Source organism: Streptomyces sp. NPDC028331, assembly GCF_055565775.1.
Genome location: NZ_JBVHTR010000008.1, coordinates 249,394 through 306,130, shown reverse-complemented (window position 1 = coordinate 306,130; position 56,737 = coordinate 249,394). Strand labels below are relative to the sequence as shown.

The 56,737-nt window shown below is 72.0% G+C and carries 48 protein-coding genes, 2 tRNA genes and 2 pseudogenes (1 of these 52 cut by a window edge); 33 read left to right on the top strand and 19 right to left on the bottom strand.

Going from position 1 to position 56,737, the window contains the following annotated elements:
- Positions 1-38, bottom strand: partial view of a trigger factor gene (gene tig / locus ACZ4SW_RS15180; protein ID WP_468242597.1) — the beginning only. The gene continues 1,354 nt to the left of window position 1, outside the view; the window shows 38 of its 1,392 coding nt (coding positions 1-38); the start codon lies at positions 36-38; its stop codon lies beyond the left edge, outside the window.
- Positions 39-246: 208 nt separating this feature from the next.
- A tRNA-Pro gene (locus tag ACZ4SW_RS15175) sits at positions 247-323 on the bottom strand.
- Between the two features lie 152 nt (positions 324-475).
- Between ACZ4SW_RS15175 and ACZ4SW_RS15170 the strand changes: the two genes are divergently transcribed.
- Positions 476-546: transfer RNA gene (locus ACZ4SW_RS15170), tRNA-Gly, on the top strand.
- Positions 547-1,022: 476 nt separating this feature from the next.
- Here ACZ4SW_RS15170 and ACZ4SW_RS15165 read toward each other — a convergent pair.
- The 3 genes from ACZ4SW_RS15165 to ACZ4SW_RS15155 all read right to left on the bottom strand — a co-directional run bounded on the left by ACZ4SW_RS15165 (position 1,023) and on the right by ACZ4SW_RS15155 (position 3,262).
- The gene (locus tag ACZ4SW_RS15165; RefSeq protein ID WP_388566933.1) at positions 1,023-1,217 is read right to left on the bottom strand and encodes a hypothetical protein; all 195 of its coding nucleotides are present in this window, start codon (positions 1,215-1,217) and stop codon (positions 1,023-1,025) included.
- Positions 1,218-1,606: 389 nt separating this feature from the next.
- Positions 1,607-2,059: an HD domain-containing protein gene (locus ACZ4SW_RS15160; RefSeq protein ID WP_468242594.1), complete on the bottom strand. Its 453-nt coding sequence runs from the start codon at positions 2,057-2,059 to the stop codon at positions 1,607-1,609.
- A gap of 24 nt (positions 2,060-2,083) precedes the next feature.
- Positions 2,084-3,262 (bottom strand): SpoIIE family protein phosphatase, encoded by a 1,179-nt coding sequence (locus ACZ4SW_RS15155; RefSeq protein ID WP_468242592.1) that lies wholly within the window; start codon positions 3,260-3,262, stop codon positions 2,084-2,086.
- A 149-nt stretch (positions 3,263-3,411) separates the two neighbouring features.
- Between ACZ4SW_RS15155 and ACZ4SW_RS15150 the strand changes: the two genes are divergently transcribed.
- Complete coding sequence (locus ACZ4SW_RS15150; protein ID WP_468242589.1) at positions 3,412-4,641, top strand: GNAT family N-acetyltransferase; 1,230 nt, start codon at positions 3,412-3,414, stop codon at positions 4,639-4,641.
- A gap of 174 nt (positions 4,642-4,815) precedes the next feature.
- Here the strand turns inward: ACZ4SW_RS15150 and ACZ4SW_RS15145 are convergent, their stop codons facing one another.
- Both ACZ4SW_RS15145 and ACZ4SW_RS15140 read right to left on the bottom strand, forming a co-directional pair.
- Positions 4,816-5,625, bottom strand: a complete 810-nt coding sequence (locus ACZ4SW_RS15145; RefSeq protein ID WP_468242587.1) for an Fpg/Nei family DNA glycosylase — start codon at positions 5,623-5,625, stop codon at positions 4,816-4,818.
- A 78-nt stretch (positions 5,626-5,703) separates the two neighbouring features.
- Positions 5,704-6,189: a ribose-5-phosphate isomerase gene (locus ACZ4SW_RS15140; RefSeq protein ID WP_468242584.1), complete on the bottom strand. Its 486-nt coding sequence runs from the start codon at positions 6,187-6,189 to the stop codon at positions 5,704-5,706.
- Between the two features lie 267 nt (positions 6,190-6,456).
- Between ACZ4SW_RS15140 and ACZ4SW_RS15135 the strand changes: the two genes are divergently transcribed.
- The gene (locus ACZ4SW_RS15135) at positions 6,457-7,929 is read left to right on the top strand and encodes an amino acid permease (protein WP_468242581.1); all 1,473 of its coding nucleotides are present in this window, start codon (positions 6,457-6,459) and stop codon (positions 7,927-7,929) included.
- Between the two features lie 68 nt (positions 7,930-7,997).
- Complete coding sequence (locus tag ACZ4SW_RS15130) at positions 7,998-9,329, top strand: FAD-binding oxidoreductase (protein ID WP_468242579.1); 1,332 nt, start codon at positions 7,998-8,000, stop codon at positions 9,327-9,329.
- Here ACZ4SW_RS15130 and ACZ4SW_RS15125 read toward each other — a convergent pair.
- A complete protein-coding gene (locus ACZ4SW_RS15125; RefSeq protein ID WP_468242576.1) occupies positions 9,313-9,933 on the bottom strand; it encodes a biotin transporter BioY in 621 nt (206 codons plus the stop codon). The two genes, ACZ4SW_RS15130 and ACZ4SW_RS15125, sit on opposite strands and share 17 nt — an antisense overlap.
- A gap of 470 nt (positions 9,934-10,403) precedes the next feature.
- On the opposite strand from ACZ4SW_RS15125, the gene ACZ4SW_RS15120 reads away from it, so the two are divergent.
- The 7 genes from ACZ4SW_RS15120 to ACZ4SW_RS15090 all read left to right on the top strand — a co-directional run bounded on the left by ACZ4SW_RS15120 (position 10,404) and on the right by ACZ4SW_RS15090 (position 18,295).
- The gene (locus ACZ4SW_RS15120) at positions 10,404-11,603 is read left to right on the top strand and encodes an ROK family protein (protein ID WP_468242574.1); all 1,200 of its coding nucleotides are present in this window, start codon (positions 10,404-10,406) and stop codon (positions 11,601-11,603) included.
- A gap of 250 nt (positions 11,604-11,853) precedes the next feature.
- Positions 11,854-12,921 (top strand): ABC transporter substrate-binding protein, encoded by a 1,068-nt coding sequence (locus ACZ4SW_RS15115; protein ID WP_468242571.1) that lies wholly within the window; start codon positions 11,854-11,856, stop codon positions 12,919-12,921.
- A complete protein-coding gene (locus tag ACZ4SW_RS15110) occupies positions 12,918-13,766 on the top strand; it encodes an ABC transporter permease (RefSeq protein WP_468242569.1) in 849 nt (282 codons plus the stop codon). Before ACZ4SW_RS15115 ends, ACZ4SW_RS15110 begins: the two co-directional genes overlap by 4 nt.
- Positions 13,742-14,515: an ABC transporter ATP-binding protein gene (locus tag ACZ4SW_RS15105; RefSeq protein WP_468242566.1), complete on the top strand. Its 774-nt coding sequence runs from the start codon at positions 13,742-13,744 to the stop codon at positions 14,513-14,515. The genes ACZ4SW_RS15110 and ACZ4SW_RS15105 overlap by 25 nt, the downstream gene beginning before the upstream one ends.
- Entirely contained in the window at positions 14,512-15,894 is a 1,383-nt protein-coding gene (locus ACZ4SW_RS15100) for an LLM class flavin-dependent oxidoreductase (RefSeq protein ID WP_468242563.1), read from the top strand. The genes ACZ4SW_RS15105 and ACZ4SW_RS15100 overlap by 4 nt, the downstream gene beginning before the upstream one ends.
- A gap of 11 nt (positions 15,895-15,905) precedes the next feature.
- On the top strand, positions 15,906-16,796 hold the full coding sequence (locus ACZ4SW_RS15095; RefSeq protein WP_468242560.1) for a TauD/TfdA dioxygenase family protein: 891 nt from the start codon (positions 15,906-15,908) through the stop codon (positions 16,794-16,796).
- A 119-nt stretch (positions 16,797-16,915) separates the two neighbouring features.
- Positions 16,916-18,295 carry an amino acid permease gene (locus tag ACZ4SW_RS15090; RefSeq protein ID WP_468242558.1) on the top strand — a complete coding sequence of 460 codons (1,380 nt, stop codon included), beginning with the start codon at positions 16,916-16,918 and terminating at the stop codon, positions 18,293-18,295.
- Between the two features lie 151 nt (positions 18,296-18,446).
- Here ACZ4SW_RS15090 and ACZ4SW_RS15085 read toward each other — a convergent pair.
- Positions 18,447-18,530: pseudogene (locus ACZ4SW_RS15085) on the bottom strand (histidine phosphatase family protein); the annotation flags it as partial.
- Positions 18,531-18,643: 113 nt separating this feature from the next.
- On the opposite strand from ACZ4SW_RS15085, the gene ACZ4SW_RS15080 reads away from it, so the two are divergent.
- Together ACZ4SW_RS15080 and ACZ4SW_RS15075 are read left to right on the top strand one after the other, a co-directional pair.
- On the top strand, positions 18,644-19,690 hold the full coding sequence (locus ACZ4SW_RS15080) for an NAD(P)-dependent oxidoreductase (RefSeq protein WP_468242555.1): 1,047 nt from the start codon (positions 18,644-18,646) through the stop codon (positions 19,688-19,690).
- Positions 19,691-19,714: 24 nt separating this feature from the next.
- Complete coding sequence (locus ACZ4SW_RS15075) at positions 19,715-19,945, top strand: hypothetical protein (RefSeq protein ID WP_468242553.1); 231 nt, start codon at positions 19,715-19,717, stop codon at positions 19,943-19,945.
- Between the two features lie 43 nt (positions 19,946-19,988).
- Here the strand turns inward: ACZ4SW_RS15075 and ACZ4SW_RS15070 are convergent, their stop codons facing one another.
- Positions 19,989-20,651: a mycothiol-dependent nitroreductase Rv2466c family protein gene (locus tag ACZ4SW_RS15070; protein ID WP_468242551.1), complete on the bottom strand. Its 663-nt coding sequence runs from the start codon at positions 20,649-20,651 to the stop codon at positions 19,989-19,991.
- A gap of 162 nt (positions 20,652-20,813) precedes the next feature.
- On the opposite strand from ACZ4SW_RS15070, the gene pepN (ACZ4SW_RS15065) reads away from it, so the two are divergent.
- Both pepN (ACZ4SW_RS15065) and ACZ4SW_RS15060 read left to right on the top strand, forming a co-directional pair.
- Positions 20,814-23,399 (top strand): aminopeptidase N, encoded by a 2,586-nt coding sequence (gene pepN, locus ACZ4SW_RS15065; RefSeq protein WP_468242548.1) that lies wholly within the window; start codon positions 20,814-20,816, stop codon positions 23,397-23,399.
- A gap of 289 nt (positions 23,400-23,688) precedes the next feature.
- Positions 23,689-24,741 carry a hypothetical protein gene (locus tag ACZ4SW_RS15060; protein ID WP_468242546.1) on the top strand — a complete coding sequence of 351 codons (1,053 nt, stop codon included), beginning with the start codon at positions 23,689-23,691 and terminating at the stop codon, positions 24,739-24,741.
- Positions 24,742-24,823: 82 nt separating this feature from the next.
- Here the strand turns inward: ACZ4SW_RS15060 and ACZ4SW_RS15055 are convergent, their stop codons facing one another.
- Positions 24,824-26,050, bottom strand: coding sequence for a glycosyltransferase (locus ACZ4SW_RS15055; protein ID WP_468242685.1), 1,227 nt, complete (start codon positions 26,048-26,050; stop codon positions 24,824-24,826).
- 245 nt (positions 26,051-26,295) lie between these two features.
- Here ACZ4SW_RS15055 and ACZ4SW_RS15050 point away from each other — a divergent pair, with 245 nt between their 5' ends.
- Complete coding sequence (locus tag ACZ4SW_RS15050) at positions 26,296-26,862, top strand: GNAT family N-acetyltransferase (protein WP_468242544.1); 567 nt, start codon at positions 26,296-26,298, stop codon at positions 26,860-26,862.
- A gap of 112 nt (positions 26,863-26,974) precedes the next feature.
- On the opposite strand, the pseudogene ACZ4SW_RS15045 reads toward ACZ4SW_RS15050, so the two are convergent.
- Positions 26,975-27,465, bottom strand: a pseudogene (locus ACZ4SW_RS15045) (NUDIX hydrolase).
- A gap of 370 nt (positions 27,466-27,835) precedes the next feature.
- On the opposite strand from ACZ4SW_RS15045, the gene ACZ4SW_RS15040 reads away from it, so the two are divergent.
- The 3 genes from ACZ4SW_RS15040 (at position 27,836) to pepN (ACZ4SW_RS15030) (ending at position 35,238) form a co-directional block, all read left to right on the top strand.
- Positions 27,836-31,135, top strand: coding sequence for a S8 family serine peptidase (locus ACZ4SW_RS15040; protein ID WP_468242542.1), 3,300 nt, complete (start codon positions 27,836-27,838; stop codon positions 31,133-31,135).
- Between the two features lie 375 nt (positions 31,136-31,510).
- Complete coding sequence (locus tag ACZ4SW_RS15035; RefSeq protein ID WP_468242540.1) at positions 31,511-32,527, top strand: aspartate-semialdehyde dehydrogenase; 1,017 nt, start codon at positions 31,511-31,513, stop codon at positions 32,525-32,527.
- 131 nt (positions 32,528-32,658) lie between these two features.
- Complete coding sequence (pepN, locus tag ACZ4SW_RS15030) at positions 32,659-35,238, top strand: aminopeptidase N (protein ID WP_468242538.1); 2,580 nt, start codon at positions 32,659-32,661, stop codon at positions 35,236-35,238.
- Between the two features lie 49 nt (positions 35,239-35,287).
- Here the strand turns inward: pepN (ACZ4SW_RS15030) and ACZ4SW_RS15025 are convergent, their stop codons facing one another.
- Both ACZ4SW_RS15025 and ACZ4SW_RS15020 read right to left on the bottom strand, forming a co-directional pair.
- A complete protein-coding gene (locus ACZ4SW_RS15025) occupies positions 35,288-36,289 on the bottom strand; it encodes an EamA family transporter (protein WP_468242536.1) in 1,002 nt (333 codons plus the stop codon).
- A 22-nt stretch (positions 36,290-36,311) separates the two neighbouring features.
- Complete coding sequence (locus ACZ4SW_RS15020; protein WP_468242534.1) at positions 36,312-37,694, bottom strand: MFS transporter; 1,383 nt, start codon at positions 37,692-37,694, stop codon at positions 36,312-36,314.
- 161 nt (positions 37,695-37,855) lie between these two features.
- On the opposite strand from ACZ4SW_RS15020, the gene ACZ4SW_RS15015 reads away from it, so the two are divergent.
- On the top strand, positions 37,856-38,392 hold the full coding sequence (locus tag ACZ4SW_RS15015) for a MarR family winged helix-turn-helix transcriptional regulator (RefSeq protein WP_468242683.1): 537 nt from the start codon (positions 37,856-37,858) through the stop codon (positions 38,390-38,392).
- Here ACZ4SW_RS15015 and ACZ4SW_RS15010 read toward each other — a convergent pair.
- On the bottom strand, positions 38,370-39,848 hold the full coding sequence (locus ACZ4SW_RS15010) for an FAD-dependent monooxygenase (protein WP_468242532.1): 1,479 nt from the start codon (positions 39,846-39,848) through the stop codon (positions 38,370-38,372). The genes ACZ4SW_RS15015 and ACZ4SW_RS15010 overlap by 23 nt on opposite strands.
- A 102-nt stretch (positions 39,849-39,950) precedes the next feature.
- Between ACZ4SW_RS15010 and ACZ4SW_RS15005 the strand changes: the two genes are divergently transcribed.
- Positions 39,951-40,523, top strand: a complete 573-nt coding sequence (locus ACZ4SW_RS15005) for a TetR/AcrR family transcriptional regulator (protein ID WP_468242529.1) — start codon at positions 39,951-39,953, stop codon at positions 40,521-40,523.
- A gap of 126 nt (positions 40,524-40,649) precedes the next feature.
- Here the strand turns inward: ACZ4SW_RS15005 and ACZ4SW_RS15000 are convergent, their stop codons facing one another.
- The 3 genes from ACZ4SW_RS15000 to ACZ4SW_RS14990 form a co-directional block, all read right to left on the bottom strand.
- Positions 40,650-40,889, bottom strand: coding sequence for a hypothetical protein (locus ACZ4SW_RS15000; protein WP_468242527.1), 240 nt, complete (start codon positions 40,887-40,889; stop codon positions 40,650-40,652).
- Positions 40,890-41,078: 189 nt separating this feature from the next.
- A complete protein-coding gene (gene malQ / locus ACZ4SW_RS14995; RefSeq protein ID WP_468242524.1) occupies positions 41,079-43,154 on the bottom strand; it encodes a 4-alpha-glucanotransferase in 2,076 nt (691 codons plus the stop codon).
- Positions 43,155-43,397 carry a hypothetical protein gene (locus tag ACZ4SW_RS14990; protein WP_468242522.1) on the bottom strand — a complete coding sequence of 81 codons (243 nt, stop codon included), beginning with the start codon at positions 43,395-43,397 and terminating at the stop codon, positions 43,155-43,157. It abuts the gene before it with no gap.
- A 295-nt stretch (positions 43,398-43,692) separates the two neighbouring features.
- On the opposite strand from ACZ4SW_RS14990, the gene ACZ4SW_RS14985 reads away from it, so the two are divergent.
- The 4 genes from ACZ4SW_RS14985 (at position 43,693) to ACZ4SW_RS14970 (ending at position 46,857) form a co-directional block, all read left to right on the top strand.
- Positions 43,693-44,127, top strand: coding sequence for a hypothetical protein (locus ACZ4SW_RS14985; protein WP_468242520.1), 435 nt, complete (start codon positions 43,693-43,695; stop codon positions 44,125-44,127).
- A gap of 98 nt (positions 44,128-44,225) precedes the next feature.
- Positions 44,226-45,539: a DUF7224 domain-containing protein gene (locus tag ACZ4SW_RS14980; RefSeq protein ID WP_468242517.1), complete on the top strand. Its 1,314-nt coding sequence runs from the start codon at positions 44,226-44,228 to the stop codon at positions 45,537-45,539.
- The gene (locus ACZ4SW_RS14975) at positions 45,536-46,123 is read left to right on the top strand and encodes a hypothetical protein (RefSeq protein ID WP_468242515.1); all 588 of its coding nucleotides are present in this window, start codon (positions 45,536-45,538) and stop codon (positions 46,121-46,123) included. Before ACZ4SW_RS14980 ends, ACZ4SW_RS14975 begins: the two co-directional genes overlap by 4 nt.
- Positions 46,120-46,857 carry an ATP-binding cassette domain-containing protein gene (locus ACZ4SW_RS14970; RefSeq protein ID WP_468242512.1) on the top strand — a complete coding sequence of 246 codons (738 nt, stop codon included), beginning with the start codon at positions 46,120-46,122 and terminating at the stop codon, positions 46,855-46,857. The genes ACZ4SW_RS14975 and ACZ4SW_RS14970 overlap by 4 nt, the downstream gene beginning before the upstream one ends.
- Before the next feature lie 91 nt (positions 46,858-46,948).
- Here the strand turns inward: ACZ4SW_RS14970 and ACZ4SW_RS14965 are convergent, their stop codons facing one another.
- Entirely contained in the window at positions 46,949-47,485 is a 537-nt protein-coding gene (locus ACZ4SW_RS14965; RefSeq protein ID WP_103845270.1) for an HNH endonuclease, read from the bottom strand.
- Positions 47,486-47,807: 322 nt separating this feature from the next.
- On the opposite strand from ACZ4SW_RS14965, the gene ACZ4SW_RS14960 reads away from it, so the two are divergent.
- From ACZ4SW_RS14960 to ACZ4SW_RS14925, 8 genes are all read left to right on the top strand, one after another.
- Positions 47,808-48,899 carry a mechanosensitive ion channel family protein gene (locus tag ACZ4SW_RS14960; protein ID WP_468242510.1) on the top strand — a complete coding sequence of 364 codons (1,092 nt, stop codon included), beginning with the start codon at positions 47,808-47,810 and terminating at the stop codon, positions 48,897-48,899.
- A gap of 210 nt (positions 48,900-49,109) precedes the next feature.
- Positions 49,110-49,733, top strand: coding sequence for a Uma2 family endonuclease (locus tag ACZ4SW_RS14955; RefSeq protein ID WP_468242508.1), 624 nt, complete (start codon positions 49,110-49,112; stop codon positions 49,731-49,733).
- 180 nt (positions 49,734-49,913) lie between these two features.
- A complete protein-coding gene (locus ACZ4SW_RS14950; RefSeq protein WP_468242506.1) occupies positions 49,914-51,125 on the top strand; it encodes an ROK family transcriptional regulator in 1,212 nt (403 codons plus the stop codon).
- 87 nt (positions 51,126-51,212) lie between these two features.
- Positions 51,213-52,541, top strand: a complete 1,329-nt coding sequence (locus tag ACZ4SW_RS14945) for an ABC transporter substrate-binding protein (protein ID WP_468242504.1) — start codon at positions 51,213-51,215, stop codon at positions 52,539-52,541.
- A gap of 2 nt (positions 52,542-52,543) precedes the next feature.
- Positions 52,544-53,485, top strand: a complete 942-nt coding sequence (locus tag ACZ4SW_RS14940; RefSeq protein WP_468242501.1) for a carbohydrate ABC transporter permease — start codon at positions 52,544-52,546, stop codon at positions 53,483-53,485.
- A 2-nt stretch (positions 53,486-53,487) separates the two neighbouring features.
- Positions 53,488-54,381, top strand: a complete 894-nt coding sequence (locus ACZ4SW_RS14935) for a carbohydrate ABC transporter permease (protein ID WP_468242499.1) — start codon at positions 53,488-53,490, stop codon at positions 54,379-54,381.
- Positions 54,382-54,390: 9 nt separating this feature from the next.
- On the top strand, positions 54,391-55,656 hold the full coding sequence (locus ACZ4SW_RS14930; protein ID WP_468242497.1) for a 6-phospho-beta-glucosidase: 1,266 nt from the start codon (positions 54,391-54,393) through the stop codon (positions 55,654-55,656).
- Positions 55,647-56,621 carry an N-acetylglucosamine kinase gene (locus ACZ4SW_RS14925; RefSeq protein WP_468242494.1) on the top strand — a complete coding sequence of 325 codons (975 nt, stop codon included), beginning with the start codon at positions 55,647-55,649 and terminating at the stop codon, positions 56,619-56,621. Before ACZ4SW_RS14930 ends, ACZ4SW_RS14925 begins: the two co-directional genes overlap by 10 nt.
- Positions 56,622-56,737 lie beyond the last annotated feature (116 nt).

Here is a 56,737-nt window from a genome sequence, read left to right as displayed (position 1 = left end):
ACCCGGGTCGGGTTCAGGGTCTCCACGGCGCTCTTCACGGTTCGGTCTCCTTGTGGCTGACTTCTTGGGGGTTCTGCCGAGACTGCGCCACCCGGAGGGGCGGGCACGCCTTCGGCGGATTCGCGGGCCCCTGCCTGAGAGACATGGCAGTGCAGACACACGGGCGCGCAGCTTGCATAGTAACCGCAGGCACTGAGCGCCCCCAAAGGCGATCACGCGAGTCGGCGCCGGGCCGTGCCGGGCCTGTGGTCGGGGTGGCGGGATTTGAACCCACGGCCTTCCGCTCCCAAAGCGGACGCGCTACCAAGCTGCGCCACACCCCGTCTGGTGCGACACGTAGGGTACATGCCCGGACCGGCCGAGTCGGCCGGTTTGTTCGCAGGCGTGCACGAGGACCGACGCGTTGGCCTACGGGGCGGGCGACCCGCTACGATGCCTTCTGTGCCGCGGTCGGTGACCTGCGGCGCATCGTGTTGCGGGCGTAGCTCAATGGTAGAGCCCTAGTCTTCCAAACTAGCTACGCGGGTTCGATTCCCGTCGCCCGCTCTGACGGCTCAGGGCCAGGTCGGAGGGTCATTCCTCCGACCTGGCCCTGATCGTTTCCCGGGGTCTGTTCAGTCCGGCGTCCGGCGTGCCCCCCGTGGACGGCCCACAGGGCGCGCTCGACGGTCTCCACCTGGTTCTCGCCGACCGGATTCACCTGGTCGATGACGTCGCGCACGGCGTCGCCCCCGGACGCCCGGGCATGTCCGTGCACGCACACAGGTCGGCAGCCCGAACCGGGCGAGCACCGGCGCTGCGCCGGAGCACTGCGCACCGCCGCCCGCCGCGGCGGACCCCGCCGGCGTCCAGCGGCCCCCGCCGGCCACTGCGCGAGCCGCGCGACGGCATCCCGGCACGCCCTGCTTCCCTCCCCGCGTAGAACACGGCGCAAGGCACGGCGCGACTCCGCGCACAGCACGACCCGGCTCCGCGCGGGGTCCGGATCCGGACGACGACGCCGGACGTGGTCCCGCTCCCGCTCAGAAGCGGATCGAGTTGATCGTGTCCGCTATCGAGTTCAGGAAGCGGTTGATGGACGGAGCCATGCCGGTCGAGGCGAGGAAGAAGCCGAAGAGGATCGCCACGATCGCCGGTCCGGCCTTGATCGAGCCCCCTCGGATCATCACCACCAGGATGATCGCCAACAGCAGCACCACTGACAGCGAAATGGCCACAACTGATCACACCCTCGGTCGGTCCGCTCTCCCGGCCCGGGGCGCCGTCCCCTGCGCACCCCCGCCAGAACCATCGTGCCACCAACCGGCCCGCCCTATGCGGCCGCTGAAGCATCGTCGACCACCTTGGCGGCAACTCGTCACAGCGGGGGCACGGTTTCATGGTCAACCCAGCGGCAGCGGCAGGAAATTGCACAACCACCGCACAGGAAATCCCCACTGATCGTTTCCCTGCTCACACATCCCGATCGCAGACAATTCGACACCGACATTCCGCCGAGTCGATTGCTCGCGTTTTTCCCCTTTTGGCCCAGGACGAACGAGCACATAACTTCCGCGCCCGTCACGCGAGTCGACCTGACCCGAGGAGCACGGGTTCGTGCGGTCCGTCAGTCGTCGGCGGTGAGGCCGAGATACCGGCGCATGGCGGCGTACTTGCGGGTGAGCCGCTCGGCCGTGGGGGCGTCGAGGACGGCGAGCCGCTGCGGGTCCGCGTTGTGGGCGAGGTCGGCCGCCTTCACCAGGCGGGCTCCCGGTGTGGCGAGAATGCGCCGCGCGTACGCCTCCGGGTCCTCGCCGGGCCGCTTGGTGACGGCCCGCACGACGGCCTTGGTCGTCGGGGACAAGGGGGCGGCGTCGAGCCACTCCTCGCTGAGGACACCGTCCTCCACGGAGTCGTGCAGCCAGGCGGCGGCGACCAGTTCGTCTCCCCCGCCGCGGGCGCGCACGCCCTCGGCGACGGCCGCGAGGTGCTCGGTGTAGGGCCGTCCGGCCTTGTCCTGCTGCGCGGAGTGCGCGGCGCGGGCGACGGCCTCGACCTCGGCCGGTGTCATGAGCGACATGACGGGTCTCCCCCTCACTTCCCTTCAGCGCACCGCCTGCGCCGTCGGCCCCTCGCGGGAGATCAGCAGCAGTGCCCGGTCGTCGTTCACGTCCTTCGCGACCGCCTCGATGAGGTGCCAGGCGGCGCCGCGGAAACCGCCCGCCACATAGCGGTCGGCCTCGCCGGTGAGGCGGTCGATGCCCTCCACGATGTCGCGGTCGGCGGTCTCCACCAGGCCGTCCGTGAACAGCATCAGCACGTCTCCGGGCCGCAACGTGCCCTTGACGGGGTCGAACTGGGCGCCGTCGTAGACGCCGAGCAGCGGACCCTCGGCCGCCTTCTCCTCCCAGCGGCCGCTGCCCGCGCTGAGCTGCAGGCCCGGCGGGTGTCCGGCGGAATAGAGTTCGTAGTCGCCGGACTCCAGGTCCAGGACCAGGTGGATGGAGGTCGCGAAGCCCTCGTCCCAGTCCTGGCGCAGGAGGTAGCCGTTCGCCGCGGGCAGGAACGCGTGCGGTGGGAGCGATCCCAGCAGCCCGCCGAACGCCCCGGACAGCAGCAGGGCGCGCGAACCGGCGTCCATGCCCTTGCCGGAGACGTCGGTGAGGACGACCTCCAGGGTGCGGCCGCCGTTGGTGCGGGCCGCGACCACGAAGTCGCCGGAGAAGGACTGCCCGCCGGCCGGTCTGAGCGCCATCTCGCGGTGCCAGCCGAGCGGCAGCTTCGGCAGCTTGCTCTGGACCCGGATGCGTTCACGCAGGTCGAAGAGCATGGTGCCGCCGCGCCGCCACGGCACCCCGACCCGGCTGCGGAACTGCGCGATCAGCAGACCGAAGAAACCGCAGGCCGCGACCACGAGCACGATGCCGGGGGTGACCCGGGACGGCCCCTCGGTGTAGGGGCCCAGCTTGACGGACTCGACGATCAGCGCGGTCGCGCCGGCGGCGTACAGGCCGAGCAGGCTGGAAGGGCGCAGCAGCAGGCCGCCGGCGACGATGGGGAGGACGAGGACGGCCGGTGAGCACCAGACGGGGTTGGCCAGGGTGACCGCCGCGATCAGCGGGATCGTCAGCAGCAGGCCGGCCAGCGCGACCCAGTCCGAGCCGTCCCCGCGGAAGTAGTCCACGGCGGATCGGCGCACGCCGGTGCGGGCCCGGTGCCACTGTTTCTTCAACCGGGCCGTGAACGTCTCGGCTTCCGCGCGCCGCTGTCGTCCTGCTGCCATTGCTCGGGACCCTATCCATCGGACCAGCCGCTTGGCACGGGAGGTCCCACTTGTCCCCCGTCCGAGCAATGAACTTCACAGGAAGCGTCGGCCGGCGCCGGGGGAGAAATTCCCTCGCTCGCCCCGCATTGCCCTGATAGGCATGGCGCATGACGAGGGACGTGCGGGTGCTGCGGCAGGACGAGTGGGACGCGTGGTACGACAACCTGGTGCGGGCCTTCGCCGGCGTTCAGCAATCGCCCGAAGAGCGGGCACTGGATCAGGAACTCACCGAGTTCCCTCGATCCTTGGGCGTATGGGACGGACCGGAGTGTGTCGGTACGGCGGGCGCCTTCAGCTTCCGCCTCACGGTCCCCGGCGGCGCCTCGGTTCCCGCGGCGGGCGTCACCATGGTGAGCGTGGCGGCCACGCACCGCCGGCGCGGGGTGCTGACCTCGATGATGCGCCGCCAGCTCGACGACGTCCGCTCCTGGGGCGAGCCGCTGGCCGTGCTGACCGCCTCCGAGCCCGCGATCTACGGCCGGTTCGGGTACGGCGCGGCGACCTTCCAGCTCGGCGCCGAGATCGACACGAGCCGCGTCGAGCTGTCCGTCCCGGCCGGTACGGATGCCGTACGGCTGCGGTACGCGGCCCCGGCCGACGTCCTCGACGCGTGTGAGGCGGTGTACGCACGGCTGGTGCCCGGCCGTCCCGGCATGCTGGCGCGGCGGCCCGGCTGGGAGCGGGTGGGGCTGCTGGATCCGGCGAGCGAGCGGGACGGGGCCTCCGCATTGCAGTGCGTGGTCGCCGAGCGGGAGGGCGAGGTCACCGGGTACGCCCGTTTCCGCACCAAGCTCGGCTGGGGAGTCTCCGGGCACGACGGGACGGTGATCCTGGAGGACCTGGCTGCGCTCGACCCGGCGACGGACGCGGCCCTGTGGCGGTTCCTGTGCGGCGTAGACCTGACGACGACACTGGTCGTGCGCGCACGGCCGGTCGACGACGCCTGGCAGTACCTGGTCTCCGACATCCGGCGGTGTCGGCCGCGGCTGAGGGACGCCCTCCATGCGCGTCTCGTCGATGTCGGCGCGGCGCTTCAGGCCCGGACGTACCAGGCGCCCGTGGATGTGGTGTTCGAGGTGGAGGACGCCTTCTGCCCTTGGAACGAGGGGCGTTGGCGGCTGACGGGCGACGCGAAGGGCGCCGCCTGTGCGCGTACGGCGGACGCGGCCGATCTCGCACTGTCCGTCCGGGAGTTGGGGGCGGCGTATCTGGGCGGAGTGCCGCTCACGTCGCTGGCCGCGGCCGGGCGGGTGCGGGAGGTGCGGCAGGGTGCGCTGGCGGAGGCGTCCCTGGCCTTCGGCTCGGCGGTGGCTCCGTGGCTGCCGCACGGTTTCTAGACCCGGCCGCACGGTTTCCAGCCCGGGTGGCTGCCGCACGCTTTCCAGCCTCGGCGGCTGCCGCACGGGTCCCAGCCTCGGTGACTGCCACACGGTCTACGGGCCCGGGGCCGGAGCGGGGGCTCGCGCGGCTCGATGGGGTCTGCGCAGAGTTCTGCGAGCCCTGCGCGGCCTCTATGACCTCTGGCAGCCGGGGCACCAGAACAGGTTGCGGGCGGCGAGAGGGGCGGTGCGGATCTCGTCGCCGCAGAGGTGGCAGGGCAGGGCGGCCCTGCGGTACACGTACACCTCGCCGCCGTGGTCGTCGACGCGCGGCGGGCGGCCCATGGCCTCCGGGGTGTGTTCGGGTCGCACGGTGTCGATGCGGTTGGTGCGGACGCCCTCGCGCATCAGGGCGACGAGGTCGGCCCAGATCGCGTCCCACTCGGCGGGGGTGATGTCCTTGCCGGGCCGGTAGGGGTCGATGCCGTGCCGGAAGAGGACCTCGGCGCGGTAGACGTTGCCGACTCCCGCGATGACCTTCTGGTCCATGAGCAGGGCGGCGACGCTCGTCCGGCTGCGGCGCACGCGCCGGTACGCCGCCCCGGGGTCGGCGTCGGCGCGCAGCGGGTCGGGGCCCAGGCGGCCGTGGACCGCGGCCTTCTCCTCGTCGGTGATCAGTGCGCAGGTGGTGGGGCCGCGCAGGTCGACGTACGCGGCGGGGTTCGCCAGCCGCAGGCGGACCGTGTCGGTGGGCGGGGGCGCGGGGGCGTCGCCGAAGGTGACCTTGCCGAACAGGCCCAGGTGGATGTGGACCCAGTCGGCGCCGCGGAAGCCGAGGAAGAGGTGCTTGCCGTGGGCGTCGGCGGTGTGCAGCTCGGCGCCGTCGAGGAGGGCGGCGGCGTCGGCGAACTTGCCCTGGGGGCTGGTGACGGTGACGGCGCCGCCGGCGAACCGCGCCGCGTAGTCCCGGGCCAGCCGGTGAATGGTGTGCCCCTCTGGCACGGCTTCCCTCGCCCTTTCACAACACCGGGCGACGCCGGGGGCTCCTCGCCCCTGGCTCCGCCTCGGACCTGCCGGTTCTCAGCCCTGCGGGTGGTGCGGGGGGATCGGCGGCAGCTCACCGGTGGTCTCGTACGAGGACAGCATGTCGATGCGCCGCACGTGCCGCTCGTCGCCCGAGAACGGCGTGTTCAGGAACGTCTCGACGAACTTCGTCGCCTCCTGTGCCGTGTGCATCCGGGCACCGACGGCGACGACGTTCGCGTTGTTGTGCTGCCGGCCGAGGGAGGCCGTCTCCTCGCTCCAGGCGAGGGCCGCCCGCACGCCCTTGACCTTGTTCGCGGCGATCTGCTCCCCGTTGCCGGAGCCGCCGATCACGATGCCGAGGGAGTCGGGGTCCGCGGCGGTCCGCTCCGCGGCGCGCAGGCAGAACGGCGGGTAGTCGTCCTGGGCGTCGTAGATGTGGGGCCCGCAGTCGACGGGCTCGTGGCCGGCGGCCTTGAGCCATTCGACGAGGTGGTTCTTCAGTTCGAAACCGGCATGGTCGGAGCCGAGGTACACGCGCATGGTCCGAGTGTGTCATGTCCGTCGCGGGTCGGCCTCGCGGGGTGACGGCCGGGAAAGATGTGAGCTACACCATAGAACCTCAAGAAAACCTCAAGTAACAATCCGGATTCAAAGGTTCCCGAATTTGTTCGCCTCGGATTCACTGGACCGGCTCGTACACCGCTCGTATGAGCCCCCGTACTTCCGCGGGTACGGGGCAGAAGGTGTCCGTCCGTACGTGTGTCCCCTCTCGTTTCTCGTACACCCGGCGCAAAGGAATCACCCCTTATGACTTCGCAGCCGACCCCTACCCCGGCCGGAAAAGCATCCGGCCACCCCGGAGAACCCGGCGGCGGCCTTCGGGCCGGACTCAAGAACCGTCATCTGACGATGATCGCCATCGGCGGTGTCATCGGCGCCGGCCTGTTCGTCGGCTCCAGCTCCGGTATCGCCACCGCCGGCCCCGGCATCCTGCTCTCGTACGCGCTCGTCGGCACGCTCGTGGTGCTGGTGATGCGGATGCTGGGCGAGATGTCCGCCGCGAACCCCACCTCGGGCTCGTTCTCCGCGCACGCGGACCGGGCGCTCGGCCGCTGGGCCGGTTTCTCCATCGGCTGGCTGTACTGGTTCTTCTGGGTGGTCGTGCTCGCCGTGGAGGCCACCGCGGGCGCCAAGATCCTCGCCGGTTGGGTCCCCGCCGTGCCGCAGTGGGGCTGGGCGCTCATCGTCATGATCGTGCTGACCGCGACCAACCTGGTCTCCGTCGGCTCCTACGGTGAGTTCGAGTTCTGGTTCGCCGGTATCAAGGTCGTGGCGATCGGCGCGTTCATCGTCGTCGGTCTGCTCGCCGTCTTCGGCGTGCTGCCGGGCGTGCACACCGACAAGGCGAGCTTCGGCAACCTGACCGCCCACGGCGGCTTCCTGCCGCACGGTCCGGGCGCCATCCTCACCGGTGTGCTGCTGGTCGTGTTCTCCTTCATGGGCAGCGAGATCGCCACGCTGGCGGCCGGCGAGTCGGAGGACCCGCAGCGGGCGGTCACGAAGTCGACGAACAGCATCATCTGGCGTATCGCCGTCTTCTACCTGGGCTCCATCTTCGTGGTCGTGTCGCTGCTGCCGTGGAACGACCCGTCCATCAAGGACAAGGGCTCCTACGTCGCCGCCCTGGACTCGCTCGGCATCCCGCACGCCGGCCAGATCATGAACTTCATCGTGCTGACGTCGGTGCTGTCCTGTCTGAACTCCGGGCTCTACACCGCCTCCCGGATGGCCTTCTCGCTGGGCGAGCGGGGCGATGCGCCGAAGGCGTTCGCGCGGACCACGTCCCGGGGCGTGCCGATGGCGGCGATCGTGGCGTCGGTCGTGTTCGGCTTCGTGGCCGTCTTCTTCAACTACAAGTTCCCGGACTCGGTCTTCCTGTTCCTGGTGAACTCCAGCGGTGCGGTCGCCCTGTTCGTCTGGCTGGTCATCTGCTTCTCGCAGCTGCGGATGCGCAGGATCATCCAGCGGGAGGCGCCGGAGAAGCTCGTCGTCAGGATGTGGCTGTACCCCTACCTGACCTGGGCGACGGCCGCGCTCATCGTGCTGGTCCTCGGCTACATGCTGACCGACACCGAGCACGACGGCCGCGAGACCGTGCTGCTGTCCCTGCTCGTCGCCGCGGTGGTGCTGGTGATCGCCGTGGTGAAGGAGCGGATCACGGGCGGCCGAGCGGCCGCCGCCCCCACCGAGGCACCGGCCGACAAGGTCTCCATCGGCTGACGGGCCCTGCGGGACACGGCCGCATAACCTGACGGAACCTGTCAGGTTATGCGGCCATTCTGCGTGGCATGACCTCCACGGACCAGCGCACAGACCTGACCCTCCTGCACCCCCACGACGCCGGCTACGACGACGAACTCGCCGGATTCCAGACCGGGTTCGCCCAGCGGCCCACCGTTGTCGCGGCCGCCCGGTCGGCCGCGGACGTGGTGGCCGCCGTGCGGTACGCGGCCGCCGAAGACCTGCCGGTGGGCGTGCAGGCCACCGGACACGGGCTGCCCGGGGGCTACGAGGGCGGGCTGCTCGTCACGACCCGGCGGCTGGACGGACTCACCATCGACCCCGAGGCGCGTACGGTCCGCGTACAGGCGGGAGTGCGCTGGGGGCAGGTGGTCGCGGCGGCAGCGCCGTACGGACTCGCGCCGCTCAACGGGTCGGCGCCGGGCGTCGGCGCGGTGTCGTACACCCTGGGCGGCGGACTCGGCATCCTCGCACGGGAGTTCGGGTACGCGGCCGACCATGTGCGGTGGCTGCGGATCGTCACCGCCGACGGCGTACTCCGCCATGTCACCCAGGAGTCCGACCCCGACCTGTACTGGGCGCTGCTCGGTGCCGGGCAGAACTTCGGCATCGTGACCGAGCTGGAGATCGGCCTGGTCCCGGTGCGGACGCTGTACGGCGGCTCGCTCGCCTTCGACGGGCGCGAGGTGGACCCCGCGGCCGTGCTGCGCGCGTACGAGGCGTGGACGCGGACCGTGCCGGACGGGCTGACCTCTTCCTTCGCCGCCGTGCCGTACCCGGACGTGCCCGCGCTGCCGCCGCACCTGCGCGGCCGGTACGTCGTCTCGGTCAGGGTCGCGTACACGGGCGCCGACGGCGCACGGCTCACGGCCCCGCTGCGGGAGATCGGGCCGGTGCTGTCGGACTCGCTGCGCGAGATGCCCTACGCCGACAGCCACACCATCCACAGCGACCCGGACTTCCCGCACGCCTATTACGGGGACAGCGCGGTGCTGCGGGAGCTGGACGTCGAGCGGGCCGGTGAACTGCTGGAGCGGACCGGACCTCAGGCCGACCTGATGTGTGTCGTGCAGGTCAACCATCTGGGCGGGGCGCTGGCCCGGCCGGCGCCGAACGCGGTGCCGTATCGCGAGGGGCGGTTCCTGCTGCGGCTGTTGACCGTCGGGGACCGGGAGCGGGCGCGGGCGGTGCTGGACCCGGCGTTCGCCCTACTGGCCGACGACACCCTCGGCCGGTCGCTCAACTTCGCCTTCGGGGCCGGGGACCGGGGTGCCGGGCTGTTCGGCCCGCGGACGCGCAAGAGGCTCGCCGGGCTGAAGGACCAATACGACCCGGCGAACCTCTTCCGCAGGAACTACGGCGTCAGCGCTGCTTGTTGACGAGCTTCCAGACGGTGGGCAGCGCGCCCGTCGCCAGGGCGGCCTTGAGGGCGTCGCCGATCAGGAACGGGGTGAGACCGGCCGCGACGGCCTGGGAGAGGGAGAGGTGGGCCGCCAGGGCCAGGTAGGGGACGCCGACCGCGTAGATGATCGCCTCGCCGATGATCATGGTGCCCGCCATGCGCAGCGGGGAGCGGTCGGCGCCGCGGCGGGCCAGGGCGCCCACGGCCGCCGAGGCGAGCAGCATGCCGAGGATGTAGCCGAAGGTGACCGAGGCCGCGCCGGAGGTGCCGTCCGCGAACCACGGCACGCCCGCGACACCGGCGAGCGCGTACAGGGCGAGGGAGAGGAAGCCGCGGCGGGCGCCGAGCGCGGTGCCGACGAGCAGGGCGGCGAAGGTCTGGCCGGTCACCGGCACCGGGGAGTGGGGCACCGGGATCGCCACCTGGGCGGCGAGGCCGGTGAGCACGGCGCCGCCGACGACGAGGGCGGCGTCGCGGACGCGGGTGGCACCGCCCTGCTCGAGCGAGGCCGAGAGCTTGGGGGAGGGCAGCAGGTCGGCGAGGACTGCGCCGGGGCGAGCGGTGGCGGTGGCGGTGCTCATGGGGACTCCGCGGAGGTGAGGTGGACACGTCGGGACACCGTGACGCTATCCCAGCGCCCCGGAGCCGATCACCGTCGGCGCTCGACAAAGGGGGGAACACCGGGTTCATGGAACTCGCACAAAGGATGCCGCTTACACATGGCCGGGCGTGATACCGGTCACTGAGGTGGGGCGGTCAGCTCGCCTCCGGGCGTTCGAACCGGAACTGTAGGGTCCCACCAAAGTCCCGCCGCAGCCCCGCCGGAGCCCCGCCGCACCCGTCTCGCCCGTCGGTCGCCGTCTGGGCAGCGGCGGGCCCGTTTGCTAGCTTCGAACGCATGGTTGCCCAGGCCCGGTACTTCACGTCGCGTCGCTATGTCGACCTGCGACGCCAGGGCACGGCCACCTGTCGCCGTCCGGGATAGAGGCGAGCCCCGGCGCGCCTCCTCCTTCCGAGACGTGTCGGCCCCGTTCCTCAAGGACGGTCCTCCATGCCCCGTACCGCGGCATCCACCCTTGCCTCCCCCGTTCCCCGTGCCGCCGACAGCGACCGGCGGCGCACCAGCGCCAGCGTCGTGCTGCGGTCCGTGCTGGAGCACGGGCCGGTGGCGCGCAGTACCGTCGCCCGGCTGACCGGGCTGTCGCCCGCGTCCGTGACCGAGCACTGTGCCCGGCTGACCGGGCTCGGGCTGATCCGTGAGGAGGTGGCCCCGCGCCGCTCGAACGGGGTGGGCCGGCCGCATGTGCCCGTCGATCTCGACACCGAGCGGTTCGTGGTCGGCGGGGTGCACGTGGCCGTGCCGTACACCACGGTCGCGCTGCTCGATCTGCGCGGCCGCGTCGTGGCCCGGCGGGAGTTGAAGCACGAGCGGCCGGATCCGGGCCGGGTGCTGGCCCGGGCCGCGGAAGGACTCTCGGCACTGCTCGCCGAGGCGCCGGGCCGCCGGCCGCTGGGGGCCGGGGTCGCGGTCGGCGGCTGGGTGGACCGGGAGACGGGCACCGTGGTCGAGCACGAGCTGCTGGGCTGGCGCGAGGTGCCGGTGCGGGAGCTGCTCCAGGCCCGTACCGGGCTGCCGGTCCATGTGGACGGGCACGCGCGCGCGTTGGTGAACGGCGAGCGGCTGTTCGGCCGGGTGCGGGGCAGCCGCAGCGTGCTGCACCTGTTCGTGGGCAACATGGTCGACGCGGCCTTCGCCACCAACGACGAGGTGCACCACGGACCCCGCTCACAGGCCGGTGCGATCGCCCACCTTCCGCTGCCGGGCGGTACCGAGCCGTGCGCGTGCGGCCGTACCGGCTGCCTGCAAGTGGAGCTGAGCGAGCGGACGTTGTGCCGGCGGGCCCGGGCGGCCGGGGTGATCGACGGGGTGAACCCGATGCACGTGGTGGCCGCGGCGGCCGCCGGGGACGCGGTGGCCCGGCGGCTGCTGACGGATCGGGCCCGGATGACCGGGCGGGCGGCCGGGCTGCTGCTGGACGTGCTCAACCCGGAGGCGGTGGTGGTGACCGAGGTCAGTGTCATGCACTTCGAGGACTGCCTGAACGCGCTGCGGGAAGCGGCCGGAATACGTCGTGCCGCGGCCGTCCTCCCGACGAGCTTCCCGGATTCCGTGCTGGCCGTGGCGGGCGGTTCCGTGGTTCTCGACGTGCTGTTCCGGGATCCGCTGGGCACCTCACCTGAGGCTATTTAATTCAGAAACTCGGAATGTTGACAGGGGTCGCCCGTGGCCGGGAACATGCTGGTCATGAACCCGCTCACGAACTGTCGCACCCTCTGTTGCTGACACATTGCCGCGCATGAAGCGCGTGTTTCCGTCTGCGTGAGTTCTCTTCTTCCGGCACCCTTCCCGTCCGGCATTCCCCCACGTCCGGCATTCGGCCAGCCCGGAATTCCTCCTGCCTTTCTGCTCTGTTCCGCTCCGCGCATCCAGGAGTCATCCCATGCCCGCTCCATCCGTTTCCGGTCTCGACCGCCGCCTGTTCCTGACCTCCGTGCTCGGCGCGTCCGCCGCCGTGGCCGGGCTCAGCGGCTGCGCGGGCGGCAACGCCGCCGCCGACACCGAGGGCGCCTCCACCAAGCCGCTCGCCGGCAAGGTCCCGGCCGGCACCAGCCTGAAGATCGCCTCGTACCAGAACCAGCAGCAGCTCCAGTTCAGGCTGGCGAAGCTGCCCAAGCTGCCGTTCACGGTGTCGAGCTGGGTGAACATCGGGGCGGGCCCGGACGTGATCAACGCGTTCCGCGCCAAGTCCCTGGACCTCGCCAACAACGCGGGCATCCCGCCCATCCAGGCGCACTACCAGGGCTTCGCCGCGAAGATCGTGGCGATCGACATCACCCGCAAGCCCAACTACCTCTTCGCCACCAAGCCCGGCAGCGACATCCGCACCGTCGGCGACTTCAAGGGCAAGAGGCTCGCCTTCTCCCAGGGGCAGGCGCAGGGGGTCGTGCTGCTGCGCGCGCTGAAGCAGGCGGGCCTGAAGTACGACGAGGTGAAGCTGGTCCCGCTGACCAGCAACCAGTTCCTCACCGCCCTGCAGTCCGGGCAGGTGGACGTGGCCCCGCTCGGCAACAACCAGGCACCGGCGTACCTGAAGCAGTACGGGTCCAGGGGCGCCCACACCATCACCACCGACGTCGTGGACCTGCTCAACCTGCTGTGGGCGCCGCAGTCCGTGCTCAACGACCCGGCGAAGGCCGCCGCCATCGCCGCGTACATCCCCCAGTGGGCCCAGGGCCTGGTGTGGACGTACGAGCATGCGGACGTCTGGAACGAGGAGTTCTACGTCAAGACGCAGAACCTGACCCTGGACCAGGCCAGGTCCATCTCCGCGCTCGCCAACAAGCCGCTGTTCCCGGCCGCTTGGGATGAGGCGATCAAGTGGGAGCAGGAGACCGCCGATCTGCTCGCCGAGGGCGGCTTCGTGAAGAAGTTCGACGTCTCCTCGCTCTTCGACCACCGCTTCGAGTCCATCGCCGCCAGGGCCGTACCGGCCCAGTACCGGAGGTGAGCGCCGTGACCACCACGACGACTGCCGTGCCGGCGACGGCCACGGAGGAGCTGCCCCAGGTCCGCCGGCGCCGCCGGCTCTCCCCCGGGCGTCGGCTCCCCGCCGCCCGGCTCATCGGACCGCTGGCGGTCCTCGCCCTGTGGGCAGCCGCCTCGGCCGCCGGAGCGCTCGACCCGGGGGCCGTCCCGGCGCCCTGGACGGTGCTGAAGACGGCCGGCCACCTGTGGACGGACGGCACGCTGTCCACGGACGTGCTGACCTCGCTGAGGCGGGCCGGGTACGGGTTCGCGATCGGCCTGACCGCGGGAGTGCTGCTGGCGCTCGCCTCCGGGCTCAGCCGGACCGGGGAAGCGCTGATCGACGGGACCGTGCAGCTCAACCGGGCGATCCCCACCCTCGGTCTGATCCCGCTGTTCATCCTCTGGCTGGGCATCGGCGAGACCTTCAAGATCGCCATCATCGCGATCGTCGTCTACGTCCCCATCTACCTGAACACGCACTCCGCGCTGTCCGGCATCGACAGCCGGTACGTCGAACTCGCCGAGGTACAGGGCCTGTCGAGGTTCGCCTTCGTCCGGCAGGTGGTGATCCCCGGCGCCCTGCCCGGATTCTTCGTGGGACTCCGGCTCGGCGTCACCGGCTCCTGGCTGGGCCTGGTGGTCCTGGAGCAGATCAACGCCACCAGCGGCCTCGGCTACATGATGTTCCAGGCGCAGAACTACGGCCAGACCGACGTCATCCTGGTCGGCCTGCTGATCTACGGCGTCTTCGGCCTGGTCTCCGACAGCGTGGTCCGTCTGATCGAACGGAGGGTGCTGTCGTGGCGCCGCACACTGAGCAACTGACCCGGCCCGCCGTCCGACTGCGCGGCCTGACCCGGTCGTTCGACGGCCGCACGGTCCTCGACGGCATCGACCTCGACCTGCCCGCCGGACAGTTCACGGCCCTGCTGGGGCACAGCGGTTCTGGCAAGTCGACCCTGCTGCGGGCCGTCGCCGGACTCGACCACGGGGTGGCCGGACGGGGGTCCCCCCGGCTCGAGCGAAGCCGAGAGCTCGGGGGAGGTCGGCTCACCGCGCCCGAGCGGGTCTCGGTGGTCTTCCAGGACTCCCGGCTGCTGCCCTGGCGCCGGGTGCTCGACAACGTCCTGCTGGGCCTGGACGGCAAGGACGCCGAGGAGCGCGGCCGGGCCGCCCTGGCGGAAGTCGGCCTGAAGGGCCGCGAGCGGGCCTGGCCGGGCGAGCTGTCCGGCGGTGAGGCCCAGCGCGCGGCGCTCGCCCGCTCCCTGGTGCGCGAGCCCGAACTCCTGCTGGCCGACGAGCCGTTCGGGGCGCTGGACGCGCTCACCCGGATCAGTATGCACAACCTGCTGCGCGAGCTGTGGAAGCGCCACCGGCCCTCCGTGCTGCTCGTCACCCACGACGTGGACGAGGCGATCGTGCTCGCCGACCGCGTCCTCGTCCTGGACCGGGGCCGTATCGGCCTGGACCTGACCATCGACCGTCCCCACCCGCGCTCCTACCGCGAGCCGGTGCTGGGGGAGTACCGCGAGCGGCTGCTGGCCGCGCTGGGCGTCACGGAGGACCACCAGTGACAGCGAGAAGGCTCCACCTCAACGCGTTCCTGATGAACACCGGCCACCACGAGGCGTCGTGGCGGCTGCCGGAGAGCGACCCGTACGCGCACGTCGACCTCGCCCACTACGTCAACCTGGCGCGGATCGCCGAGCGCGGCGCCTTCGACTCCCTCTTCCTCGCCGACGGCCCCCAGCTCTGGAACAACCTCGCCCAGCGCCCGGCCGGCGCCCTGGAACCGCTCACCCTGCTGACCGCGCTGGCGACGGCCACCGAGCACATCGGCCTGATCGCGACCGCCTCCACCTCCTACAACTCCCCCTACAACCTGGCCCGCAAGTTCGCCTCGCTGGACATCATCAGCGGCGGCCGGGCGGGCTGGAACATCGTCACCACCGCGGGCGCCGAGGCCGCGCGCAACTTCGGCCTCGAGCACGAGCCCGCCCACGCCGAGCGCTACGCCCGCGCCGCCGAGTTCCTCGACGTGGCCCTCAAGCTCTGGGACAGCTGGGAGGACGACGCGATCGTCGCCGACAAGGCGTCCGGCGTCTGGGGCGACGACAGCAAGATCCACCCGCCCCGGCACAAGGGGAGGTACTTCAGCGTCGCGGGCGCCCTCAACGTGCCGCGCACCCCGCAGGGCTACCCACTGCTGGTGCAGGCGGGCTCCTCCGACGACGGCAAGGCCTTCGCCGCCCGGTACGCGGAGGCGGTGTTCACCGCCCAGCAGACCCTCGCCGACGCACAGGCCTTCTACGCCGACCTGAAGTCCCGTACGCGGGCCGCGGGCCGGGATCCCGAGCACGTCAAGGTGCTGCCCGGCATCGTCCCGGTGCTGGGGTCGACCGAGGCCGAGGCACGGGCCGCGGAGCGGCTCCTGGAGGACCACATCGTGTACGACCACGGGGTGGGCCGCCTGGAGAGCCTGCTGCATCTGGAGCCCGGAACCCTGGAGTTGGACGCGAGGCTTCCCGCCGATCTCCCGCCCGAGTCCGCCATCGAGGGCGCCAAGAGCCGCTACACGCTCGTCGTGGAGCTGGCCCGGCGTGAGCGGCTGACCGTGCGGCAGCTCATCGGGCGGCTCGGCGGCGGGCGCGGCCACCTCACCTTCGCCGGGACGCCCGAGCAGGTCGCCGACCAGATCGAGACCTGGTTCACACAGGGAGCCGCCGACGGCTTCAACATCATGCCCGCGGTGCTGCCCTCCGGTCTGGAGGCGTTCGTCGAGCACGTCGTGCCGATCCTGCGCACCCGCGGCCTGCTGCGCACCGCATACGGCCCCCGCCAGACCCTGCGGGAGCGCTACGGCCTCCCCCGCCCCGCCAACCGGTACTCCCCCAAGTTCTCGGCTTCGCTCGAACAGGGGGGACCCCCATCCCCCGCGCTCGCCACCGCCTGAAAGGACCCGCCATGTCCATCGAGATCACCAAGGTCACCGCACGCATCGGCGCCCGGGTCTCCGGCGTCGACATCACCAAGCCGCTCGACCAGGAGCAGGTCGCCGCCATCCGCGAGGCCCTCAACGCCCACAAGGCGCTCGTCTTCGACGCCGGAGACCTGGACGACGAGGGCCAGCAGGCCTTCGCCCGCCACTTCGGCGACCTGACCACCGCCCATCCGACGGTCGGCGCCGTCGAGGGTGCCCCGAACGTGCTGCCCGTGGACAGCGAGCGGGGCCGCGCCAACCACTGGCACACCGATGTCACCTTCGTCCTGAACCCGCCGCAGGTAAGCACCCTGCGCAGCATCACCATCCCGCCCCACGGCGGCGAGACCCTGATCACCAACGCGGCGACCGCCTACCGCGACCTGCCGGAGCCGCTGCGCCGCCTGGCCGACACCCTGTGGGCCGAGCACACCAACGACTACGACTATGCGGTGCCGGACGAGGCGATCGACGAGGAGAAGGCCGCCCAGCGGGCCCAGTTCACCTCGATCAAGTACCGCACCGCCCACCCCGTCGTCCGCGTCCACCCGCTGACCGGGGAGCGCGGGCTGTTCATCGGCGGGTTCGCGCAGCGGATCGTGGGCCTGTCGGTGTCCGAGTCCCGGAAGATCCTGGACCTGCTCCAGGCGTACGTCACCCGGCCGGAGAACATCCTGCGCCACCGCTGGTCGGAGAACGAGCTGGTCCTGTTCGACAACCGCATCACCCAGCACTACGCCGTCGACAACTACGACGGCCTGCCGCGCCGGCTGCACCGGGTGACCGTGGCCGGTGACGTGCCGGTGAGCATCGAGGGCAAGGAGAGCTACTCGATCGAGGGGGACGCCTCGCACTACACGCCGGTCGCCGCGTAACCGGGACATCACCCGCCGTACATCCGGCGTCCAGATAGTGGGCAGCCTCCCCGTCCGACCGGGGAGGCTGCCCACACTGTGGGCGTTTTGCCCTTCTCACGTACGGACGAGCCGCGCCCATGCCCAACAGCACCTCCATCGAGACGCCGCCGACCGACGACGTCTCCCTCTCCCACGGTCTCAAGCAGCGCCACCTGTCGATGATCGCCCTCGGCGGGGTGATCGGCGCCGGCCTGTTCGTCGGGTCCGGGGCGGGCATCGCCGCCGCCGGGCCGTCGATCGTGATCGCGTACGCCGTCTCCGGTCTGCTCGTCATGCTGGTGATGCGGATGCTCGGCGAGATGTCGGCCGCCCACCCCTCGTCGGGTTCGTTCTCCGCGCACGCCGAGCGGGCCATCGGCCCCTGGGCCGGCTTCACCGCGGGCTGGTCGTTCTGGGTGCTGCTGTGCACGGCGGTCGGCCTGGAGGGCATCGGCGCCGCGAAGATCGTCACCGGCTGGCTGCCGGGCACCCCGGAATGGGCGTGGGTGGCGCTGTTCATGGTGGTCTTCTGCGGGGCGAACCTGGCCGCGGTGAAGAACTTCGGCGAGTTCGAGTTCTGGTTCGCGGCGCTGAAGGTCGCCGCGATCTCCCTGTTCCTGGTGCTCGGCGTGCTGGCGATCGCGGGCGTGCTGCCCGGCACCGACTCGCCGGGCGCCTCGCATCTGACCGACTTCCTGCCGCACGGCAGCGAGGGCCTGGTCATCGGCCTGCTCGCGTCGGTGTTCGCGTACGGCGGCCTGGAGACCGTCACCATCGCGGCGGCCGAGTCGCAGGACCCGGTCAGGGGCGTGGCGAGCGCGGTGCGCACGGCGATGTGGCGCATCGCCGTGTTCTACGTCGGTTCGATGGCGGTCATCGTCACGCTGGTCCCGTGGAACGCCAAGGAGGTCGTCGAGAAGGGCCCGTACGTGGCCACCCTCGACCACCTGGGCATCCCCGGCGCCGGGCAGCTCATGAACGTGGTGGTGCTGGTCGCGCTGCTGTCCGCGATGAACGCCAACATCTACGGCTCCTCGCGCATCGCGTACTCCCTGGTGGAGCGCGGCCAGGGCCCGAAGGCGCTGGGCCGGGTCTCCGGTGGCGTCCCGCGGCTCGCGGTGCTGGCCTCGTCGGTCTTCGGGTTCGTGTGCGTGGTGCTGAGCTACTGGCGGCCGGACGACGTCTTCCCCTGGCTGCTGAACATGATCGGCGCGGTGATCCTCGTCGTCTGGGTCTTCATCGCGGTCTCACAGCTCCGGCTGCGCCGTCGTCTGGAGCGGGAGGAGCCCGGGAAGCTGGTCGTGCGGATGTGGGCGTTCCCGGTGCTGACGTGGGTCGCGCTCGCGGGCATGGCGGCGATCTTCGTGCTGATGGCGCGGCAGCCGGACACCCGGGTGCAGCTCTACTCGACGGGCGGGATGACCCTGTTCCTGGCGGCCGTCGGCTACGCCTGGCAGAAGGCGCGCGCCGGGCGCTGACCCGGACGCTCACGCGCAGGGCACGTTGAGGGCCGTCAGGCCCACCGACTCCGCCTCCCCCGCAGTCCGGTGATCGCGGTGTTCTCCGGGCGGGGGAAGGCGCGGCGGTACTCGCTCAGGGGGACGCCCAGGAGCGTGCGCAGGGACAGGCCACGTCGCCGACGCCCGCGCAACGGTTCTCGGCGTGCCGGACGGTCTGCCCGTGTCGGGCGAGCAGCAGTGTCGTCCCCGTCATGGTCCGGCGGTATCCCCCTTTTCGCCGCGCGCGGGATTGACGGTCCGCCACCTCCGGATCACTCTCGGTCTCCAGGCCGTTCCGCCGAGGGACGGGAACGGGAAGGGGAGCCGATGGAGTCGACCGACCCGGTACGTGTGGTGGCCGCGGGTGACCGCTTCGTCCTGCCGACGCTGGTGACGGCGGCCCTGCGCCATGAGATGGACGAACATCCCTGCGAGGTCAGGGAGTTGACGCTGGGATCGCCGTGGGAGACGCCGGAGCCGTTCGGGCGGGCAGGCGAGGCGGCGCGGGCGGAGGACGCCGAGGAGGAGCTGATCAAGGCGCTCGGGGACGCCCAGGTCCTCGTCACCCCGGGTGGCCCGGTCACCGCACGGGTGCTGGCCGCCGCGCCGGAGCTGCGGCTGGTGGTGGTGTGCGGGGGCGGCCCGGTGCCCGTCGACCTGGAGGCGGCCGGGGCGCACGGCGTCCGCGTGTGCCGCGTGCCCGGCGGCGACGCGGCGGCCACCGCCGAGTTCACGCTCGGCCTGATGCTGGCCGCCCTGCGCCGCATCCCGCAGGCCCACGAACGCCTGGCCCGGCAGGGCAGGTGGCGGGGCCCCGCGGACGACACGTACGAGCACGCCGGACTGGAGCTGGAGGACCTGCCCGTCGGCCTGATCGGCCACGGCGCGGTGGGCGGCCGGGTGGCAAGGGTGCTGTGCGCGTTCGGGGCGCGGGTGATGGTCTACGACCCGTATGTGCGCGGCGAGGTGCACGGGCTGCGGATCGGCTCGCTCGACGAGCTGCTGCGCCGCTCGCGGGTGCTCACCCTGCACGCCGGCCTCACCTCCGGGACCCGGGGCCTGGTCGGGGCCCGCGAGCTGGCACTGCTGCCGCGCGGCGCGGTGGTGGTGAACGCGGCGGACGGGGCGCTGCTGGACGAGGACGCGCTGTGCGACGCGCTGGAGAGCGGGCGGCTGTCGGCGGCGGCCCTCGACACGTACGCCCACGAGCCGCTGCCGCCGGACTCCCGGCTCCTCGCCCTGGCCGAACGGCTGGTGCTGACCCCGCACCTCGGCGGGTCGAGCCGTGCCGTGGCCGAGAAGGCGGCCCGGAGCGCGGCGGAGGAGGTGGGCCGCTGGGTGCGCGGGGAACCGCTGGCGCACTGCGTGACCTGAGCGGGCGAAAGAGAGGAGACGGCCATGACCTACCGGGCCTACCGGCGGTGCCCCAACTGCGGGGACACCATGCAGGACTTCCGGGAGCTGGAGGGAGACGCGGAGAAGGCGGCGGCCGAGGAGGCCCTCCGGCCGAAGCTGGAGGGCCACCCCTTCGTCGCCAAGGACTACCACCGCTGCGCCCGCCCCGGCTGCCGCCGGGTCCAGCGCAAGGACCACTGGAGGACGGGGGCGACGTTGCCCGAGGGCTTCTGAGCCGGGCGACCGCGCCCGGGCACCCCCGGCGGGCGGGGGCCGGCTACAGGTTGCTGAAGTCCGGCCCCTTGGTCCGCGTCCGCTTGATCTCGTAGAAGCCCGGGACCGACGCGACCGCGAGCGTCCCGTCCCACAGCCTCGCCGCTTCCTCGCCCTTCGGCGCCGGGGTCACCACCGGCCCGAAGAAGGCGATCTGCTCACCGTCGGGCCCGGGCACGGCGATCACGGGCGTGCCGACGTCCTGACCCACCTTCTCGATGCCCTCCTTGTGCGAGGCGCGCAGCTCGGCCTCGAACTCGAAGTCCTCCTGCTCGGCGTAGTCGATCAGGTCGGCCGGGAGCCCGACCTCCTCCAGCGCCGCCGCGATCGCCTTGAGCGTCGGCCCCTCGCCCTGGTTGTGGAAGCGCGTGCCGAGCGCGGTGTACAGCGGGCCGAGGACGTCCGCACCGTGCTTCTGCCACGCCGCCGTCACCACCCGCACCGGCTTCCACGCCTTGGTCGCCAGCATCTCCCGGTACTCCTCGGGAAGCTGGTCGATCTTGTCCTCGTTGAGCACGGCCAGGCTCATGATGTGCCAGCGGACCTCGATGTCCCGGACCTTCTCCACCTCCAGCACCCAGCGGGAGGTCATCCAGGCCCAGGGGCACAGCGGGTCGAACCAGAAGTCGACGGGGGTCTTGCCGGAAGCGGGCGCGGTCTCGGACATGGCTCTCCTCGGAAACGTGGACGTTCGTCCGGCAACAACCCGCGCGCCGGCGACGTCATTCCCTCCCGCGGTCCTGCGGTATTCCCGCTGCCGCACGTCAGGGGCGCATGGCAGGATCGGTCCTGTCCGTGCCACCCAGCCAGCCATCGAGGAGTGCCGCCCGTGCCCGGTGAGAACCTGTCCCGCGACGAGGCCCGGGAGCGGGCCGCCCTGCTGTCCGTCGACGGGTACGACGTGTCGCTCGACCTGCGCTCCGCCGTGGGTGAGGCACCCGGCGGCGCGGACGCCGGGCCGCGCACCTTCCGCTCGGTCACCACGATCCGCTTCCGCTGCGCCGAGCCGGGCGCGTCCAGCTTCGCCGACCTGGTCGCCCCGAGCGTCACCGCCGTCTCCCTCAACGGCAAGGACCTCGACCCGGGCGAGGTCTTCGACGGCGCCCGCATCGTCCTGGAGGACCTGGCCGCGGAGAACGAGCTGGTGGTCGACGCCCAGTGCGCCTACTCCCGCACCGGTGAGGGCCTGCACCGCTTCGTCGACCCGGAGGACGGCGAGGTGTACCTGTACACGCAGTACGAGCCCGCCGACTCCCGCCGCGTCTTCGCGAACTTCGAGCAGCCCGACCTCAAGGCACCCTTCCGCTTCGAGGTCCGCGCCCCCGAGGGCTGGACGGTGTGGAGCAACGGCGCCGGGGAGCGGCACGACGGGGTGTGGCGGTTCGCGGAGACCAAGCCGATCTCGACGTACATCACCTGCGTGGTGGCGGGCCCGTACCACTACGTCACCGACACCTACACCCGCACCCTCGACGACGGCACGACCCTTCGGATCCCGCTCGGCGCGATGTGCCGCAAGGGTCTGGCCCGGCACTTCGACGCGGACGACGTCTTCCTGGTCACCAAGCAGGGCCTGGACTTCTTCCACGACCACTTCGACTACCCGTACCCGTTCGGGAAGTACGACCAGGCGTTCGTGCCCGAGTACAACCTCGGCGCCATGGAGAACCCGGGGCTCGTCACCTTCACCGAGGAATTCATCTTCCGCGGCAAGGTCACCCAGGCGTCCTACGAGCGCAGGGCCAATGTGGTCCTGCACGAGATGGCCCACATGTGGTTCGGCGACCTGGTGACCATGGCCTGGTGGGACGACCTGTGGCTGAAGGAGTCCTTCGCGGACTTCATGGGCTCGTTCTCGCTGGTGGAGGCGACCCGGTTCACGAACGGCTGGATCACCTTCGCCAACAACCGCAAGGCCTGGGCCTACCGCGCCGACCAGCTCCCCTCGACGCATCCGGTCACGGCGGACATCCGCGACCTTCAGGACGCGAAGCTCAACTTCGACGGCATCACCTACGCCAAGGGCGCGTCGGTGCTGAAGCAGCTCGTGGCGTACGTCGGCCGGGAGGCGTTCCTGGAGGGCGCGCGCCGCTACTTCAAGCGGAACGCGTACGGCAACACGCGCCTGGGCGACCTGCTGTCGGTGCTGGAGGAGACGAGCGGCCGGGACATGGCGGCCTGGGCGCGCTCCTGGCTGCAGACGGCCGGGGTCAACTCGCTCACTCCGCAGGTGGTGCTGGGCGAGGACGGGCGGATCGCGGAGCTGTCGGTGCTCCAGGAGGCGGCGGACACCCATCCCGAGCTGCGGCCGCACCGGGTGGCGGTGGGCCTGTACCGGACCGAGGGCGGCGCGCTCGTGCGGTACGCGCGCGCCGAGGTGGACGTGCACGGTCCGCGGACGGTCGTGGAGGAGCTCGCGGGCGCCGAGGGGCCGGAGCTCGTCCTGGTCAACGACGACGACCTCACCTACTGCAAGATCCGCTTCGACGACACCTCGCTGGAGACCCTGAAGGACCGTCTCGGCGACATCACCGACCCCCTGGCCCGTGCCCTGTGCTGGTCGGCGCTGTGGAACCTGACCCGGGACGCGCTGCTTCCGGCGCGGGACTTCGTCGGCCTGGTACTGCGGTTCGCCGGCCGGGAGTCCGACATCGGCGTGCTGCAGATGCTGCACACCTGGGCGGGCTCGGCGCTGACGTACTACGCGGCGCCCGCGTGGCGCGAGGCGGGCGGGCGGCTGCTCGCCCAGGGCGCGCTGCGCGAGCTGCGGCAGGCGGAGCCGGGCAGCCAGCACCAGCTCACCTGGGCGCGGTTCTTCGCCGCGGTGGCGTCCGAGGAGGCCGATCTGCGGCTGCTGCGGGGTCTGCTGGACGGCACGGAGAAGATCGACGGCCTGGACGTGGACCAGGAGCTGCGCTGGGCGTTCCTGCAGCCGCTGGCCGCGCACGGGGCCGCCGACGAGTCGGTGCTCGCCGCCGAACTGGCCCGCGACGACACGGCGTCCGGCAAGCGCCACCAGGTCCGCTGCCTGGCCGCGCGCCCCTCGGCGGCGGTCAAGGCGCAGGCGTGGGCGCAGGTCGTGGAGTCGGACACGTTGTCGAACGCGCTCGTCGAGGCGACCATCGCGGGCTTCGCGCAGCCCTCCCAGCGGGAGCTGCTCGCGCCGTACGCGGAGAAGTACTTCGCGGCGATCGGGCGGGTGTGGGCGGAGCGGTCCATCCAGATCGGGATGCACGTGGTCAGGGGCCTGTTCCCGGCGTTGCAGGACTCGCCGGGGACGCTGGAGGCGACGGACGCCTGGCTCGCCGCGCACGAGGACGCCCCGCCGGCGCTGCGGCGACTGGTGCTGGAGGCGCGCGACGACCTGGCGCGCACCCTGCGGGGACAGGCCTGCGACGCGCGGGCGGCCCGCTGAGGACGGGCACGGTCGGCGGCGGGCGGCCCGCGGTGGTGACGGCGGTGGCGGGCCGCCCGCGGTGGTGACGGCGGTGGCGGGCCGCCCGCGGTGGTGACGGCGGTGGCGAAAGGTGCGGCACGACAGTGACGAAATACGAGTATCCGAACCCGTAACCTTCCGCCTCCCCCATCCGGACCAGCCCCTTTCGGCAGTCGAACGCACGTACTTTAGTGCCGCGTTGTCCGGATTTGTCGACAGGCGTGTAACAGCGGTTAGCGGGCGGACCGGGGGCGGGAATTCCGGGATCATGAACCACAACACCCCGCTCTCCCCCCGCCCCCTCCACCACCTGTCCGACGTGCAGCGCCGGGTGCTGACCGCCGCCCAGCTCCGCGCCCACGGAGTGACCGCCGCCGAGACCACCGGGAAGTGCCGGCCCGGCGGCCCCTGGCAGCAGTTCCTGCCCGGCGTGTACCTGCTGCACCCCGGTCCGCCGACCTCCGAGGAACGCCTGCACGCGGTACTGCTCTACGCGGCTCGCTCCTCGCTCGCCCACCCGGCGCCCGCGGTCCCGGCCCAGCCGGGCGCGGACACCCCGCACCGCCCGCTGCCGTACACGGACGCGATGGTCACGGGCCTGGCCGCCCTCGCCCTGTACGGCTTCGCCTCCGCGCCCGGGCTGTCGTCGCTGGAGCAGATCGACGTCCTGGTGCCGCGGACGCGCAGGTTGCGCAGCACCGGCTGCGCCCGGGTGGTCCGCACCGCGTCGCTGCCCGCCCCGCGGCTGGTGACCGGGGTGCCCGTCGCGCCGGTCGCGCGCGCCCTGGCCGACGCGGTGGCCGGGGTGCCGGACGCGGGCGTGGTGCGCCGCCTGCTGACCGAGGCGGTCCGCGACGGGCACAGCGAACCGGCCGCGGTGGTCCGTGAGCTGAACCAGGCGCGGCTGCTGAGCCGCCCGCACGTCGTGGACGCCGTCGACGCGCTGCTGGCGGAGAGCCGGGCGGCCGCGGAGGACCGCCTGTACCGGATGGTGCGCGAGTACGGCCTCCCGGACCCCGTCTGGAACGTGGATCTGAGGCTGCCCGGCGGCCCCTGCCTCGGCGGCCTGGACGCCTACTGGCCCGAGCAGGCGGTGGCGCTGGAACTGGACACCCGCGCCCCGCGCCACGAGGAGGACGCGCTGTGGTCGGAGTACGCCCGCAAGCGCGAGCAGTTGGAGCGGCTGGGCATCACGGTCGTGTACCTGACGCCCAAGAAGCTGCGCGACGGTCTGGAGCAGCAGGCCACGGTGGTCCGCACGGCGCTGATGGCGTCCCTGGAGCGGGAACCGGCCGCGCCGGTGGAGGTGCTGCCCCGGTGACGGACCGGGGTGGCGCGAGGAGGGGAGAGGAGGGGCCGCCGCGCTCGCGGCGGCCCCTCCTCGTGTGCCGGGGCGCAGCGGGTCAGAGCGGGTCCGGCAGGGGCGGTTCGGGGAGCGCGGGCTCCGGCTCCGGCGGGGTGGGCCGCATCGCCTCCGCGTGGACGCGGTCGATGAGGTCGGCGTACGAGGCGATCATGCGGGTGCGGCTGAAACGCTCGCGGCTGCGGGCGAGGACGGGCGCGAGGTCGGCGCGGGCGGCGGCGGCCTCGGTCCAGGCCCGGGCGATCGCGTCGGGGTCCGGCGGGGTGAGGCGGCCGTGCCCGGACACGATCAGCGCGCTGTCCCCCACGTCCGTGGCGACCGGGACGGCGCCGCACATCATGCCCTCGATCAGGCACAGCGGGGCCGCCTCGCCCCAGGACGAGGTCAGCGCCACCACGTCGGAGGCGGCGTAGACGGTCTCCATGTCGCGCCGGACGCCCAACGCGTGCAGCCGCTCGGTGAGGTGCGTGTCGTCGCCGAAGGCGTCCCGGACGTCGGCGGCCAGCCCGGGCTGGTCCCCGGTCATGCCCGCGCCGCACATCAGCACGTGCCCGCCGGGCTCGCGGCGCAGCCAGGCGTGGGCGGCGCGCAGGAACAGCGGGACGTTCTTCATGGCGTCGTAGCGGGCCGCGAAGACGACGACCGGAGCGGTGTCCGGGATGCCGAGCGCCTCCCGCACACGAAGGCGCCGCCCCGGGTCGGGCCGGAAGCGCAGCAGGTCGACCCCGTTGGGAATGACGTGCAGCAACTCGGCCGGGATACCGGCGGCCCGGTAGGCGTCCCGGGTCGACTCGGCGCAGCAGACGCAGGCGACCACGGTGCCGTCGGCGATGGCGGCCTTCAGCTCGGCGAGCGCCCCGCCCTGGTTCTCCGGGTCGGAGCGGTGCAGGCAGACGATCACCGGGCGGCGCGGCAGGCCCGCCTGGTTGAGCAGGCCGAGCGGCTGCTCCTTGAGCGACAGCACGACGTCGGCCCCGGCCATCGCCCGCGCGGTCTTCGCCAGCTCCGGGCCGCTGAAGGCGGCCGGATCGGCGGCCGGGGCCCCGGCCCGCCCGATACGGCCCAGGGAGGTGACCTCCACCCCGGCCGCGGTCAGCGACCGGTAGCAGGCGTCGTCCCGCATCGCCTGCCGGGTGGCCTCACGGACCACTTCCCCGTGGACGCTGAGCACCCGGTGGTGCTGGCCGCCTTCGCGCAGCCCCAGGACGACGTCGCTGTGGAGGATCCGGGCGCCCCCGGAGAAGAAGCCGTCGTAGACCGACAGCACGCGCAGCTCGTGCCTTACGCGCACGTGACCACCCGCCTTGCACAAGTGTCGAACCATCCCCGTGAACAGCGGGTTGTCGCTATGAGGCGGCACAAATGTTTCCGGCGGATGAACAGGGCGTCTCATGTCCGGGTCGGCTGGGTTACGCCGTAATTCGTCGGTCTTGTACGCGCTCATCCGCGCTCATCCGGTGGCGCACCGTAATCCGGTGGCCAGGACGGGACGGCCGATGTGACCATGAGTGGATGACCGAGCCGATCACCGTGACCACGGACGACGGGCGCCGGTACACCGTCCGTGAGGCCGCGCCCGACGACGAGCCGGGCGTGACGTCCCTGTTCGAGGCGAGCGAGGAGTACTTCGAGGCGGCCACCGGTCTGCCCTCGGGCCCCGCCGACCTGCAGAGCCTGTACTACAGCCTGCCACCGGGCGCCGACTGGCAGGACAAACGGATCCTGGTCGTGACCGAGGACGCCGACGGCCCGGTCGTCGGGATCGTCGACGCGGTGCTGCGCCACCCCGACCCGGACGCCTGCGCGGTCGGCCTGTTCCTGCTGCACCCCTCGCTGTGGGGCACGGGAGCGGCCCGACCCCTGGCCACCGCGCTGCTGGAGCGCACGGCGGCCTCCGGCACGGCCCGGGTGACCGCGACGGTGCCGGCCGGCTGGGACCGGGGCCGCCGCTTCCTCACCGCCCTCTCCTTCCGTTTCGCGGACCCGGCCCCGCAGGGACCGACGACCGCCAACCGCTCGACGGGTCCGCGGGAGCCGGCCGTGGAGCGGGCGGAGCTGGTACTGCCCCGCGCGCGGTGAGCCGCTCGGCCGCCCCTCTTCGGGGCGAGCTCCGCGGTGCGGTCCACCGGGTCGCCCGCCGGCGTCGTGACGGCGCCGGGCCGGGCGTGGACCGCCGGTGGCCGCGGGGCGGTCACTCCTCGTTCACCTCCTGGGGAAGGGGCGTGGCCTCGAGGGCCGCGAGGTGCCCGTCGGCCGGCCGTTCGCGCCACATCCGCAGTGCGACGTCGACCAGCCGCACCCGGTTCAGTCCGGGGACGGCGTCCAGGTCCTGCCAGGCGGCGAAGTCCGTCGAGCCGCCCACCTCGTAGCGGAGTTCGCCGCCGACGACCTCGCCCTCGTAGATCAGCCGCAACGCCTGGTGGTCGGTGGCGGGCTCCAGGCCGCGGCGCCGGAAGAGGTGACGGCGGGAGTCGACCCCCAGGAAGCCGGTCACCCGGATGCGGTACCCGGTCTCCTCGGTCAGCTCGCGGCGGACGGTGTCGTAGGGGTCCTCGCCGTGCTCCATGCCACCGCCCGGCAGCACCCACTCGGGGTGCCGTCGGGGCCCGGCGAGCGGGCGAGCAGGAGCTGTCCGTCGCGGACACACACGGCGTAGGCCGCCACCCTCAAGTTCCGTCGCATGGACGGACGTTAGCGCGCGGGCCACGGTTCGGCCGGTGAGTATCCGTGCGGGGGGCCGAAGCGACGGCGTGGCCGGCGGGGTGACCGGCGGGGTGCCGTCGGCGCAGTACCGTCGGCGCGCCCGGCTACGCGCGTAGGGACACGGCCGGTTCACAGGTATGTCCCGGCCTGTTCCCCTACGTCCCCGTTGACGCATGGCGGGATTACGCCATGAGTCCATCCCCTCTCGGTCAACTCTCCCCAAACATCTGCCCCTTGGGTAAAGCTGAGCGGTCGCCCGGAGCCGACATCCGGACGGCCGCGGTCAGGACCGGTCCATGGTCGGACTCCGGCCGCACCGCCCACGTTCCTTTACCTACAAGGGATGCCGATGACCACCGACCCTCACCGCGCCCCGACAACGGGCGCGAGACGCATGGCCCGCACAGCCGTGGCCGCCGGTCTCGTGGCCGCGCTCTCCGCGGCCGGGCCGATACCCCTGGCCTTCTCCGCGGACCACCCGCCGGCCGGCGCCGACCCCGCCGTGAAGTCCGCGAGCGCCAAGCTCGGTTCGGACGACGCGGACCTGCTCGCCGAGGCCAAGGCCGACGGCGCCAAGAACGTCACCCTGATGGTCGCGACCGCACCCGGCCAGACGGAGCAGGTCGCCAGGCAGCTCGACGCCGTCAAGGGCGGCTCCGTGGGCAGCACCTACGACAAGCTCGGCTACGTCCGCGCCACCGTGCCGACGGCCGCGGCGGACTCGGCGATCGCCGCCGCCGAGAAGCTGCCCTCCGTGCACGCCATCGACCTGAAGCGGGAGATCCCGCTGGACGACCCGTCACCGAGCGCGGACGGCGCCAAGTCCGGTACCGCGGGCGCCGCTTACCCGGCGCCCGGCAGCAACACCCCGGCGAAGAACCCGTACAACCCGTCCTTCGAGACGGGCGCCGTCGACTTCGTCAAGGAACACCCGAAGGCGGACGGCCGCGGCATCACCATCGGCATCCTCGACTCGGGCGTGGACCTCGGCCACCCGGCGCTGCAGAAGACCACCACCGGCGAGCGGAAGATCGTCGACTGGGTGACCTCGACCGACCCGATCGTCGACGGCGACGCGACCTGGCGCCCGATGGTGACGGCGGTGTCCGGGCCCTCCTTCACCTACGGCGGCCAGAGCTGGAAGGCGCCTGCGGGCTCCTACGAGATCAGCACCTTCAAGGAGTCCGCGACCACCGGCGGCGACGAGAAGGGCGACCTCAACCGCGACGGCGACACCACCGACGGGTGGGGCGTCCTGTACGACCCGGCGGCCGGCACGGTCACCGTCGACCTGGACAACGACCACGACTTCACCGACGACACGCCGATGAAGCCGTACAAGGACGGCTTCCAGGTCGGCTGGTTCGGCACCGACGACCCGAAGACCGACGTGGCCGAGCGGGTGCCGTTCGTCGTGCAGATCCGCAAGGACGTCCCGATGGACCCCTACGGCGGTTCCTGGGTCGGCAAGAAGGCCGACTTCGTCAACATCGGCGTCATCGAGTCCGAGCACGGCACGCACGTCGCCGGTATCACCGCAGCCAACGGCCTGTTCGGCGGCAAGATGAACGGCGCCGCCCCCGGCGCCAAGATCGTCTCCTCCCGCGCCTGCACCTGGACCGGCGGCTGCACCAACGTCGCGCTCACCGAGGGCATGATCGACCTCGTCGTCAACCGCGGCGTCGACATCGTCAACATGTCCATCGGCGGCCTGCCCGCGCTGAACGACGGCAACAACGCGCGCGCCGAGCTGTACACGCGCCTGATCGACACCTACGGCGTCCAGCTCGTGATCTCCGCGGGCAACTCCGGCCCCGGCGCCAACACCATCGGCGACCCCGGTCTCGCGGACAAGGTGATCTCGGTCGGCGCGGCCGTCTCCAAGGAGACCTGGGCCGCGAACTACGGCTCGGCCGTGGAGAAGAAGTACCAGATGATGCCCTTCTCCTCGCGCGGCCCGCGCGAGGACGGCGGCTTCACGCCGACCCTGGTCGCGCCCGGCGCCGCGATCAACACCACCCAGACCTGGCTGCCCGGCTCGCCGGTCCCCGAGGCGGGCTACTCGCTCCCGGCCGGGTACTCCATGCTCCAGGGCACCTCGATGGCGTCCCCGCAGGCCGCGGGGGCGAGCGCGCTGCTGCTGAGCGCCGCGAAGCAGAAGGGCATCGACCTCACCCCCGCGAAGCTGCGCACCGCCCTGACCTCGACCGCCGACCACATCCCGGGTGTGCAGGCGTACGAGGAGGGCGCGGGCCGCATCGACATCGTCGACGCCTGGGACGCGATCCGCGACGGCGCGAGCGCCCACGACTACACGGTGAAGGCCCCCGTCGACACCGCGATCGACTACGCGCTGAAGACCCCCGGCTTCGGCACCGGCCTGTACGACCGCGAGGGCGGCCTCAAGGCGGGCGAGAAGAAGACGTACGAGATCACCGTCACCCGCACCTCCGGCCCCGACAGCGCCCTCTGGCACACGCTGCGCTTCGCGAACAACGCGGGCGACACCTTCCGCCTCCTCGGCTCGCCCCTGGTGAGGCTGCCGCTGAACCAGCCGGTGACCGTGAAGGTCCAGGCCGCGCCGCGCTCGGCGGGCATCAAGAGCGCGATCCTCGAGGTCGACGACCCGTTCACCGAGGGCGTCGACAAGCAGATCCTGACCACCGTCGTGGTGGCGGCCCCGGTCACGTACACCTACTCGACGTCGGGTTCGGTGCAGCGCAACAGCTCGCAGTCCTACTTCCTGACCGTGCCCGAGGGCGCCAAGTCTCTGGAGGTGGCGATCGGCGGGCTGAAGGACAAGAGCCAGACGCGGTTCATCGCGATCCACCCGTACGGCGTCCCGGTCGACAACACGAGCACCCCGTACTGCTACCCCGGCTACCTGGACGGCAACGGCTGCAAGCCCGACGTGCGCTCGTACGCGGACCCGCAGGCCGGCGTCTGGGAGATCGAGGTCGAGTCGCGCCGCACCTCGCCGCTGCTCGACAACCCGTACACGCTGAACGTCACCGTCCTGGGCGCGGCCTTCGACCCGCAGACCGTCACCGTGCCCGAGGCGAAGGCGGGCGCCCCGGCGGCCGCCTCCTGGAAGGTGACCAACAAGTACGCCGCGCTCGACGGCAGGCTGGTCGGCGGTCCGCTCGGCTCCTCGAAGACGGCCCGGCCGACGATCGGGAACGGCGAGACGCAGACCACCACGGTGACGGTCCCGGCGGGCGCCACCTCGCTCGACGCCGCCATCGGGGGCGTCTCGGACAGGGCCGCCGACCTGGACCTGACCGTGTACGACGCCTCCGGCAAGGAGGTCGGCAAGTCCGCCGACGGTGACTCGGAGGAGGCGGTGCACATCGACTCCCCGGCCGCCGGGACGTACACCATCGAGGTCGCGGGCTACTCGGTGCCGTCCGGTTCGACGGCGTACGACTACCGGGACGTGTTCTTCTCCTCGGCGCTCGGCCAGGTCGCGGTGGACGCCTCCGCTCCGGTGAAGCTCGGCACGGGCGACTCCGCGACGGTGTCCGGCACGGTCACCGCGGCCGCTCCGGCACCCGAGGGCCGCGAGTTCTTCGGCCGGGTGCAGTTGGTGAACGCGCGCGGCACGGTCGCGGGCGTCGGCAACGTGGCGATCGGGAAGGTCACGCCGTAGGATCCGTGCGGCTGTGGGGCGGGCGTCCGTGAGGCGCCCGCCCTTTCCCGCTTCCGGGGGGCTCCAGGGGGCCTCCGGGGCGCCTCCTGGGGCCTCCTGGGGCCTCCGGATGGGGCGTACATCACATCGTCGTGTGCGCCGGACGGGTGAGGGCAGGCGCGGGGCAGCACAGCTTGCGGTGCGGGACGCCCGGTGGCTGAATTTCTGCAGCTCAGCGGGGTGGCCGCCGCAGTTCGGCAACCGGCGGCCGGGCCGTGGCGTCCCATTCCTCGGGCACCTGGTGCAAAGGATTGGACAGGCGGACCGGGGTCGGCCGCATGATGGAAAAGCCTCGGTCAGGCAACAGCCACGCAAAGATCACGAGAGGGAGTCGCCGTGAGGGTCGGAATCGTCGGAGCGACCGGTCAGGTCGGCACGGTCATGCGCAGGATCCTCGCGGAGCGCGACTTCCCGGTCACCGAACTGCGCCTGTTCGCCTCGGCCCGTTCGGCGGGGACCCTCCTCGACGGGGTGACCGTGGAGGACGCGGCGACGGCCGACTACACCGGCCTGGACATCGTGCTGTTCTCGGCGGGCGGCGCGACCTCGAAGGCGCTGGCCGAGAAGGTCGCCTCGCAGGGCGCCGTGGTGATCGACAACTCCTCCGCCTGGCGCAGGGACCCGGACGTGCCGCTGGTGGTCTCCGAGGTGAACCCGCACGCGGTGGTGAACCGCCCCAAGGGCATCATCGCCAACCCGAACTGCACGACGATGGCCGCGATGCCGGTGCTCAAGCCCCTGCACGAGGAGGCGGGTCTGGAGGCGCTGGTCGTCGCCACCTACCAGGCGGTGTCCGGCTCGGGCCTCGCGGGCGTGGCGGAGCTGCACGGGCAGGCGCAGAAGGTGATCGCCGAGGCCGACAAGCTGACCCACGACGGCGAGGCGCTCGACTTCCCCGAGCCGCAGGTCTACAAGCGCCCGATCGCCTTCAACGTCGTTCCCTTCGCGGGCAACCTCGTCGACGACGGCCTGCACGAGACCGACGAGGAGCAGAAGCTCCGCAACGAGTCCCGCAAGATCCTGGAGATCCCCGGGCTGAAGGTCTCCGGCACCTGCGTCCGCGTCCCCGTCTTCTCCGGGCACTCCCTCCAGGTCAACGCCCGCTTCGCGCGTCCGCTGTCGGTGGAGCGCGCGACGGAGCTGCTGGCCGGCGCGCCGGGCGTGGCCCTCTCCGACATCCCCACCCCGCTGCAGGCGGCCGGCAAGGACCCGTCGTACGTGGGCCGCATCCGCCGCGACGAGACGGTGGAGAACGGTCTGGCCCTGTTCGTCTCCAACGACAACCTCCGCAAGGGCGCGGCGCTCAACGCCGTGCAGATCGCGGAGCTGGTGGCCGCCGAGCTGAGCGAATAGGGAAAACCCTCAGATCGAACGGGCGCGCACCACTCCTGGTGCGCGCCCCTTGCTGTGCGCCCGGTCATCGCCCAGCGTGGCCGGTGACGTGGAAGGATGACGGAACCGACACATCACGAGGAGATGACCGCGTGCCTGGCACAAACCTGACTCGCGAAGAGGCGCAGCAGCGGGCGAAGCTGCTCACCGTTGACTCGTACGAGATCGATCTCGACCTCTCCGGCGCGCAGGAGGGCGGCACCTACCGGTCCGTGACCACGGTGCGCTTCGATTCCGCCGAGAACGGCGCGGAGTCCTTCATCGACCTGGTGGCTCCGGCCGTCCACGAGGTCACACTCAACGGCGACTCCCTCGACCCCGCCGAGGTCTTCAAGGACTCGCGGATCGCGCTGCCCGGCCTCCTCCAGGGCCGCAACATCCTGCGGGTCGTCGCCGACTGCGCGTACACCAACACCGGTGAGGGCCTGCACCGTTTCGTCGACCCCGTCGACAACCAGGCCTACCTCTACACCCAGTTCGAGGTGCCCGACGCCCGGCGGGTGTTCGCCTCCTTCGAGCAGCCGGACCTGAAGGCCACCTTCCAGTTCACCGTGAAGGCGCCCAGCGGCTGGACCGTCATTTCCAACTCCCCCACCCCGGAGCCCAAGGACGACGTCTGGGTCTTCGAGCCGACACCGCGGATCTCGACGTACGTCACCGCGCTGATCGTCGGCCCGTACCACTCCGTGCACAGCGTGTACGAGAAGGACGGCCAGAGCGTCCCGCTCGGCATCTACTGCCGGCCCTCCCTCGCCGAGCACCTCGACTCCGACGCGATCTTCGAGGTGACCCGGCAGGGCTTCGAGTGGTTCCAGGAGAAGTTCGACTACCCGTACCCGTTCCAGAAGTACGACCAGCTCTTCGTGCCGGAGTTCAACGCGGGCGCGATGGAGAACGCGGGCGCGGTCACCCTGCGCGACCAGTACGTGTTCCGTTCGAAGGTGACCGACGCGGCGTACGAGGCCCGGGCCGCCACGATCCTGCACGAGCTGGCCCACATGTGGTTCGGCGACCTGGTCACCATGGAGTGGTGGAACGACCTGTGGCTGAACGAGTCGTTCGCCACCTACGCCGAGGCCGCCTGCCAGGCGCTGCACCCCGACTCCCGCTGGCCGCACTCCTGGACCACGTTCGCCAACTCCATGAAGACGTGGGCGTACCGGCAGGACCAGCTCCCCTCCACGCACCCGATCATGGCCGAGATCCGCGACCTGGACGACGTGCTCGTCAACTTCGACGGCATCACGTACGCCAAGGGCGCGAGCGTGCTCAAGCAGCTCGTCGCGTACGTCGGCATGGACGAGTTCTTCCGCGGCGTGCAGGCGTACTTCAAGCGCCACGCCTACGGCAACACGCGCCTGTCCGACCTGCTGGGCGCCCTGGAGGAGACCTCCGGGCGCGACCTGAAGACCTGGTCGACGAAGTGGCTCCAGACCGCGGGCATCAACATCCTGCGGCCCGAGATCGAGACGGACGAGCAGGGCGTCATCACGTCCTTCGCGATCCGCCAGGAGGCCCCCGCGCTGCCCGCCGGCGCCAAGGGCGAGCCGACCCTGCGTCCGCACCGCATCGCCATCGGCCTGTACGGCCTCGACGGCGACAGCGGCAAGCTGGTGCGCGGGGAGGACGGCCGGATCGAGGTGGACGTCGACGGCGAGCTGACCGCCGTACCGGAGCTGACCGGCCGGCGCCGCCCGGACGTGATCCTGCTCAACGACGACGACCTGTCCTACGCCAAGGTCCGCCTGGACGAGAAGTCGCTGGCCTTCGTGACCGAGCACCTGGGCGACTTCGAGTCCTCGCTGCCGCGCGCCCTGTGCTGGGCGTCGGCCTGGGACATGACCCGGGACGCGGAGCTGGCGACCCGCGACTACCTCTCGCTGGTCCTGTCCGGCATCGCCAAGGAGTCCGACATCGGTGTCGTGCAGTCGCTGCACCGCCAGGTGAAGCTGGCCATCGACCTGTACGCCGACCCGTCCACGCGCGAGGCGCTGCTGACCCGGTGGACGGACGCGACCCTCGCCCATCTGCGCGCCGCCGAGCCGGGCGGCGACCACCAGCTCGCGTGGGCGCGCGCCTTCGCGGCGACCGCCCGGACCCCGGAGCAGCTCGACCTGCTGGAGGCGCTCCTCGACGGTTCGCAGACCATCGAGGGCCTGGTGGTGGACACCGAGCTGCGCTGGGCCTTCGTGGAGCGGCTCGCGGCAGTGGGCCGCTTCGACGAGGCGGAGATCGCGGGCGAGCTCGAGCGCGACAGGACCGCGGCCGGCGAGCGGCACGCGGCCACCGCCCGCGCCGCCCGCCCGACGGCGGAGGCCAAGGCGGAGGCCTGGGCGTCGGTCGTGGAGTCCGACAAGCTGCCCAACGCCGTGCAGGAGGCGGTGATCGCGGGCTTCGTCCAGACCGACCAGCGTGAGCTGCTCGCCCCGTACGCGGAGAAGTACTTCGAGGTGGTCAGGGACATCTGGGACTCCCGTTCGCACGAGATGGCCCAGCAGATCGTGGTCGGCCTCTACCCGTCGATCCAGGTGTCCGAGGACACGCTGGCGAAGACCGACACCTGGCTGGCCTCCGCCGAGCCGCCTCCGGCGCTGCGGCGCCTGACCTCGGAGGCACGCGCGGGCGTCGAACGGGCGCTGAAGGCGCAGGCGGCGGACGCGGCCGCGGCCTAGCAGCACCCGTGTGAGGCGCCCGGCGTGTGCCGGGCGCCTTCGGCGGGGTTCACGCCGGGGTCGTCCCGGCCCCGGCCGGCCCTGCCCCTCCCGCCTCCAGGGGCATCGCCCCTTCGACCCCGCGGGCCGAAGCGGGGATCCGGGGGCGGCAGCCCTCGGGTACGGGACGGGCAGGTGCGGCGGGGGCGCCCCCTCGGCCGCGCGACGGCCGGCGCTGGCCGACGACCGTCGCCCCGAAGGCGAGCGCCATGCCCGCCAGTTGCGCGGGCGCGAGCGTCTGGTCCAGGGCCGCCCAGCCGACCACCGCGGCGGTGAGCGGGGAGAGCGGGCCGAGGAAGGAGACCTGCGTCGCGCTGAGCCGTCCGATGCCGCGGAACCACAGCCAGTACGCCACCGCCGTGTTCGCCAGGGCCAGGTAGAGGTAGCCGCCGACGGCCGGGGCGCCGAGCGCGGGCGGCGTCCCCTCCGCTGTCAGTGCGACCGGCGCGAGCAGCAGTCCGCCCGCGGTGAGCTGCCACCCGGTGAAGGCGAGCGGGCCGACGCCGTCCGGGCGGCCCCAGCGCTTGGTCAGCACCGTGCCCGTGGACATGGAGGCGGTGGAGGCGAGCGCGGCGAGCACGCCCACCGGGTCGAGCTCCCCGGCCGCCCTCAGCACGACGAGGCTGACGCCGAGGGCCGCGGCGGCGCCCGTGAGCAGCGTCCGCACCGTCGGCCGCTCCCCCAGCAGCAGCGCCGACAGCCCCGCCACGAACAACGGCCCGACGGAGCCGACGACGGCCGCCATCCCGCCCGGCAGCCGGTACGCGGACAGGAACAGCAGCGGGAAGAAGGCGCCGATGTTCAGTGCGCCCAGCACCGCCGCCTTCCACCACCAGGCACCGCGCGGCAGTACCCGCCCGAGGGCGAGCAGCAGCAGCCCGGCGGGCAGTGCGCGCATCAGGCCGGTGAACAGCGGGCGGCCGTCGGGCAGGAACTCCGTGGTGACGGCGTAGGTCGTGCCCCAGGAGGCGGGGGCGAGGGCGGTGAGCAGGACGGTGGCATGCCGCTTCATGACGAACGCTCCTTGGGGGAGATCAGTGGGCCGGTCCGGGGGCGGGCTGGGCGCGGTCGGCCGGTGCGGTGGCGGGCTGCGAGCCGTCGGCCGGTCCGGCGACGGGCTGCGAGCCGTCGGCCGGTCCGGCGACGGGCTGGGCGCGGTCGCCCCGCGCCACCGTCACCCCGCGCGGCACGAGCGCCTCGGCCGGCAGCCGCCGCTCCACGCGCAGCAGGAGGCCGGCCGCGACCGCCGACGTGGCGACGAGGAAGGCCCACGGCGCCCGTCCGTCCACCGCGAGCAGTGCGGTGAACAGCGACGGCGCCACGGCCTTGGCCAGTGACCAGGAGATCTGGTACGCGGCCAGGTACCGTCCGCGCACCGCCTCGGGCGCGGCCGACACCGCGAGCACCTCGGCGGCGGGGCTGTGGATCAGTTCGCCGAGGGTGTAGACGACGACCACGACGGCCAGCGCGCCGCCGAGGGCCAAGTCGGCGGCTGGCCGCACCGTGCCGAGCACGATCTGCGCGACGAAGGAGACGGCGAACAGGGTCCCGCCGAGCGCCGCGGCCCGGGTCCTGCGCGCACCGGCCCGTCTCACCCGCCCGCCGACGAATATCCCGGCGCCCGCGCACAGTGCGGTGTTAAGCGCGAAGGCGCCACCGGCGAGCACCGCCGGTCCGTGCAGCCCGCCGACGATGAAGAGCGGGTAGAGCACGGCGAGGGCCGAATAGCTCAGCGCGTTCAGGAAGTTGGCGCCGATCAGGACGATGAAGGGCCGGTCGGCGAGCACGAGCCGGTATCCGGTCTTCGCCCGGGTCCGGAGTGCGGTCCCGCCCGCCGACGGGGTTTTCAGGGGCAGCAGCACCAGCGCCGCCACCGCGAACGACAGGGCGTTGCCCCAGGCCGCGTAGGTGTACCCGGCACCGCCCGCGAGCCCGATGACGAGGGAGGCGAGCAGGGCTCCGGCGCCGTTGCCGCCGTTCTGCAGGGCGCGCGTGGCGGCCTGGAGACGGTCGCGTCCGGCGCCGCGCGCCACTTCGCCGATCAGCGACTGCTGCGCGGCGGGGGCGGCCCGGTCAGCGGCCGCGGTCACCAGGGCGACCACGGCGAAAGCCCAGAGCGCGTGGGCGAGCGGGTAGAGGAGGAAGCCGATGACGCGGACGCCGTAGAGGGCGAGCTGGACGCGTTTGGCGCCGTGGCGGTCGACGGCCGCCCCGGCGAGCGGGAGCGCCGCGAGCCCGGCGAGCCCGGTCGCGGTGAGCACGGCGCCCACGACCGGATAGCCGAGTCCTGTGACGTGGTGGAAGAACACCAGGGTGAACGGGACGTACATGCCCGTCCCGAGCCCGTTGACCGCTGCCGCGACCGGAAGGGCCCACTGCTGCGGTATGCGTCGGTCGTGCTTGGTGTCCGTCGCCATGTGGCGTCGCCCCCGATCCTCACTTCTGTCGGTCCGGTGCTTGCTTGATGGAAAGTAGCTTAGCGATAAGCAACTTAGCGTCAAGCCGCTTTCTTGCGAGCGATCGGGGTTCGGCGGATACTCGTCACATGAACGACGAGGTCAAGGACCAGGGCGCGGACATGGCGGACCAGCGCGGCGAGCAGGAGCCGGCCCCTCGGGACGACGTCGACGCGATCATCGATCAGTGGGCGGCCGTACGGCCCGACCTCGACACCGCGGCGATGGAGGTCTTCGGGCGCATCTACCGGCTCTCGCGGGCGATGGGCGACCGGGTGGAGAAGGCCTACGCGCGGTTCGGGATCTCGCGCGGGGAGTTCGACGTCCTGGCGACCCTGCGCCGCGCCGGTGAACCGTACACGCTCTCGCCGCGCCGGCTGTCGTCGACCCTGATGCTCACCACGGGCGGGATGACCGGCCGCCTGGACAAGCTGGAACGGGCCGGGCTGGTGCGCCGCTCCCCCGACCCGCACGACCGGCGCGGGCTCCAGGTGACGCTCACCGAGGAGGGTTTCCGGCTGATCGACGAGGCGGTCGTCGCCGGGCTCTCGGTGCAGACGGAGGCCCTGAAGGCCCTGGACACACAACAGGCCGGCCAACTCGCCGACCTGCTGCGTCAGTTGCTCGCGGGTACGGTCACCCCCGGCCCGTCCACCTGAGCAGTGCCGCCTCGGTCTCGGCCGCGTCGGGCGACTCGGCGGCCCAGGCGACATGGCCGTCGGGCCGCACCAGCACGGTCGTGCTCCGTCCGCCCGCCCAGTGCTCCACGGCCAGGCGGTCCTTGCGGCCGTCCGCGTCGCAGGGCTCCGGAGTGATCAGCACGAACCGGCCGCCGCGCAGGGCCTCGTAGAGCCGGCCGCCGGTGAGGGCCACGTCCGGGATGCGCCTGCCGACCAGCGGGTGGGCGCCCCGGGGCGCGGCGTACCGGTACCCGATGCCGGTGACCTGGCCCGTCACGCGCCGCCGGAGGGGGCCGACGTGGGTGACGGCGGCGGCGAGCACGGTGCGCAGCGCGAGGGTCCAGGGGCGCTTGGCCATGGCGAGGCGCACGATGCCGCCGCTGCTGCGCAGCACCGCCCTGCCGACGGGGTGGCGCTCGGACTGGTAGCTGTCCAGCAGGGCGGGGTCGGCGTGGCCGCGCAGGACGGCGGCGAGCTTCCAGGAGAGGTTCGCGGCGTCCTGGAGGCCGGTGTTCATGCCCTGCCCGCCGGCCGGGGTGTGCACATGCGCGGCGTCCCCGGCGAGGAAGACGCGGCCGACCCGGTAGGCGGGCGCCTGGCGCTCGTCGCTGTGGAAGCGGGACATCCAGCGGGCGTCGCGCATGCCGTAGTCGCGGCCGAGCGCGAGACGGACGGTGTCGCGGACCTCGTCGAGGTCGAGCGGCGCACTGTCGGGGACGTCGCGGCCGCGGTGCCAGGCGATGACGCGGTGGTAGCCGTCGCCGAAGGGCGCGATGAAGGCGAAGGCCTCGCCGACCGCGTTGGCGGTCAGCGTCCCCTCGGGCTGCTCGTCGAGCAGGACGTCGGCGAGGACGACGGAGCGGATGACGGACTTCCCCGGGAAGGGCAGGCCGATCGAGCGGCGTACGGCGCTGTGCAGGCCGTCGGCGCCCACGGCGTAGGCGGCGCGCAGCTCGCCGGGCTCGCCGTCGGGGCGGCGGACGTGCAGCGTCACACCGTCGGCGTCCTGGGCGACGCCGGTGACCTCGGTCTCGTACAGGAACCGCACCCCGGCGTCGGCCGCGCGCCGCTCCAGCGCCTTCTCCACCTCGTACTGGGGCAGGACGAGCAGGTGCCGGAAGCGGGAGGGGAGGGTGTCGAGCCGGACGGAGAGCCCGCCGAAGAGCCGGATGTCGGAGAGCGGCCGCCCCTTGGCCTCCAGCTCGTCGGCGAGATCGCGGGTGTCGAGTTGCTCCAGGGTGCGGGCGTGCAGGACGAAGGCGCGGGAGAGGTTGCTGATCCTGTGGGGGCGCTTCTCGACGAGGGTGACGGGGATCCCCGCGGTGGCCAGGTCACCGGCGACGAGGAGGCCGGTGGGTCCGCAGCCGACGACGAGGACGCCGGCGGGGGTGAGGGTGCCGTGGCCGGGAGCGGTGGTGCGGGGCGTCTCTGTCATGGCTGCCTCCTGGGATGCCAACACGTGTGGGCCAACGCTCGTTTGCCAACATACGTTGGCTTACTCTGGACGGTCAACACCTGTTGGCCTACGTTTGTTGGCATGCCCGAAAAAGCTCCGCCACGCCGCTCCGACGCCACCCGCGGCGCGATCCTCTCGGCCGCCCGGGAGCGCTTCGCCTCCGACGGCTATGAGCGCACCACCATCCGCGCGATCGCCAGGGACGCGCGGATCGACCCGTCCATGGTCATGCGCTACTACGGCTCCAAGGAGGGCCTCTTCGACGCGGTCCTCGACGTCGATCTGCGTCTGCCCGACCTGCGGGGAGTGCCCCGCCAGGAGGTGGGCGTGGTCCTGGTGAACCACTTCCTCACCCTCTGGGAGGAGAACCACGACGCGCTCACCGCGCTGCTGCGCGTCGGCGTCACCAACCCGGCGGGGGCCCAGCGGCTTCAGGACATCTTCCGGGACCAGATCCTGCCCGTCGCCCGGCAGACGTGCCCCGACCCCGAGCAGGCACCCGCCCGGGCGGGCCTCGCCGCCTCGCAGATCATCGGGATGGCGTTGGCCCGCTACGTCCTGAAGGTCCCGCCGGCCGTCGCCCTGGCCCGCGAGGAGGTCCTGGCCTGGCTGGCTCCCACGGTGCGGCGCTACCTCACCGCGCCGCACCCGTAGCCATGGAGATCCCCGGCCCGTCGCCGCGTGGAACCGGGGCACCCCGGCCCCGGGAACACGCCGAGGGAGCCCCCGCACCCGACCGGTGCGCGGACTCCCTCGGCGAACAGTACGACCGTGTGGGCGTCAGCCCTGCTTGGCCTGCTTGCGGGACTTGTCGGTCACCATGACCAGGCCCGCGATGACCGCGAACAGCACGAGCGGCGCCGCCACGAACAGCCCCAGCGTCTCGGCCACGCTCAGGCCCTTGCCGGGGTCGTCGCCGTCGTCGCGCGTCAGCGCGAGCGCGGGGGACGACATGAGCAGCATCATCAGCGTCGTACCGGCGGCCAGGGCGCCGGCGCGCAGGGCGTTCTTCTTGTCCACGGTGCAAAAGTAGCGAACGCCCGAACGGCCCGCGCGCCCGGGGTGCCCTACCGGGCCGCCGGGTGCCCTGCCGGCCGCCGGGTGCCCTGCCGGCCACCGGGGCGCTGCCGGCCGCCGGGGGCGCTGCCGCCGGGTACCCCGCCCGGCCGGCCCCAGGGGGCGTCGCCCCCCCGGGCCGCCGCACCGCGCCTACCGTCCCCGCACCACGTCCATCAGCGCATGCAGCCGCGGCGAGGCCGCCAGGTCCTCCAGTGTCACCGGGCGCCCCTCCGCGTCCGCGATCGGCAGGCGCCAGTTCGGGTACTGGTCCCAGGTACCCGGCAGGTTCTGCGGGCGGCGGTCGCCCACCGCGTCGGGCAGCCAGACGCCGACCAGCCGGGCGGGGGTGCGCAGCAGGAAGCGGTGGACGGCCTGGATCTCCCTCTCCTCCGACACCGCCGAGTTCCCGCCGCTGCCCCCGTCGAGCAGTCCGAGCCGGGACAGCAGGGCGAGCCACTGGCCGGTCTCGGCGGCGGCTTCGGCGCGCTCCTCGGCCAGGGGACGGGTGAGCAGGCCGAGCCGGTCGCGCAGGGCGACGTGCTCGCCGCTGAGCCGGGCGGCGGTGGGCGGCAGGTCGTGGGTGGTGGCGGTGGCCAGGCAGTCGGCGCGCCAGCGTTCGGGCGGCAGCGGCTGCCCGTCGCCCTCCCAGTCCCGTTCGAACCACAGGACGGACGTGCCGAGTACCCCGCGCTCGTGCAGCGCCTCGCGCACCCCGGGCTCCACGGTGCCCAGGTCCTCGCCGATGACCAGTGCTCCGGCGCGCGAGGCCTCCAGCACCAGGACCGCGAGCATGGCCTCGGCGTCGTAGCGGACGTAGGTGCCCTCCGTGGGCGGCTGCCCCTGCGGCACCCACCACAGCCGGAACAGGCCCATCACATGGTCGATGCGCAGGGCGCCCGCGTGCCGCAGCAGGGCGCGCAGCAGCCGGCGGTAGGGGGCGTAGCCGGAGGCGGCGAGCCGGTCGGGGCGCCAGGGCGGCAGGCCCCAGTCCTGGCCGCGCGGGTTGAAGGCGTCCGGCGGGGCGCCCACGGACATGCCGGACGCCAGGTACTCCTGCTGGGCCCAGGCGTCGGCGCCGCCCGGGTGCACGCCGACCGCGAGGTCGTGGATCAGCCCGATCGGCATTCCGGCGTCGCGGGCGGTGCGCTGGGCGGTGGCGAGCTGGACGTCGGTGAGCCAGGCGAGCCGGCTGTGGAAGTCGACGCGGTCCATCAGCTCGGCACGGGCGCGGCCGGTCGCGGCGGAGCGGGGGTCGCGCAGCCGGCTGGGCCAGGTGTGCCAGTCGGAGCCGTAGAGCTCGGCGAGCGCGTACCAGGTGGCGTGGTCCTCCAGCTCCTGGCCCTGCTCGGCGAGGAAGTCGGCGTAGGCGGCGCGGCGCCCGGGCCCGAGCGGGACGGCGTGCACGAGTTCCAGCGCCTCGCGCTTGAGTTCCCACACGGCGTCGCGGTCGATCAGCTCGCCCTTGTCGAGGACGGATGCGCGCAGCCGCGCGGCGCGCTCCAGCAGTGCCCGGATGCGGGGGCGGTCCTCGGCGTACGGGAACTCGGGGACGTCCTCGACGCGCAGGTGCACGGGGTCCGGGTAGCGGCGGGAGGAGGGGCGGTAGGGGGACGGGTCGGTGGGCGTGCCGGGTACGGCCGCGTGCAACGGGTTGACCTGCACGAACCCGGCGCCGAGCGCACGTCCGGCCCAGGCGGTCAGCTCGGCCAGGTCGCCGAGGTCGCCCATGCCCCAGGAGCGGCGCGAGAGCAGGGAGTAGAGCTGGACGAGCAGCCCGCAGGAGCGCCCCGGCGGCTCGGGCAGCCGGGCGGGGGCGGCGATGAGGTGGGCTTCGGCGGTGCGGCCGTCGGGGGTGGTGAGGTGCAGGGTGTGGACGCCGGGCGGGAGGCCTTCGGCAGAGGGGCGCGTCTCGCCCTGCTCGGTCTCGACGCGTACCCGGGTGCCGTCCGGGAGCGCGGCGAGCGCGGCGGGCGGCTCGCCGCCCCAGCCGACCACGGTCGGGGGCAGCAGCCGCTCCCGCAGCTCCCTCTCGCGGGCGGCCAGGGCCTGGCGTACGGCGTCCGGGGTGCTCGCGTCCACGCCGAGCGCGGCGAGGGCGGCGGTGACCGCGGTGTCCGAGGCCGTGACCGTACGGTCCGGGGACGGGCGGTAGGCGGTGGCGACGCCGTGCAGCGCGGCGAGCCGGGCCAGGGGCGTGTCGTCGCGCTCGGGGTCCGCCGTTGCCACCTAGTACCCCATGGGGTCCGGGCCGGCGGCCAGGGGCTCGCTGGTCAGGGGGGCGACGTCGGCGAGCGGGGGTTCGCTGGTGAGGGGCTCAGCGTCGGGCAGGGGCGGCTCGCTCGTCAGCGGAGCGTGGGTGCGGGCGCCCTCCGCGCTGAGGACGCCGATCCGGGTTCGGGGGTCGGCGGAGGACGGTTCCGCGTCGCGTTTGGACAGGGTCGGGAGCGGGTGGTGTGCCGGTGCGGCCACGGGGGCCTCCTTGTCGTCGTGCGACATTCTGCGGGTGAGTGCAGGCCTACCCAGTGGGCGCGTGCGCAGACGTACGAGGGCGGACAACGTGGGTTTGGTCACAACGTACTGCCGCCTCACCGTCCTGGGAGGCCGACACCCCGCGGAAAAGTAAAAGCCAGGAAAACAAACGTTGTTGACATGGTGAAGAAGTTAAGTGATCTTTAAGGGCCCCTCCGAACCCTGCCCGGTGCGAAGGGGCCGGAGGCGCATCCGCCTCCGGAGCACATGATCCGCAACCTGAGGAGTAACAGACATGCGTTCCGCGACCACCATACGCCGGGCCGCTCTGGCCGCCGCGGCCGTGGCCTCCCTCGGCCTGATCAACGCCCCCTCGGCCTCCGCGAACTGGACCAGCTACATCAGCAGCTGGACCGACGGCAACGAGTCCCGCCGCTGGGCGGACGAGAGCTACTCGCAGGTGCAGTTCACCAACTGCTTCGCCCAGTACGGCACCACGGACCAGGTCGTCGTCAAGATGTGGCAGGACAAGCCGCTCGCGACCGACCCGAGCTACGGCAGCAAGACGTTCACGAACTGCTTCAAGGGCTCGGGCTACACCAGCAACGGCGAGTGGACCGGCCTGCCGTCGGGTGACTTCTACTTCGAGGCGGACAAGATCGCCCAGGGCGGCTCCTGCTGCCTGCTGAACGTCGCCACCGTCTACGTCGACACCACCCAGGCGGACTGAGCGGCCGGCACCCACCAGGAGGGAGGGGCGTTCCCCTAGCGCGACTCGAAAGGCGCCCCTCCCTCGTCCCCTCCCTCGCCCCCCACCCGAGGACATCCGTGAGACTTCGCACGCGGCTGCGCGCCAGCAGCGCCTTGTGGGCCTTCCCGGTCGCGATCGCCCTGGCCCTCTTCTACTACTACGAGGTCACCGCCGGCCCGATCTCCGCGTCGAGCCATGCCTACGCCCCGACCCTGGTCGCCTACCCGCTGGCGTCCATGTACCCGTTCGCCTACGCCCTGGCCTCCGCGCTGGGCGCCTGGGAGAGCGGACGTCTGACTCAGGGCGCCGTCTGGCAGCTCGCCCCGGCCCGCTCCCGCTACCGGATAGCCGCCGAGGCGCTGGGGCCCGTGATCGCGGTGGCCTGGCTGCTGCTGCTCCTCCCGGTGGTCATGGCCTTCGCCCAGGAAGGCGCGACACCCACCCTCGTGAGCCTGCGGCCGCTGCTGATGGCGTTGCTCGTGTGCGTCGCGCACTCGGTGATCGGCTTCGCCGTGGGACTGCGGATGAAGCCCGTCTTCGCGGCTCCCCTCCTGGCCGTGGCGGTCTGGCTGCTGGTGGCGACATCGGTCACCTTCGACACCTTCTGGTGGCGTCAGATCAGCGGCCAGTACCCCGCGACCCTGGGCTTCGGCGAAGCCGCGACCTGGATCTCGATGCTTGCCCAGGCCCTGCCGACCTGCGGTCTGGCACTGGCGATGGCGCTCCTGTGGTCGTCCTGGTCCTCGCTGCGGCGGCCCCCGGTGCGCGGTGCAGTCGCCGTCTGTCTCGCGGGTGCCTGTGCGGTGAGCGCCTTCTGGATCGCCCGTGACTGGGGCCCCATCCCCCCCTTGGCCAAAGGTCAAGTCGCCATGTCGTGCAAGGGCACGGCTCCTCGGGTCTGCATGCCGGAGGTGACGTCGGACGACCTGGACACCGTACGCACCGACGTGGCGAGCGCCCTGAAGGACTTGGCCGCGGCAGGCATCACGCGGACGCCTCCGGCGCTCGTCACCGACACGCTCGCCGAGGAACCTGACCAGCCGGCCTCGACCGAGAGCACCTGGCGGGTGGGGCTGTCCAAGGGCGCCGAGCGCGGAACCGTCCGCTACCAGATCGTGCGCAGGGCGATCGTCTTCCCCTGCCGGCAACCCGATCTCGCCACGACTCGGGTCGTGGTCGGATGGGCGGCCGAGCGAACCGGGGAGTCGAAGACGCTCGAGAGGCTCCTGGAGCAGGACCCGTTCTACGGTATCGAGCAGCGCTCCGCGCTCCAGCGACAGGTGCGGGCCGTGCTCGGCAAGCCCGGGCCGGAGCAGACCCGCTGGTACCGCGAGCAGTTGGCCGCCGCATGCGCGAAGGCCGGGAACGGCGGGAACGGAGGGGGCGCATGATCTGGTGGCTCAAGGCACGCCAGGCCCATGTGGTGCTTCCCGCGAGCCTGGCGGGGCTCGCCGCACTGACGCTGGCCTTCCAGGACACGACGGCCCTGCTGCCGTCGATCAGCCTCTCGGGCGGCACCCAGACCCAGGTGATGACCTTCGTCGCCATCGTGCCGGTCGCAGCGGTGGCACGCTGCCTGGACTCGCGGCTCCCGGCACCGGAGATCTCAGGGATCCGACCGGTCCGGCGGCTGGACACCCTGCTGGTCCTCTCGGTCGTCGCGGCCTCGTTGCTCGTCGGCTTCGCGATCGGCGCCCTCACGGGCTCCTCCGCCGCCTGGGCCGTGGGCCGCAACACCGCCTTCCTCACCGGCCTGATGCTCTGTTTCCACGCCCTGTTCGGCACGCCCGCCGTCATGGTGCCCGTCGCCTGGGTCATGGCCGTCGTCCTGGTGGGCTACCGCACCTTCACGGACCCGTACTTCTGGGCGATCGTCCCCGAACCGCTCGGCGCTCCGCACGCCGCGATCGCCGCCGCCCTCGCCCTCGCCGCCGGCATCGCCGCCCAGCTCCGCTCTCCAAGGAATCAGCCATGACCCTGGTACTCGCCGATTGCACCTACTCCTACGGACGGCGCAAGAGGCCCGTGCTCAGCGACTTCAGCTACGAACTGCCCGGCGGCCTCACCATCCTGCTCGGCCCCAACGGCGCCGGGAAGTCGACTCTGCTGAAGATGTCCGCGTCCGTCGTCGTCCCGGAGACGGGTTCGGTCTCCTTCGGCCGGCTGCGCGCCGGAAGCAAGGAGTTCCGCAAGGCCGTGGCCTGGATGCCCCAGACCATCACCCCCCTCGCTTCTCTGACGGCACGGGAGTACGTCGCCTACATCGGCTGGCTCAAGGGGATGAACCGCGGCGACGCCTGGTCCCAGGCGCGCCGGGCGCTGCAGCGCGTGGAGCTGTCCGACAAGGCGGACGAGCGCACCACCCGCCTCTCCGGCGGCCAGCTCCGCAGGGTGGGGGTGGCCGCCGCCCTGGTGCACGACGCCAGGGTGCTCCTGCTGGACGAGCCGACGGCCGGCATGGACCCGCGTCAGCGCCGGGTCTTCCGGGACATCCTGGCCGGTTTGCGGGAGGACGTGCGCGTGCTCATGTCCACGCACGACGTCGCGGACCTCGCCGAGGAGGCCGACCACGTCACCGTTCTGGAGGCCGGCCGGATCCTGCACTCCGGCACGACCGAGTCCTTCCTCGCCCACACGCCGGCCCATGTCCCGCAGGGGCGGGCCGCTGAGGGGGCGTACACCGCTCTGCTCGGCCACGCGGAGCCGTAGGCCCTGTCGTCAGGGCCCGGCCGGGACACCCCGGGGCGGCCGACGGCATGTGAGCGCCGGCCGGCCTCGGGGAACACGAAGGCCCGGATCGTCAGGCTGAGATGCCGTCGATCCGGGCCAAGGCGTCGTCCGCGCCGTACGGCTGCAGGTATGGCAGCCAGCGCGGGTCCCTATGGCCGGTGCCGATGATGCGCCAGGCCAGGCCGGTGGGTGGGGCGGGTTTGTGGCGCAGCCGCCAGCCCAGCTCGACGAGGTGGCGGTCGGCCTTGACGTGGTTGCAGCGGCGGCACGAGGCCACCACGTTGTCCCAGACGTGCTGACCACCGCGGCTGCGCGGGATGACGTGGTCGACGCTGGTTGCGACGCCACCGCAGTACATGCACCGGCCGCCGTCGCGGGCGAAGAGCGCACGACGGGTGAGAGGAACGGGCCCCCGGTAGGGCACCCGTACGAATCGCTTCAGCCGGACCACGCTGGGTGCGGGGACAGTGACGGTCGCGCTGTGCATGTAGGCGCCGGACTCCTCGAGGCAGACGGCCTTGTTCTCGAGGACGAGGATGAGCGCGCGGCGGAGCGGTACGACGCCGAGCGGCTCGTACGACGCGTTGAGGACCAGGACGTGCGGCACGGATGCCCTCCTTGTACGCCGGCGGCGCGTGGCTCGCGCCGGGACGATCTGAGAGCCAGTCTCCCCTCATGCCTGGTGGAAGCGCCACCATGTCCCGGTAACGGGCTGGGAGTGTTTTCGACCACACCCGGTGCGCCGCCCGCCGCGCGCCCCCCTGCTTCACCTGGTGAACCCCCAGGTGACACGGTCTCTCCACGGAACATCGTCATGATCCCCACACGATGCCCCGTTAGTGTGGTGCTCCTGCCGTCCGGTGACCTTTCCGTGACCTCTATGCCCTTGACCGCTCCGCCGGAGGCAGACGCACTGGAGGTAACCCGCCGTGTCCCTGCCCGCCCTACTGGCCGCCGGCGCCACACCGACTCCGTCCCCCACGCAGTCGACGGCTCCGGCGGTGCCCACGTTCCAGGACGCCCAGCAGAGCGCGAACCAAGCCGCGAGCTGGGTCGAGCAGAACTGGTCCACGTGGCTCGCGATAGGACTCAGGGTCATCCTGATCCTGGTCGTCGCGGCCGTGCTGAGAGTGGCGGTACGGCGCGCGATCACCCAGCTCATCGAGCGGATGAACCGCCCCGCCGAGGGGACGAGCAGCACGGCGCTGGGCGGCCTGCTGGTCAACGCCGAGCGCCGTCGGCAGCGGGCGGCGGCCATCGGGTCGGTGCTGCGCTCGGTGGCGAGCTTCCTGATCATGGGCACCGCGGCGCTGATGGTGCTGTCGACCTTCCAGATCAACCTGGCCCCGCTGCTGGCCTCGGCCGGTGTCGCCGGTGTGGCGGTCGGTTTCGGCGCCCGCAACCTGGTCACGGACTTCCTGTCCGGCGTGTTCATGATCCTGGAGGACCAGTACGGCGTCGGCGACACCATCGACGCGGGCGTGGCCTCGGGCGAGGTGATCGAGGTCGGCCTGCGCGTGACGAAGCTGCGCGGCGCCGACGGCGAGATCTGGTACGTCCGCAACGGCGAGGTCAAGCGGATCGGCAACCTCTCCCAGGGCTGGGCGACGGCCGGGGTGGACGTGACCGTCCGGGCGAGCGAGAACCTGGACCGGGTGAAGGCGGTCCTGGACACGGTGGCCGAGCGGATGAGCAAGGAGGAGCCCTGGAACGAGATCCTCTGGGGCCCGGTCGAGGTGCTCGGACTGGACAGCGTGCTGATCGACTCGATGGTGGTCCGCCTCTCGGCGAAGACCATGCCGGGCAAGGCGCAGGCGGTGGAGCGCGAGCTGCGCTGGCGGGTCAAGCGCGCCTTCGACGAGGCGGACATCCGCATCGTGGGGGGCACGCCCACCACCCTCACAGAGGAGGACGCCGACCCCACGGCACCGGTGGCCCCGCCGTCCGCCCACGCGAACCCCGACTCCCCGCAGTCGGAGGCGGCGTCCCCGATCCCGCCGCCGCGTCCGGCGGCGAAGTAGCGAGTCGAACGGTCATGTGAGGGAAGCGGCGCCCGGATGTTCCGGGCGCCGCTTCTTCGTGTGCGCGGGGAGGGCGGAACGGTTCAGCACGCTCGTTCGAGTGAACGGGAACGTTTTTGCAGGTCAGTGACCCGATCGGCTCGCGCATGCTCCTGCCGGGGCACCCAGCGTGGGCGTAGCCTGGCAGCAACGCGACGAGGAGATCCAGCGATGATCGCCGCACCCATCCCGGAGCAGGCCATGGAGCCAGAGCAGGACCCCATCGATCTGCTGATCGTGATCGAGGAGGCGTCTCATGCGCCGATTCGACCCGAGTACGTCGAGGGGATGGCCGTCGTGCCGCCGCAACCGGATGAAACTCACAACCACGGTGCCGCGGAGTTGTACTACCAACTCCGTGTTGCCGGGATCCACCTGGCCGGCTTCAACAGCGGCTACCGCGCCGCCCACAAGGACGGAAGCACCATGGCCCTGGTGATCCCCGACTTCTGCGTGCGCCGCCGCAGAGCATCCGAACTCGACAAGGCGTACTACAAGGCACACAAGGGCTGGTATCCCATCGACATGCTCGCCCTGATCGGCGAGGTCACCTCCATGAACCACGAGACGGACACAGGCCCCAAGCTGCGCACCTATGCCGCCGCCGGCGTCCCCGTCTACGTACTGATCAACCGCCACACGCGCACGGCGCACTGCTACACCGAGCCGATCCTGCCCAGCGAAGACCCCACGACCGCCTATTACGGCACCGAGTCCAAGATCCACCTGGGCGAGCCCCTCCCCCTCCCGGCGCCCTACCCCACCCTGGACACCACTCCGTTCCTGGAGAGCTGACCCGGGTAACGACTCGGTCGCCGGCCGGTGGCCGGTATTGACGCCTCCGGCGGTTCCGCCTACCTTCCTGCCATCGATAGGAAACCTTCCTAACAGATCGCGCCGCACGGCGATCGCTCGGTGGACTTCCCCGCGCCCTCACTGAGAAGCTGGGCCGTTGAAAGGCAGGTGGCGACACGCATGGCAGGATCCGCCGGTACGCCGGGCACCCCCCGGGTGCTGCGCGCCATGAACGACCGCGCCGCCCTGGACCTGCTCCTGGAGCACGGCCCGCTCAGCCGCACCCGCATCGGCAAGCTCACCGGCCTGTCGAAGCCCACCGCCTCCCAGTTGCTCGCCCGCCTCGAAGCCGCCGGCCTGGTCCTGATGACCGGCACCACCGAGGGCCGCCCGGGTCCCAACGCCCAGCTCTACGTGGTCAACCCGGCCGCCGCCCATGTCGCCGGCCTGGACGTCACCCCCGAGCGCATCCTCGCCGCCGTCGCCGACATCACCGGCCGGACGGTCGGCGAGTACGAACTGCCCACCCCCGGCCGCCGCCCGGCCCAGCCCGTCGTACGGCAGGTGACCGACGCCCTCGAGGGCGCCGTGAAGGCCGCCGGGCTCGCCGTCCCGGACGTTCACCGGGTCGTCATCGGCACCCCCGGCGCCTTCGACCCCAACACCGGTCGCCTGCGCTACGCCTCCCACCTGCCCGGCTGGCACTCCCCCACGCTGCTGGAGGAACTCGCCGCCGCCCTGCCGATGCCGGTCGAGTACGAGAACGACGTCAACCTCGTCGCCCTCGCCGAGCAGCGCCTGGGCGCGGCCAGCGGCCACGACGACTTCGTGCTGCTGTGGAACGAGGGCGGTCTCGGCGCCGCCCTGGTCCTCGGCGGCCGGCTGCACCGCGGCTGGACCGGCGGCGCCGGCGAGGTCGGCTTCCTGCCGGTGCCCGGCGCCCCCCTGGTCCGCCAGGTGACCAAGGCCAACAGCGGCGGCTACCAGGCACTGGCCGGTTCCCAGGCCATCCCGGAGCTCGCCCGCGAACTCGGCATCGAGGACCTGCCCACCGGCCCGTACGCCGAGGTCGCCGCCGCCCTCGTCGCCCGGGCCGCCGACAGCGCCACCGGCCCCCACCGGCGCCTGCTGGAGACGTACGCGACCCGGCTCGCCACCGGTCTGGCCGCGCTCGTCTCCGTGCTCGACCCCGAACTCGTCGTCCTCAGCGGCGCCTCCCTCACCGCCGGGGGCGAGCCGCTGCGGGCCCTGCTCCAGGCCGAACTGGAGGAGCTGGCCGCATCCCGGCCGCGGCTCGTCGTCGGCGACGTACGCGAACACCCCGTGCTGCGCGGTGCGCTGGAGAGCGCCCTCGCCGCCACCCGCGACGAGGTCTTCGACACCTCGCGCTGAAGCCCCGGGTCCCCACCCCGGTTCCACCCCGCCCCGGCACCCGCTCCGGTCGAACCACACCCCCGCCCGTCCCAGGGAGACCCCGTCATGCCCGAAACAGCCCGAAAAGTCGCCTTTGCCCTGGCCGCCTCGGTCGCTCTCCTCACCACCGCCTGTACCGGCCAGTCCTCCGGCGCGAGTGACGACGCGTCCAAGGAGACCACCATCAACTTCTGGCACGCCTGGAGCGCGCCGAACGAGACGAAGGCCGTGAACGCACTGGTCGCCGGCTTCGAGAAGGCGCACCCCAACATCCACGTCAACGTCGTCGCCAACATGACCGACGACAAGATCAACCAGGCGCTGCGCACCGGCGGCGACAAGGCCCCCGACGTCATCTCGTCCTTCACCACGAACAACGTCGGCAAGTTCTGCTCCTCGGGCGCCCTGGTCGACCTGAACCCCTTCTTCAAGAAGGCGGGCATCGACCCGGCCACGACGTTCCCGAAGGCGATGAACGAGTACACCCGGTTCGACGGCGACCGCTGCACGGTGCCGCTGCTGGGCGACGCCTACGGGCTCTACTACAACAAGACGGCGTTCGAGAAGGCCGGCATCACGGCCCCGCCCAGGACGTGGTCCGAGTTCGAGACCGACGCGAAGAAGCTGACGATCCCGGACGGGGACGGATTCAAGCAGCTCGGATTCATGCCGGACTACCACGGCTGGGAGACCACGACCGAGCACTACTTCGCGCAGTTCTCCCCCACCTACTTCGACAAGAACGGCAAGTCGAACCTGGCCAAGGACCCGGCGTTCGAGGCCGGCTTCACGCTGCAGAAGAAGCTGGTCGACGAACTGGGCGGTTTCCAGAAGCTGGAGAAGTACCGCTCGAAGCTCGGCGACGAATGGGGTCCCAAGCACCCCTTCCACACCGGCCAGGTCGCCATGCAGCTCGACGGCGAGTGGCGCCTGGGCATGGCCCTGGACGCCAAGCCGAACTTCGACATCGGGGTCGCCCCGCTGCCCGTCCCCGACAACCAGGCCTCCCAGTACGGCAAGGGCTACATCACCGGCACGATCGCCGGCATCGCCGCCACCAGCACCAAGCAGAACGCGGCCTGGGAGCTGGTGAAGTACATGACCACCGACACGGACGCGGTGGTGGACTTCTCCAACGCCATCCACAACGTGCCCTCCACCCTGGCGGCCCTGAAGTCCCCGAAGCTGAAGTACGACCCGCGCTTCAAGACGTTCCTGGACATCGCCGCGAACCCGAATTCCACGACCACGCCCGCCTCGGTCAACGGCGGCGTGTACCTCACGACGATCCAGGAGCTCGGATACGACTACGAGAGCGGCAAGGTCACCGACCTGAAGGCCGCTCTGCGCAAGACCGCCCAGCAGATCGACACGGACATCGCGCAGGCGAAGTAGCGATGAGCACGATCACCCTCGCCTCCAAGCGCCGCAGGGCGGCGCTTCGGACGGCCGCCTTCATGTCGCCCTGGCTGATCGGCTTCGCGGTCTTCTTCGCGTACCCGCTGATCTCGACGGTCTACTTCTCGTTCATGCACTACGACGGCTTCCGGGCGCCGGTGTGGAGCGGGGCGAAGAACTGGACGTACGTCTTCGAGCACTACCCCTACTTCTGGCCGGCGTTGCGCAACACCCTGTGGCTGGTCGTCGTCATGGTCAGCCTCCGGGTCCTGTTCGGGCTCGGCGTCGGGCTGCTGATCACGAAGATCAAGACGGGTACGGGCGTCTTCCGCACCCTGTTCTACCTGCCCTACCTCGCCCCGCCCGTCGCCGCGACCATGGCCTTCGCCTTCCTCCTCAACCCCGGTACGGGCCCGGTCAACTCGATCCTCGGGAAGATCGGCATCCCGGCGCCGGGCTGGTTCAACGACCCCTCCTGGTCCAAGCCCGCCCTCACCCTGCTGGCCCTGTGGGGCATCGGCGACCTGATGGTCATCTTCATGGCCGCGTTGCTGGACGTGCCGCAGGAGCAGTACGAGGCGGCGGAACTGGACGGCGCGTCGGCCTGGCAGCGCTTCCGGTACGTGACGCTGCCGAACATCTCGCCGATCGTGATGTTCGCGGTGGTCACCGGAGTGATCCAGACCATGCAGTACTACACACAGCCCCTGATCGCCGGGAAGGTCGCCTCCGGCGTCATCCAGGGCGCCGGGACGCAGTTCGAGCCGGGCTACCCCGAGAAGTCCACGCTCACCCTGCCCCAGCTCGTCTACAACCTAGGCTTCCAGCGCTTCGACTACGGCTCCGCCTGTGTGGTCGCGCTCGTGCTGTTCGCCCTGTCCATGGTGTTCACCGCGTTCCTGATGCGGCGCCGGGGCGGCCTGAACCTGGCAGGTGACTGACCATGACCCAAGTACTCGACAAGCCGGTTCAGGTGCGCGCGCCCGTCTCGCCGGCCGCACGCAGCGCCCGCCGCAGGGCCGCCCTGGAGTGGGTCGCGGTCCACTCCCTCGGCATCGCCGCCGCCCTGTTCTTCACCCTGCCGTTCGTGTTCGTGTTCCTGACCTCGCTGATGAGCGACAGCCAGGCGCTCAGCCGGGACCTGATCCCGCACACCTGGGAGTGGGGCAACTACCGGAAGGTCTTCCACACACCCGGCTTCCTCACCTGGTGGAAGAACACGCTGGTCTACGCCGGACTCGGCACCGTCCTGACCGTCGTGTCCTCCGTGCCGGTGGCGTACGCGCTCGCCAAGTTCCGATTCCGGGGCCGCAACCTGTCCCTCATGCTGGTGGTCTCGATGATGATGCTGCCGCCGCAGGTGATCATCATCCCGATGTACCTGTTCTGGGCGAAGCAGCTCGATCTGGCGGGCACGCTGTGGCCGCTGATCATCCCGATGGCGTTCGGCGACGCGTTCTCCATCTTCCTGCTGCGCCAGTTCCTGATGACCATCCCCAACGAGTACGTGGACGCGGCGAAGGTCGACGGCTGCGGTGATCTGCGGACCCTGCTGAAGGTCGTGCTGCCCATGGCCCGGCCCGGCATCGCCGCCGTCGCGCTCTTCCAGTTCTTCTACGCCTGGAACGACTACTTCGGACCGCAGATCTACGCCTCCGAGAACCCCGGCGCCTGGACGCTGAGTTACGGCCTGGAGTCGTTCAAGGGCGCGCACCACACCGACTGGAACCTGACCATGGCCGCGACCGTGCTGGTCATGGCCCCCGTGATCCTCGTGTTCTTCTTCGCCCAGCGGGCGTTCGTCGAGGGTGTCACGCTCACCGGAGTGAAGGGTTAGTCAGCCGCAATGAAACTCACCGTGGTCGGCGGAGGGTCGACCTACACGCCTGAACTGATCGACGGATTCGCGCGGCTGCGGGACACGCTGCCGGTCGAGGAGCTGGTCCTCCTCGACCCGGCCGCCGAACGCCTGGAGCTGGTGGGCGGACTGGCCCGGCGGATCTTCGCCAAGCAGGGCCACCCCGGACGCGTCGTCACGACCGCCGACCTGGACGAGGCGGTCCAGGGAGCCGACGCCGTGCTGCTCCAACTGCGCGTCGGCGGACAGGCCGCGCGCGAGCAGGACGAGACCTGGCCGCTGGAGTGCGGCTGTGTCGGCCAGGAGACGACCGGTGCGGGCGGCCTCGCCAAGGCGCTGCGCACCGTGCCGGTGGTCCTGGACATCGCCGAACGGGTCCGCCGCGCCAACCCGGACGCCTGGATCATCGACTTCACCAACCCGGTCGGCATCGTCACCCGCGCCCTGCTGAAGGAGGGCCACCGGGCGGTCGGGCTGTGCAACGTGGCGATCGGCTTCCAGCGGAAGTTCGCCGCGCTGCTCGGGGTCACACCCGCCGATGTGCACCTGGACCATGTGGGGCTGAACCATCTCACCTGGGAGACCGGTGTGCGCCTGGGCGGGCCCGAGGGCGAGGACGTGCTGCCCAAGCTGCTCACCGGGCACGGCGAGGCGATCGCCGCCGATCTGCGCCTGCCCCGGACCCTCGTGGACCGGCTCGGCGTGGTCCCCTCCTACTACCTGCGCTACTACTACGCGCACGACGAGGTCGTACGGGAGCTGAGGACGAAGCCGTCGCGCGCCGCCGAGGTCGCCGCCATGGAGCGGGAGTTGCTGCAGTTGTACGGCGACCCGGCGCTCGATGAGAAGCCGGAACTGCTCGCCCGGCGGGGCGGCGCCTACTACTCGGAGGCGGCGGTCGACCTCGCGGCGGCGCTGCTGGGCGGGTCCGGGTCGCCGTACCAGGTGGTCAACGCGTACAACCACGGCACGCTGCCCTTCCTGCCGGACGACGCGGTGATCGAGGTGCAGGCGGCCGTCGGACCGCACGGACCGACCCCGCTGCCCGTACCGGCCGTGGACCCGCTGTACGCGGGCCTGATGGCGAACGTGACGGCGTACGAGGAGCTGGCCCTGGACGCCGCCCTGCGCGGCGGCCGGGACCGCGTCTTCCGCGCCCTGCTCGCCCACCCCCTGATCGGCCAGTACGACTACGCCGACGCCCTCACCGACCGACTGATCGCGCACAACCGGGAGCACCTCGCGTGGGCCTGACCGCAAGTGTTCTCGCCATCGACGCGGGCAACAGCAAGACCGACGTCGCCGTGGTGGCCGCCGACGGCGAGGTCCTCGGCACCGCGCGGGGCGGGGGGTTCCGGCCGCCGTCCGTGGGCGTGGAGACGGCGGTGGACGCTCTGGCCGAAGTCGTCGAGCGGGCCTGCGCGGCGGCCGGGGTCGCCTCGGTCGCCCATGTCTCGGCCTGTCTGGCCAACGCCGACCTGCCGGTGGAGGAGGAGCAGCTCGCCGCCGCGTTGCACGCGCGCGCGTGGGGCACGACGGTGGAGGTGCGCAACGACACCTTCGCGATCCTCCGGGCCGGGGTGGCCGAACCCAGAGGCGTCGCCGTGGTCTGCGGGGCCGGCATCAACTGCGTCGGCATGCGCCCCGACGGCCGCACCGCCCGCTTCCCCGCGCTCGGCCGCATCTCCGGTGACTGGGGCGGCGGCTGGGGCCTGGCGGAGGAGGCCCTGTGGTGGGCGGCGCGCGCGGAGGACGGCCGCGGCGGCCCCACCGCCCTGGCACGCACACTGCCGGCGCACTTCGGCCTCACCTCGATGTACGGACTCATCGAGGCGCTGCACCTGGGGCACATCGCCCACGTCCGGCGCCACGAGCTGACCCCGGTGCTGTTCACGACGGCCGAGGAGGGAGACCCGGTGGCCCGGGCGATCGTGGACCGGTTGGCGGAGGAGGTCGTCGCGATGGCGACGGTGGCGCTGAGGCGGCTGGACCTCCTGGAGGAGGAGACCCCGGTCGTACTGGGCGGCAGCGTCCTGGCGGCGGGCCGCCCGCAACTGGACGACGCCGTGAGGGACCTGCTGGCGTCGAAGGCCCCGAAGGCGGTCCCCCAGGTCGTCACGGCCCGCCCGGTCCTGGGAGCGGCACTCCTGGGACTGGACCACGAGAACGCCCCGAGGCAGGCCCAGGAACGGGTACGGGGCTACTACGAGGGGGCGTAGCGCACGGCCCGGGGGGGGGGGGGGGGGGGGGGAGCAGGGGGGGGGGGGGGTGGGGGGTTTTCGGGAGCGGGGGGGGGGTGCTTCCCCCCCGCTCTTCCCTAATAGGGGGGGGACAA

Excerpts from the sequence above, each read along its gene's own strand:
- ACZ4SW_RS15160 (WP_468242594.1), bottom strand. The coding sequence starts at position 2,059 with ATGTCGCTCATGACACCGGCCGAGGTCGAGGCCGTCGCCCGCGCCGCG.
- ACZ4SW_RS15155 (WP_468242592.1), bottom strand. The coding sequence starts at position 3,262 with ATGGCAGCAGGACGACAGCGGCGCGCGGAAGCCGAGACGTTCACGGCC.
- ACZ4SW_RS15150 (WP_468242589.1), top strand. The coding sequence starts at position 3,412 with ATGACGAGGGACGTGCGGGTGCTGCGGCAGGACGAGTGGGACGCGTGG.
- ACZ4SW_RS15140 (WP_468242584.1), bottom strand. The coding sequence starts at position 6,189 with ATGCGCGTGTACCTCGGCTCCGACCATGCCGGTTTCGAACTGAAGAAC.
- ACZ4SW_RS15135 (WP_468242581.1), top strand. The coding sequence starts at position 6,457 with ATGACTTCGCAGCCGACCCCTACCCCGGCCGGAAAAGCATCCGGCCAC.
- ACZ4SW_RS15130 (WP_468242579.1), top strand. The coding sequence starts at position 7,998 with ATGACCTCCACGGACCAGCGCACAGACCTGACCCTCCTGCACCCCCAC.
- ACZ4SW_RS15125 (WP_468242576.1), bottom strand. The coding sequence starts at position 9,933 with ATGAGCACCGCCACCGCCACCGCTCGCCCCGGCGCAGTCCTCGCCGAC.
- ACZ4SW_RS15120 (WP_468242574.1), top strand. The coding sequence starts at position 10,404 with ATGCCCCGTACCGCGGCATCCACCCTTGCCTCCCCCGTTCCCCGTGCC.
- ACZ4SW_RS15115 (WP_468242571.1), top strand. The coding sequence starts at position 11,854 with ATGCCCGCTCCATCCGTTTCCGGTCTCGACCGCCGCCTGTTCCTGACC.
- ACZ4SW_RS15095 (WP_468242560.1), top strand. The coding sequence starts at position 15,906 with ATGTCCATCGAGATCACCAAGGTCACCGCACGCATCGGCGCCCGGGTC.
- ACZ4SW_RS15090 (WP_468242558.1), top strand. The coding sequence starts at position 16,916 with ATGCCCAACAGCACCTCCATCGAGACGCCGCCGACCGACGACGTCTCC.
- ACZ4SW_RS15080 (WP_468242555.1), top strand. The coding sequence starts at position 18,644 with ATGGAGTCGACCGACCCGGTACGTGTGGTGGCCGCGGGTGACCGCTTC.
- ACZ4SW_RS15075 (WP_468242553.1), top strand. The coding sequence starts at position 19,715 with ATGACCTACCGGGCCTACCGGCGGTGCCCCAACTGCGGGGACACCATG.
- ACZ4SW_RS15070 (WP_468242551.1), bottom strand. The coding sequence starts at position 20,651 with ATGTCCGAGACCGCGCCCGCTTCCGGCAAGACCCCCGTCGACTTCTGG.
- ACZ4SW_RS15060 (WP_468242546.1), top strand. The coding sequence starts at position 23,689 with ATGAACCACAACACCCCGCTCTCCCCCCGCCCCCTCCACCACCTGTCC.
- ACZ4SW_RS15050 (WP_468242544.1), top strand. The coding sequence starts at position 26,296 with ATGACCGAGCCGATCACCGTGACCACGGACGACGGGCGCCGGTACACC.
- ACZ4SW_RS15040 (WP_468242542.1), top strand. The coding sequence starts at position 27,836 with ATGACCACCGACCCTCACCGCGCCCCGACAACGGGCGCGAGACGCATG.
- ACZ4SW_RS15025 (WP_468242536.1), bottom strand. The coding sequence starts at position 36,289 with ATGAAGCGGCATGCCACCGTCCTGCTCACCGCCCTCGCCCCCGCCTCC.
- ACZ4SW_RS15020 (WP_468242534.1), bottom strand. The coding sequence starts at position 37,694 with ATGGCGACGGACACCAAGCACGACCGACGCATACCGCAGCAGTGGGCC.
- ACZ4SW_RS15015 (WP_468242683.1), top strand. The coding sequence starts at position 37,856 with ATGGCGGACCAGCGCGGCGAGCAGGAGCCGGCCCCTCGGGACGACGTC.
- ACZ4SW_RS15010 (WP_468242532.1), bottom strand. The coding sequence starts at position 39,848 with ATGACAGAGACGCCCCGCACCACCGCTCCCGGCCACGGCACCCTCACC.
- ACZ4SW_RS15005 (WP_468242529.1), top strand. The coding sequence starts at position 39,951 with ATGCCCGAAAAAGCTCCGCCACGCCGCTCCGACGCCACCCGCGGCGCG.
- ACZ4SW_RS14985 (WP_468242520.1), top strand. The coding sequence starts at position 43,693 with ATGCGTTCCGCGACCACCATACGCCGGGCCGCTCTGGCCGCCGCGGCC.
- ACZ4SW_RS14975 (WP_468242515.1), top strand. The coding sequence starts at position 45,536 with ATGATCTGGTGGCTCAAGGCACGCCAGGCCCATGTGGTGCTTCCCGCG.
- ACZ4SW_RS14970 (WP_468242512.1), top strand. The coding sequence starts at position 46,120 with ATGACCCTGGTACTCGCCGATTGCACCTACTCCTACGGACGGCGCAAG.
- ACZ4SW_RS14955 (WP_468242508.1), top strand. The coding sequence starts at position 49,110 with ATGATCGCCGCACCCATCCCGGAGCAGGCCATGGAGCCAGAGCAGGAC.
- ACZ4SW_RS14950 (WP_468242506.1), top strand. The coding sequence starts at position 49,914 with ATGGCAGGATCCGCCGGTACGCCGGGCACCCCCCGGGTGCTGCGCGCC.
- ACZ4SW_RS14945 (WP_468242504.1), top strand. The coding sequence starts at position 51,213 with ATGCCCGAAACAGCCCGAAAAGTCGCCTTTGCCCTGGCCGCCTCGGTC.
- ACZ4SW_RS14940 (WP_468242501.1), top strand. The coding sequence starts at position 52,544 with ATGAGCACGATCACCCTCGCCTCCAAGCGCCGCAGGGCGGCGCTTCGG.
- ACZ4SW_RS14935 (WP_468242499.1), top strand. The coding sequence starts at position 53,488 with ATGACCCAAGTACTCGACAAGCCGGTTCAGGTGCGCGCGCCCGTCTCG.
- ACZ4SW_RS14930 (WP_468242497.1), top strand. The coding sequence starts at position 54,391 with ATGAAACTCACCGTGGTCGGCGGAGGGTCGACCTACACGCCTGAACTG.